General features: G+C 71.9%; 53 protein-coding genes (2 of these 53 cut by a window edge). 35 read left to right on the forward strand and 18 right to left on the reverse strand.

Annotation, left to right across the window (positions count from 1 at the left end; all coding sequences use genetic code 11):
• Positions 1 to 80, forward strand: the 3' end of a protein-coding gene (locus LV79_RS26610) for an NAD(P)H-dependent glycerol-3-phosphate dehydrogenase (RefSeq protein ID WP_253840959.1). It extends 925 nt beyond the left edge of the window; the window shows 80 of its 1,005 coding nt (coding positions 926–1,005); its start codon lies beyond the left edge, outside the window; it ends in the stop codon at positions 78 to 80.
• Between the two features lie 23 nt (positions 81 to 103).
• Positions 104 to 1,210 carry a cystathionine gamma-lyase gene (locus LV79_RS26615; RefSeq protein ID WP_253840960.1) on the forward strand — a complete coding sequence of 369 codons (1,107 nt, stop codon included), beginning with the start codon at positions 104 to 106 and terminating at the stop codon, positions 1,208 to 1,210.
• A gap of 15 nt (positions 1,211 to 1,225) precedes the next feature.
• Here the strand turns inward: LV79_RS26615 and LV79_RS26620 are convergent, their stop codons facing one another.
• Both LV79_RS26620 and LV79_RS26625 read right to left on the reverse strand, forming a co-directional pair.
• The gene (locus LV79_RS26620; protein WP_253840961.1) at positions 1,226 to 1,960 is read right to left on the reverse strand and encodes an anti-sigma factor; all 735 of its coding nucleotides are present in this window, start codon (positions 1,958 to 1,960) and stop codon (positions 1,226 to 1,228) included.
• Positions 1,957 to 2,556: a sigma-70 family RNA polymerase sigma factor gene (locus LV79_RS26625; RefSeq protein ID WP_253840962.1), complete on the reverse strand. Its 600-nt coding sequence runs from the start codon at positions 2,554 to 2,556 to the stop codon at positions 1,957 to 1,959. The genes LV79_RS26620 and LV79_RS26625 overlap by 4 nt, the downstream gene beginning before the upstream one ends.
• 332 nt (positions 2,557 to 2,888) lie before the next feature.
• On the opposite strand from LV79_RS26625, the gene LV79_RS26630 reads away from it, so the two are divergent.
• Positions 2,889 to 3,389: a cysteine dioxygenase gene (locus tag LV79_RS26630; RefSeq protein ID WP_253840963.1), complete on the forward strand. Its 501-nt coding sequence runs from the start codon at positions 2,889 to 2,891 to the stop codon at positions 3,387 to 3,389.
• 51 nt (positions 3,390 to 3,440) lie between these two features.
• On the opposite strand, the gene LV79_RS26635 is transcribed toward LV79_RS26630, so the two are convergent.
• The gene (locus LV79_RS26635) at positions 3,441 to 4,163 is read right to left on the reverse strand and encodes a pyridoxamine 5'-phosphate oxidase family protein (RefSeq protein WP_372495464.1); all 723 of its coding nucleotides are present in this window, start codon (positions 4,161 to 4,163) and stop codon (positions 3,441 to 3,443) included.
• A 70-nt stretch (positions 4,164 to 4,233) separates the two neighbouring features.
• Here LV79_RS26635 and pdxR point away from each other — a divergent pair, with 70 nt between their 5' ends.
• Entirely contained in the window at positions 4,234 to 5,646 is a 1,413-nt protein-coding gene (gene pdxR / locus LV79_RS26640; protein WP_308208967.1) for a MocR-like pyridoxine biosynthesis transcription factor PdxR, read from the forward strand.
• A gap of 11 nt (positions 5,647 to 5,657) precedes the next feature.
• Positions 5,658 to 6,779, forward strand: a complete 1,122-nt coding sequence (locus tag LV79_RS26645) for a D-alanine--D-alanine ligase family protein (protein WP_253840964.1) — start codon at positions 5,658 to 5,660, stop codon at positions 6,777 to 6,779.
• 36 nt (positions 6,780 to 6,815) lie between these two features.
• Here LV79_RS26645 and LV79_RS26650 read toward each other — a convergent pair whose 3' ends face one another.
• Together LV79_RS26650 and LV79_RS26655 are read right to left on the reverse strand one after the other, a co-directional pair.
• Entirely contained in the window at positions 6,816 to 7,397 is a 582-nt protein-coding gene (locus LV79_RS26650; RefSeq protein WP_253840965.1) for a DUF3515 domain-containing protein, read from the reverse strand.
• A 19-nt stretch (positions 7,398 to 7,416) separates the two neighbouring features.
• The gene (locus LV79_RS26655; RefSeq protein WP_092776641.1) at positions 7,417 to 7,650 is read right to left on the reverse strand and encodes an Lrp/AsnC ligand binding domain-containing protein; all 234 of its coding nucleotides are present in this window, start codon (positions 7,648 to 7,650) and stop codon (positions 7,417 to 7,419) included.
• A gap of 108 nt (positions 7,651 to 7,758) precedes the next feature.
• Here LV79_RS26655 and LV79_RS26660 point away from each other — a divergent pair, with 108 nt between their 5' ends.
• From LV79_RS26660 to LV79_RS26670, 3 genes are read left to right on the forward strand one after another with little or no spacing between them, the layout of a single operon-like run.
• On the forward strand, positions 7,759 to 8,724 hold the full coding sequence (locus tag LV79_RS26660; RefSeq protein ID WP_253840966.1) for a thiamine-phosphate kinase: 966 nt from the start codon (positions 7,759 to 7,761) through the stop codon (positions 8,722 to 8,724).
• 15 nt (positions 8,725 to 8,739) lie between these two features.
• Positions 8,740 to 9,195, forward strand: coding sequence for a GNAT family N-acetyltransferase (locus LV79_RS26665; RefSeq protein WP_372495465.1), 456 nt, complete (start codon positions 8,740 to 8,742; stop codon positions 9,193 to 9,195).
• A gap of 37 nt (positions 9,196 to 9,232) precedes the next feature.
• Positions 9,233 to 9,907: a uracil-DNA glycosylase gene (locus LV79_RS26670; RefSeq protein ID WP_253840967.1), complete on the forward strand. Its 675-nt coding sequence runs from the start codon at positions 9,233 to 9,235 to the stop codon at positions 9,905 to 9,907.
• A gap of 67 nt (positions 9,908 to 9,974) precedes the next feature.
• Here the strand turns inward: LV79_RS26670 and recG are convergent, their stop codons facing one another.
• Positions 9,975 to 12,137, reverse strand: coding sequence for an ATP-dependent DNA helicase RecG (gene recG / locus LV79_RS26675; protein WP_253840968.1), 2,163 nt, complete (start codon positions 12,135 to 12,137; stop codon positions 9,975 to 9,977).
• Positions 12,138 to 12,252: 115 nt separating this feature from the next.
• On the reverse strand, positions 12,253 to 13,884 hold the full coding sequence (locus tag LV79_RS26680) for a DAK2 domain-containing protein (protein ID WP_253840969.1): 1,632 nt from the start codon (positions 13,882 to 13,884) through the stop codon (positions 12,253 to 12,255).
• Positions 13,885 to 14,076: 192 nt separating this feature from the next.
• Here LV79_RS26680 and rpmB point away from each other — a divergent pair, with 192 nt between their 5' ends.
• Entirely contained in the window at positions 14,077 to 14,268 is a 192-nt protein-coding gene (gene rpmB / locus LV79_RS26685; RefSeq protein WP_018682090.1) for a 50S ribosomal protein L28, read from the forward strand.
• Between the two features lie 203 nt (positions 14,269 to 14,471).
• Here rpmB and LV79_RS26690 read toward each other — a convergent pair whose 3' ends face one another.
• The 5 genes from LV79_RS26690 to LV79_RS26710 form a co-directional block, all read right to left on the reverse strand.
• Positions 14,472 to 16,031: a coiled-coil domain-containing protein gene (locus LV79_RS26690; protein WP_253840970.1), complete on the reverse strand. Its 1,560-nt coding sequence runs from the start codon at positions 16,029 to 16,031 to the stop codon at positions 14,472 to 14,474.
• 75 nt (positions 16,032 to 16,106) lie between these two features.
• The gene (locus tag LV79_RS26695; RefSeq protein ID WP_253840971.1) at positions 16,107 to 16,784 is read right to left on the reverse strand and encodes a DUF6230 family protein; all 678 of its coding nucleotides are present in this window, start codon (positions 16,782 to 16,784) and stop codon (positions 16,107 to 16,109) included.
• Complete coding sequence (locus tag LV79_RS26700; RefSeq protein ID WP_253840972.1) at positions 16,781 to 17,404, reverse strand: hypothetical protein; 624 nt, start codon at positions 17,402 to 17,404, stop codon at positions 16,781 to 16,783. Before LV79_RS26700 ends, LV79_RS26695 begins: the two co-directional genes overlap by 4 nt.
• Entirely contained in the window at positions 17,401 to 17,835 is a 435-nt protein-coding gene (locus LV79_RS26705; protein ID WP_253840973.1) for a DUF6114 domain-containing protein, read from the reverse strand. The genes LV79_RS26700 and LV79_RS26705 overlap by 4 nt, the downstream gene beginning before the upstream one ends.
• Before the next feature lie 10 nt (positions 17,836 to 17,845).
• The gene (locus LV79_RS26710; protein ID WP_253840974.1) at positions 17,846 to 18,565 is read right to left on the reverse strand and encodes a DUF6230 family protein; all 720 of its coding nucleotides are present in this window, start codon (positions 18,563 to 18,565) and stop codon (positions 17,846 to 17,848) included.
• Positions 18,566 to 18,923: 358 nt separating this feature from the next.
• Between LV79_RS26710 and lepB the strand changes: the two genes are divergently transcribed.
• From lepB to LV79_RS26735, 5 genes are all read left to right on the forward strand, one after another.
• Positions 18,924 to 19,469 (forward strand): signal peptidase I, encoded by a 546-nt coding sequence (gene lepB / locus LV79_RS26715; protein ID WP_253840975.1) that lies wholly within the window; start codon positions 18,924 to 18,926, stop codon positions 19,467 to 19,469.
• A gap of 174 nt (positions 19,470 to 19,643) precedes the next feature.
• The gene (locus LV79_RS26720) at positions 19,644 to 20,765 is read left to right on the forward strand and encodes a S8 family peptidase (RefSeq protein WP_253840976.1); all 1,122 of its coding nucleotides are present in this window, start codon (positions 19,644 to 19,646) and stop codon (positions 20,763 to 20,765) included.
• A 162-nt stretch (positions 20,766 to 20,927) separates the two neighbouring features.
• On the forward strand, positions 20,928 to 22,055 hold the full coding sequence (locus LV79_RS26725) for a discoidin domain-containing protein (RefSeq protein ID WP_253840977.1): 1,128 nt from the start codon (positions 20,928 to 20,930) through the stop codon (positions 22,053 to 22,055).
• A 199-nt stretch (positions 22,056 to 22,254) separates the two neighbouring features.
• The gene (locus tag LV79_RS26730; protein ID WP_253840978.1) at positions 22,255 to 25,629 is read left to right on the forward strand and encodes a pyruvate carboxylase; all 3,375 of its coding nucleotides are present in this window, start codon (positions 22,255 to 22,257) and stop codon (positions 25,627 to 25,629) included.
• Between the two features lie 302 nt (positions 25,630 to 25,931).
• Positions 25,932 to 28,235, forward strand: a complete 2,304-nt coding sequence (locus tag LV79_RS26735; RefSeq protein WP_253840979.1) for an ATP-binding protein — start codon at positions 25,932 to 25,934, stop codon at positions 28,233 to 28,235.
• A gap of 580 nt (positions 28,236 to 28,815) precedes the next feature.
• Here LV79_RS26735 and LV79_RS26740 read toward each other — a convergent pair.
• Positions 28,816 to 30,903 (reverse strand): HelD family protein, encoded by a 2,088-nt coding sequence (locus tag LV79_RS26740; RefSeq protein WP_253840980.1) that lies wholly within the window; start codon positions 30,901 to 30,903, stop codon positions 28,816 to 28,818.
• A gap of 201 nt (positions 30,904 to 31,104) precedes the next feature.
• On the opposite strand from LV79_RS26740, the gene rsmD reads away from it, so the two are divergent.
• Both rsmD and coaD read left to right on the forward strand, forming a co-directional pair.
• Complete coding sequence (rsmD, locus tag LV79_RS26745; protein WP_253840981.1) at positions 31,105 to 31,662, forward strand: 16S rRNA (guanine(966)-N(2))-methyltransferase RsmD; 558 nt, start codon at positions 31,105 to 31,107, stop codon at positions 31,660 to 31,662.
• A 52-nt stretch (positions 31,663 to 31,714) separates the two neighbouring features.
• Positions 31,715 to 32,209, forward strand: coding sequence for a pantetheine-phosphate adenylyltransferase (gene coaD, locus LV79_RS26750; RefSeq protein ID WP_253840982.1), 495 nt, complete (start codon positions 31,715 to 31,717; stop codon positions 32,207 to 32,209).
• A gap of 78 nt (positions 32,210 to 32,287) precedes the next feature.
• Here coaD and LV79_RS26755 read toward each other — a convergent pair whose 3' ends face one another.
• On the reverse strand, positions 32,288 to 32,728 hold the full coding sequence (locus LV79_RS26755; protein ID WP_253840983.1) for a GNAT family N-acetyltransferase: 441 nt from the start codon (positions 32,726 to 32,728) through the stop codon (positions 32,288 to 32,290).
• 72 nt (positions 32,729 to 32,800) lie between these two features.
• Here LV79_RS26755 and LV79_RS26760 point away from each other — a divergent pair, with 72 nt between their 5' ends.
• The 9 genes from LV79_RS26760 (at position 32,801) to LV79_RS26800 (ending at position 39,433) form a co-directional block, all read left to right on the forward strand.
• A complete protein-coding gene (locus LV79_RS26760; RefSeq protein WP_253840984.1) occupies positions 32,801 to 33,229 on the forward strand; it encodes a guanyl-specific ribonuclease in 429 nt (142 codons plus the stop codon).
• 139 nt (positions 33,230 to 33,368) lie between these two features.
• Complete coding sequence (locus LV79_RS26765; protein ID WP_253840985.1) at positions 33,369 to 34,088, forward strand: DivIVA domain-containing protein; 720 nt, start codon at positions 33,369 to 33,371, stop codon at positions 34,086 to 34,088.
• Between the two features lie 108 nt (positions 34,089 to 34,196).
• Positions 34,197 to 34,775 carry a YceD family protein gene (locus LV79_RS26770; protein ID WP_253841215.1) on the forward strand — a complete coding sequence of 193 codons (579 nt, stop codon included), beginning with the start codon at positions 34,197 to 34,199 and terminating at the stop codon, positions 34,773 to 34,775.
• Positions 34,776 to 34,820: 45 nt separating this feature from the next.
• Entirely contained in the window at positions 34,821 to 35,003 is a 183-nt protein-coding gene (gene rpmF, locus LV79_RS26775; RefSeq protein WP_253840986.1) for a 50S ribosomal protein L32, read from the forward strand.
• Between the two features lie 24 nt (positions 35,004 to 35,027).
• Positions 35,028 to 35,774: a ribonuclease III gene (rnc, locus tag LV79_RS26780; RefSeq protein WP_253840987.1), complete on the forward strand. Its 747-nt coding sequence runs from the start codon at positions 35,028 to 35,030 to the stop codon at positions 35,772 to 35,774.
• Positions 35,767 to 36,627, forward strand: coding sequence for a bifunctional DNA-formamidopyrimidine glycosylase/DNA-(apurinic or apyrimidinic site) lyase (mutM, locus tag LV79_RS26785; RefSeq protein ID WP_253840988.1), 861 nt, complete (start codon positions 35,767 to 35,769; stop codon positions 36,625 to 36,627). Before rnc ends, mutM begins: the two co-directional genes overlap by 8 nt.
• A 445-nt stretch (positions 36,628 to 37,072) precedes the next feature.
• Positions 37,073 to 37,402 carry a PadR family transcriptional regulator gene (locus LV79_RS26790; protein WP_253840989.1) on the forward strand — a complete coding sequence of 110 codons (330 nt, stop codon included), beginning with the start codon at positions 37,073 to 37,075 and terminating at the stop codon, positions 37,400 to 37,402.
• The gene (locus LV79_RS26795; protein WP_253840990.1) at positions 37,399 to 38,601 is read left to right on the forward strand and encodes a DUF1700 domain-containing protein; all 1,203 of its coding nucleotides are present in this window, start codon (positions 37,399 to 37,401) and stop codon (positions 38,599 to 38,601) included. The genes LV79_RS26790 and LV79_RS26795 overlap by 4 nt, the downstream gene beginning before the upstream one ends.
• A 151-nt stretch (positions 38,602 to 38,752) precedes the next feature.
• Positions 38,753 to 39,433, forward strand: coding sequence for a response regulator (locus LV79_RS26800; protein ID WP_253840991.1), 681 nt, complete (start codon positions 38,753 to 38,755; stop codon positions 39,431 to 39,433).
• 25 nt (positions 39,434 to 39,458) lie between these two features.
• On the opposite strand, the gene LV79_RS26805 is transcribed toward LV79_RS26800, so the two are convergent.
• On the reverse strand, positions 39,459 to 40,202 hold the full coding sequence (locus tag LV79_RS26805) for a CAP domain-containing protein (RefSeq protein WP_253840992.1): 744 nt from the start codon (positions 40,200 to 40,202) through the stop codon (positions 39,459 to 39,461).
• Positions 40,203 to 40,245: 43 nt separating this feature from the next.
• Positions 40,246 to 40,758 carry a hypothetical protein gene (locus LV79_RS26810; protein ID WP_253840993.1) on the reverse strand — a complete coding sequence of 171 codons (513 nt, stop codon included), beginning with the start codon at positions 40,756 to 40,758 and terminating at the stop codon, positions 40,246 to 40,248.
• A 217-nt stretch (positions 40,759 to 40,975) separates the two neighbouring features.
• Here LV79_RS26810 and LV79_RS26815 point away from each other — a divergent pair, with 217 nt between their 5' ends.
• The 5 genes from LV79_RS26815 to smc all read left to right on the forward strand — a co-directional run bounded on the left by LV79_RS26815 (position 40,976) and on the right by smc (position 48,696).
• Positions 40,976 to 42,481, forward strand: a complete 1,506-nt coding sequence (locus LV79_RS26815) for an alkaline phosphatase family protein (protein WP_253840994.1) — start codon at positions 40,976 to 40,978, stop codon at positions 42,479 to 42,481.
• 626 nt (positions 42,482 to 43,107) lie between these two features.
• Positions 43,108 to 43,392: an acylphosphatase gene (locus LV79_RS26820; RefSeq protein WP_253840995.1), complete on the forward strand. Its 285-nt coding sequence runs from the start codon at positions 43,108 to 43,110 to the stop codon at positions 43,390 to 43,392.
• 52 nt (positions 43,393 to 43,444) lie between these two features.
• Positions 43,445 to 43,960, forward strand: a complete 516-nt coding sequence (locus LV79_RS26825; protein WP_253840996.1) for a sigma-70 family RNA polymerase sigma factor — start codon at positions 43,445 to 43,447, stop codon at positions 43,958 to 43,960.
• Positions 43,957 to 44,679, forward strand: coding sequence for an anti-sigma factor family protein (locus LV79_RS26830; protein ID WP_253840997.1), 723 nt, complete (start codon positions 43,957 to 43,959; stop codon positions 44,677 to 44,679). The genes LV79_RS26825 and LV79_RS26830 overlap by 4 nt, the downstream gene beginning before the upstream one ends.
• Before the next feature lie 129 nt (positions 44,680 to 44,808).
• Complete coding sequence (smc, locus tag LV79_RS26835; protein WP_253840998.1) at positions 44,809 to 48,696, forward strand: chromosome segregation protein SMC; 3,888 nt, start codon at positions 44,809 to 44,811, stop codon at positions 48,694 to 48,696.
• 62 nt (positions 48,697 to 48,758) lie between these two features.
• Here smc and LV79_RS26840 read toward each other — a convergent pair whose 3' ends face one another.
• Positions 48,759 to 49,259 (reverse strand): DUF5336 domain-containing protein, encoded by a 501-nt coding sequence (locus LV79_RS26840; protein ID WP_253840999.1) that lies wholly within the window; start codon positions 49,257 to 49,259, stop codon positions 48,759 to 48,761.
• A 348-nt stretch (positions 49,260 to 49,607) separates the two neighbouring features.
• On the opposite strand from LV79_RS26840, the gene LV79_RS26845 reads away from it, so the two are divergent.
• Together LV79_RS26845 and LV79_RS26850 are read left to right on the forward strand one after the other, a co-directional pair.
• Positions 49,608 to 50,525: a GNAT family N-acetyltransferase gene (locus tag LV79_RS26845; RefSeq protein ID WP_253841000.1), complete on the forward strand. Its 918-nt coding sequence runs from the start codon at positions 49,608 to 49,610 to the stop codon at positions 50,523 to 50,525.
• 51 nt (positions 50,526 to 50,576) lie between these two features.
• The gene (locus LV79_RS26850; protein WP_253841001.1) at positions 50,577 to 52,001 is read left to right on the forward strand and encodes an FAD-binding protein; all 1,425 of its coding nucleotides are present in this window, start codon (positions 50,577 to 50,579) and stop codon (positions 51,999 to 52,001) included.
• On the opposite strand, the gene LV79_RS26855 is transcribed toward LV79_RS26850, so the two are convergent.
• Entirely contained in the window at positions 51,998 to 53,509 is a 1,512-nt protein-coding gene (locus tag LV79_RS26855) for a sodium:solute symporter (protein ID WP_253841002.1), read from the reverse strand. The two genes, LV79_RS26850 and LV79_RS26855, sit on opposite strands and share 4 nt — an antisense overlap.
• Positions 53,510 to 53,681: 172 nt before the next feature.
• Between LV79_RS26855 and ftsY the strand changes: the two genes are divergently transcribed.
• From ftsY to LV79_RS26870, 3 genes are all read left to right on the forward strand, one after another.
• On the forward strand, positions 53,682 to 55,106 hold the full coding sequence (gene ftsY, locus LV79_RS26860; RefSeq protein ID WP_253841003.1) for a signal recognition particle-docking protein FtsY: 1,425 nt from the start codon (positions 53,682 to 53,684) through the stop codon (positions 55,104 to 55,106).
• 77 nt (positions 55,107 to 55,183) lie between these two features.
• On the forward strand, positions 55,184 to 55,861 hold the full coding sequence (locus tag LV79_RS26865) for a helix-turn-helix transcriptional regulator (RefSeq protein ID WP_253841004.1): 678 nt from the start codon (positions 55,184 to 55,186) through the stop codon (positions 55,859 to 55,861).
• 105 nt (positions 55,862 to 55,966) lie between these two features.
• Positions 55,967 to 57,671: the 5' portion of a glycosyltransferase family 2 protein gene (locus tag LV79_RS26870; protein ID WP_253841005.1), read on the forward strand. It continues 548 nt past the right edge of the window; 1,705 of the gene's 2,253 nt are visible here — the first part of the coding sequence; the start codon lies at positions 55,967 to 55,969; the stop codon falls past the right edge of the window.

Below are 57,671 nucleotides of genomic sequence, written 5' to 3' on the forward strand. Positions count from 1 at the left end.
ACCGGGTCTGCCACGACGGGTTCGACCTCAGCGAGATGGCCGGTGCGCTGATCGGCCGCAAGACCCGGCCGGAGCGGTGATGTCCGCTGGTGAGGAGTTCGTGGTGAGCGAGCCGTTCGGCGACGGGACCAGGTGCGTGCACGGTGGTCTCGTCCCCGCCGAGCCCGGTGGACCCGTTCCGCCGCAGCCGGTCATGGCCAGCCAGTTCCACCTGTCCGACGACCCGTCCGCCGACTTCTACGGCCGCGCGGGCAATCCGACGTGGCGGGCGCTGGAGTCGGCCATCGGCGCGCTCGACGGCGGGTCGTGTGTGCTCTACCCGTCCGGCATGGCCGCTGTGTCCGCCTTGATGCGCGTGCTGCTCAAGCCGGGTGACACGGTCGTCCTGCCGTCCGACGGCTACTACCTCGGCCGCTCCTACGTGCGCGAGCACATGATGAACGGCTTGGTGGTCAGGGAAGTCGCGACGACGGCCGCGTGGACAGCGGAGACGGTCGCGGGCGCGGCCTTGGTGCTGCTGGAAACCCCGTCCAACCCGGGCCTGGACGTGTGCGACATCACCGCCATCGCCCGGTTGGCGCACGCGGCGGGCGCCCTCGTCGCGGTGGACAACACGACGGCGAGCCCGTTGGGGCAACGCCCGTTGGCGCTGGGCGCCGACATCACCCTGGCCAGTGACACCAAGGCGGTGGCGGGACACAGCGACGTGCTGCTCGGCCACATCACCGCCACCGACCCCGACCTGGTCGCCCGGCTGCGGACCGAGCGCACGGTCAGCGGCGCCGTGCCGGGACCGTTCGAGGTGTGGTTGGCGCACCGGGGACTCGGCACGCTGGACCTGCGCCTGGCCCGCCAGGCCGAGAACGCGGCCGCCCTCTACGACGTCCTGCGCGAGCACCCGGCGGTGCGTTCCGTGCGGTGGCCCGGGTCCCCGCTCGACCCGGCCCACGAGGTCGCCGCGCGGCAGATGCGCCGCTTCGGCGGGGTCATCAGCTTCGAACTGGCCTCCGCCGAGGCCGCTGCCCGGTTCCTGGCGGCGTCCCGACTGGTGTCCTCGGCCACCAGCTTCGGCGGCCTGCACTCCAACGCCGACCGCAGGGCGCGCTGGGGCGACGCCGTTCCCGAGGGCCTGTTGCGCCTCTCATGCGGCTGTGAGGACACCCGCGACCTGGTCGCCGATGTCCTCACAGCCCTCGAAGCGGTTATCTGAGCGGGTGTTACCTGACTAGTCCGGCAGCGCCATCGCCATCACGACCGGGCCGTGCGGGACGTCCGAGCCACCAGCGGCCTCGATGCTGACCCCGACCTGGTTGGCGGTGCCGATGCCCGCGCTGTCCACGATGGACGCCCGACCGGAGTCGTCCGGCGCGAGCAGTCCGACCGAGCGCGGGCTGCCCTCGTCGCGCATCAGCCACGCCTGGTAGGTCTTGCCGTCCGGCGCGGGCGGCATGTTGGCCGCCAGCAGCATCACCTGGCCCCGCGACCGCGACACCACCACGGTCCCGTTCAGGCCCGCCGCCGTCGAACCGCTGACGAACCGGACGTCGTCGGCAGAGAGCAGGTCCACCATGGCGACCGACTGCGACTTCTGGGTGTCGAGCTCCTGCTGGTTGCGCAGCAGCAGCGCGCCAAGCGACACCGAGACCACCAGCAGCACCGCCGCGGCGATCCCGGTCAGCCGCAGCGCCACCGGCCGCGACCGGGTCGGCGCCGATCCGCCGTGCTGCAGCGGCGGCAGCTGGCGGACCTCGGCGATCCTGGCCAGCACCCGCGCCTTCAGCTCGGCGGGTGGGACCTCCGACACCGCGTCCCCGAGCCGGGCCGCCGTCGCCTGCAACTCGCGCACCTCTTGGGCGCACGCGTCGCACTCGGCGAGGTGCCGCTCGAACGCGGCGCGCTCGATCTCGGGAATGGCGTCGAGGGCATAGGCGCCGGTCAACGCGTGGATGTCGGCGGTCATCGAGCCACCCCCAGGCAGTCGCGCATGCGGATGAGTCCGTCACGCAGTCGGGTCTTGATCGTCCCCAGCGGGGTGTCGAGCAGTTCGGCCACCTCGCGGTAAGTCAACCCCCGGTAGTAGGCCAGCTCCACCGACTCCCGCTGCAGGTCGGTGAGCGAGGACAGGCAGCGGCGCACCTGCTCGTGCTCGAGCCGGGTGCCCACCTGCTCGGCGACCTCGTCGAACGGCCTGCTGGTCTCCCTGCGGTAGGCGCGGTCCTCGCGGTCGGTCGCCGACTGCGACGAGCGCACCCGGTCCACCGCGCGCCGGTGCGCCAGGGTCATCACCCAGGTCATTACGCTGCCCCGCTCCGGGCTGAACCGCGCCGCGGTCCGCCACAGCTCGAGCAGCACCTCCTGGGTCACCTCCTCCGACTGCGCCGGGTCCCGCACGATCCGCCGCACCAACCCGAACACCGGGGCGCAGACGTGCTCGTAAAGCCGCTCGAAGGCGCCCTCGTCCCCCTTGGCGACCCGGAGCAGCAACGCCTCCGGATCCGGTGCCCGCGCCTCGTCGGCCGCGCTCACGCTCGCGATCCGCCGAACCCGCTCGGCCATGTCCACCCGCTCTCCTCGACCAGCCGCGGGACCAGCGTCCCCACGTCGGTGGTCATTCGGCGCACCGGGCACCGCGGATTGGCGCGGGCGTACCCCGGCGCGCTCCCGCCAGTGTCCCACGGTGTGGGCGCGGGGCGGACGGGCTTGCGCGGGCCGGGGTCCGCTGCCAGTCTGTGCCGCGTGTTGCCGCGCACCATCGCCGACCACCGGGGTCACGCCGACCTCGGTCTTGTCGCGAGCGCGCTCTGTCCGTGTCGTTGATCCAGCCCATCCGCCGACCCGCCACCCCGGGCCGCCAGCTGTGTTCACCGCCACCGAAGGACACCACGCGCATGTTCGCCGTCCCGCCCAACACCGTCGCGCTCACCGCCACCCCGGCCTCGGCGCACCCGGCCCTCATCGCCCGCCAGGTCGCCGACGACCGCGCCCGCTGGGCACCACTGCTGCGCTACGACCCGGCCGAGCGCTTCGCCGCCCTGGTCGAACGGGTCGACGGCCAGGAGGTCTGGCTGATGAGCTGGCTCCCCGGCCAGCACACCGACCTGCACGACCACGGCACCGTCGCGGGCGCCTTCACCGTGGTCTCAGGCTCGCTGACCGAGCGCGTCGCCGCACCGCACCGGCCCGCGGAGGTGCTGCACACGGTCCTGGCAGGCCAGTCCCGCGTCTTCGGCCCCGGGTACGTCCACCAAGTCGGCAACGACACCCCCGACCCAGCGGTCAGCATCCACGTCTACCGCACCGCCCGCCCCGCCATGCGCCCCTACCGCATCGACCCCATCACCGGCCCCCAGCGCCTCCCCACCCCTGACGCGCGCGGGTTGTCGAGCTGACTATTGGCCCCAGCGACTCCGCACCACGATGTGAGCGGGTCGTTGACCTGACTACAGGGGGCCGGAGGCCGCTCGTGCGGTGATGTGGGCGGGTTGGGGGAGGTCCGAGTCGGGTTCGGGCTCGCCCCAGATCTGGCGGAGGGGGAGTACGCCTGCCCAGGCGATGTTGGTGGTGACGTCTTCCTCGTCGTCGCCCGGTGCGCCTGTGCGGGTTTTCACCGCGGCCTCGGTGAGGTCCAGGGTCAGTACCGCTGTCGCTGCCAGTTCCTTTTGGGTTGGGGGGCGGGCGTGGTCCCAGGAGCCGGGGGCCATGTGTTCGGTCAGCACGCGGAGACCGTGCAGTTTGGTCTCCGGATCGGTGACCTGGACCGCGGTGCCGTGGATGACGGCGGAGCGGTAGTTCATCGAGTGGTGGAACACCGACCGCGCGTAGACGACTCCGTCGAGCAGGGTCACCGCCACGCAGACCTCCACTCCGGACATCGCGGCCCGGAGGCTGCGGGCGCCGGTGGAGCCGTGCAGGTAGAGGGTGTCGCCGTCGCGGCCGTAGCCGGTGGGCAGGACGATGGGGCTGCCGTCCACGACCGTGGACAGGTGGCAGATCAGACCCGCGTCGAGCACGGCGTACAGGGTGGCGCGGTCAGTGCTGGAGCGGTGCGCGCCCCGCTTGACAGTGCTGCGCGGGGTCGGCGACAGCGGGCTCGGTGACGGCGGGCTGGTCGACGGGTCGGGGCCACCGGTGTCGCCGGGCGGGGTGAGGCAGGTCTCGGTCACGGCGTTTACGCTGCCGCACCCGAGTGGCATCCTGACAGGGCCACAGCTCGGCGATTTCAGGAGGCCACTGGTGTCGGAGAGCCCAGCCTTGCCGGTGACCCTCGACCGGGGGTCACCCACACCGCTGGCGGTGCAGCTCGCGGAGGAGCTGCGGGCCGCGGCGGGGGACGGCAGGCTGCGCAGCGGCGACCGGTTGCCCTCCACCCGCGCCCTGGCCACCCAGCTCAACGTCAGCCGGACCGTCACCGCCGCCGCCTACGAGCAGCTGCACGCCGAGGGCTGGATCACCGGCAAGCACGGCTCCGGCACCTACGTCACCACCGCGCCCCCCGGCTCGCCGTCCACCAGGCCCAAGCCGAGGCCGACCGAGGCCGGCGAGGTCACCGCCGTCGACCTGCGGCCGGGATCGCCGTGGGCCAGCGGCATCGACCGGTCGGCGTGGCGGCGGGCCTGGCGCGGCGCCGCCGACGTCGCCCCGCTGCCCCGGCCGACCCGTGCGGGTGTGCCCGCCTACCGCGCCGCCGTCGCCGAGCACCTGTTGCGGCACCGGGGGTTGCGGGTCAGCGGCGAGTACGAGGGCGAGTCGGTCCTGGCGACGGCGGGCACCACGGCAGCGGTCGCCGAGTTGGCCGCCGCGGTCCTGAGCCCAGGTGACGTCGTCGCCGTCGAGGAACCGGGTTACCAGCGCGCGGTCCAGACCATGCGGGCCGCCGGTCTGGTCGTCGTTCCCGCGCCGGTCGACGCGGACGGACTGCTGCTCGACGCCGTTCCCGCCGGGGCGCGCGCGGTGTACTGCTCGCCCGCGCACCAGTACCCGCTGGGCAGGCGGATGTCCGCGGCGCGACGGGTGGAACTGGTCGACCGGGCGCGCCGCGACGGCTGGCTGGTCATCGAGGACGACTACGACGGTGAGCTGCGCTACGACGTGGCGCCCCTGCCGCTGCTGGCCTCGCTCGCCCCGGACGTGGTGGTGCACCTCGGCACCACCAGCAAGATCCTCACCCCCGCGCTCGGCGTCGGCTGGATGGTCGCGCCGCCCCCGGTCATCGCCGCCGTGCTGCACCACCGCGACATCACCGGCACCAGCCCGTCGGCGGCCGGGCAGTTCGTGGTGGTGGAACTGGCCCGCAACGGCGACCTGGGCAGGCACCTGCGCAAGCTGCGCCGCGAGCTGTCCGAGCGGCGCGGCATGCTCGTCGACGCGCTCACCGGCGCCGGGGTCCGCTTCCTCGGCGACGACGCGGGCGCGCACCTGGTGGTCCCGCTCGGCTCGGCGGCGCGCGAGCACGAGCTGATCGAGGCGGCGGGCGGGCGCGGCATCCTGCTCGACGGCCTGGCCCGCCACCACTGCGGTCCGGCGACCTGGTTCGGCATCGCGGTCGGTTACGCGGCGTGTTCGCGCGCGCAGCTGCGGGCCGCGATCCCTGACCTGCTGTCGCTGCTGTCCCAGTCGAGCGACCAGCGGAGTACTCCGTCCGGGTAGTCTCGTCCACCATGTCGAGCCTCACGCCGTCACCGGGTAGCCAGTCCACGCCGAAGCTGCGCGTAGCGGTCGTGTTCGGCGGGCGCAGCACCGAGCACACCATCTCGTGCGTCTCCGCCGGGAGCGTGCTGGCGAACCTGGACAGCGACCGGTTCGAGGTCGTGCCGGTCGGCATCACCCCCGACGGAGCGTGGGTGCTCGGCCCCGGCGACCCGGCGGCGCTGCGCATCGAGGACCGCGCGCTGCCCACGGTCACCAGCGGCACCGCCCTCACCCTGCCCGCCGACCCCACCTCGGCCGGGCTGGTCGTGCTGGAGCCGGGCAGGCAGGGCGAGGTCATCAGCGGCGTGGACCTGGTGTTCCCGGTGCTGCACGGCGCCTACGGCGAGGACGGCACCATCCAGGGCCTGCTGGAGATGGTCGGCGTCCCCTACGTCGGTCCCGGCGTGCTGGCCAGCGCGGTGGCGATGGACAAGGGCTTCACCAAGAAGCTGCTGGCCGCCGAGGGCCTCCCGGTCGGCCGCTACGTGGAACTGCGCCGCGACCAGGCCACCCTCACCGAGGACGAGCGCGAACACCTGGGGCTGCCGGTGTTCGTCAAGCCCTCGCGCGCCGGATCGTCAACGGGGATCAGCAAGGTCTCCTCGTGGGACGAACTCGACGCCGCCATCGTGCGGGCGCGGGCGATCGACCCGAAGGTGCTCGTGGAGGCCGCTGTCGTGGGCCGTGAGGTCGAGTGCGGCGTGCTGGAGTTCCCCGACGGCGCCGTCCGCGCGTCGCTGCCCGCCGAGGTCCGCCTGGCCGAGGGCATCGACTGGTACGACTTCGACGCCAAGTACCTCGACGCGGTGTGCGAGCTCGACATCCCGGCCAAGCTGCCCGACGAGGTGGCCGAGCGGTTGCGCGCCACCGCCGTCGCCGCGTTCCGCGCGCTGGACTGCCAGGGCCTGGCCCGGGTCGACTTCTTCGTCGGCGAGGACGGCGAGCTGACCGTCAACGAGGTCAACACCATGCCCGGGTTCACCGCGACCTCGGCGTTCCCGAAGATGTGGGACGTCAGCGGGATCGACTACCCGACCCTGCTCAGCGTGCTCATCGACACGGCGCTGGCCAGGGGGACCGGCCTGCGGTAGGGCGACCGGGGGAGACTGGTCATCGGGGGAGTCTGGTCAGGGCCTGACCTCTTGGGCGACCAGCCGCTGACCGACCACTTCGGACACGGTCTGCAGCGGCCCGGTGCCGAGCCCGGCGGGCAGCGTCAACGCCACGTACACCGGCCGGTCGACCGCGAACCAGGTCGCGGCGCCGTCGCCCTCGATGACCAGCCAGCGCACCTTCGACACCTCGCGCAGCGCGGCGGTGTTGGTCAGCTCCGGGGGCTTGCCGAGGCCGCAGCGCAACACGACCGGGTCACCCACCTGGTCACCCCAGGCGGCCGCGCCGACGGGGGCCGGGTCGGCGATCGGCAGCCGCGGCAGCGTCTTGCCGTTGTTGGGAAGCACGTCCGGCAGCGCTGAGGTCAGGCCTGCGCATTCTGTGGAAGCGGAGTCGGGAGCGTCGACCGGGACCAACCCGACCGGGCCGGTCCGCGGCGCCTGCGTCGTCTGGCCAGCCTGGTTCACTGCCACCCGTTCGGGGTCGTCGGGCAGCAGCAATCGGACCACCACGACGCCGACCACCAGCAACCCGGCCAACACCGCGGCGGTGGTGACGGCGGTGCGGGAGAGGCCTGCGGCGGTCTGCGTGCTCACCGGCCCACTAGACCACGGCTCAGAGGTGGACCACCGGGCAGGTCAGGGTGCGCGTGATGCCCTCGACGTTCTGGATCCTGGCCACGACCAGCTGCCCGAGCAGGTCGACGTTGTCGGCCTCGGCGCGCACGATGACGTCGTACGGGCCGGTCACGTCCTCGGCCGTGGTGACGCCCGCGATGCCCGCGATCTCCGCCGCCACCGCAGCGGCCTTGCCGACCTCGGTCTGGATCAGGATGTATGCGTGGACCACGGCGCGCCCCTTCGCGGTTGGGAGTCCCCTAGAGGTAGGAACGTGTCCAGCAACGTACCCCAGTTGCCTTTCGTTGGGGATTCCGAATATCGGTGATCGGAGGAAGCAGTGAGTCCGAACACGCCTGACGGCGCGGAAACCGTTGCCGAGGTGGGTGAGTTCGGACTCATCGATCGGGTCACCAGGGGCAGACCCCAACCGAGGACCACCCTGGTGGGTCCCGGTGACGACGCCGCCGTGGTGGCAGCGCCGGACGGGCGGGTGGTCGCGGGCACCGACGTCCTCGTCGAGGGCGTGCACTTCCGTTTCGACTGGTCGTCGCCGGAACAGGTGGGGCGCAAGGCGGTCGCGGTGAACCTGGCCGACATCGCCGCCATGGGCGCGGTGCCGACCGCGGTGCTGGTGGGCATCGCGTGCCCGCAGACGACACCCGCCTCGGTGATCGAGGAACTCACCGCGGGCATGTGGCAGGAGGCGGCGCGGGCCCGGGTCGGGGTGGTGGGCGGCGACATGACCGAGTCCGCGACCCTTGTGATCTCCCTCACCGCGTTGGGCGACCTGCGCGGCCGGGCACCGGTGACCCGATCGGGCGCGCGCCCCGGTGACGTCGTCGCGGTCGCGGGCAAGCTCGGCTGGAGCGCCGCAGGGCTGGCCGTGCTCGGCCGCGGCTTCCGGTCCCCGGTCAGCGTCGTCGGCGCCCACCGCGCGCCGGAACCGCCGTACGAGGCCGGTCCCGACGCCGCCGACGCCGGGGCCACCGCCATGATCGACGTGTCCGACGGGCTGCTCGCCGACCTCGGGCACATCGCCGCCGCCTCCACTGTGGCCATCGACGTGCGCTCCGACCTCGTCGAGGTGCACCAGCGGCTGCTCGACGTCGCCAGCGCGCTCGGCGGCGACCCCCGGCACTGGGTGCTCACCGGCGGCGAGGACCACGCGCTGGCCGCCACCTTCCCCGACCCGCACGGCGTCCCCGACGGCTGGCGGGTCATCGGGACCGTCGCCAGGGGCCAGGGCGTCACCGTCGACGGCGCGGTGTACTCCGGCGCCGCGGGCTGGCAGCACTGGCGGTAGGCGACAATCGCGGGCGTGCGCATCGAAGTCCGCGACTACGCCCACCCCGACGTGGTGAAGCTCGTCGCCGAGGTCCAGCAGGAGTACGTCGTCCGCTACGGGGGGTTCGACGAGACCCCCGTCGACCCGACGGAGTTCACCCACCCGTCGGGGTTGTTCCTCATCGGGTACCTCGACGACGTCCCGGTCGCCTCCGGCGGGTGGCGCGTGCACGACCCGGAGACCGTGGAGATGAAACGGCTCTACGTGACACCCGCCGCGCGGGGCAGGGGATTGGCGCGCGCCATGCTCGCCGAACTGGAGCGCGTCGCGATCGCGGGCGGCTACCGCAAGCTGATCCTGGAGACCGGCCTGAAGCAGCCGGAGGCGGTGGAGCTGTACCTGTCGAGCGGCTACGACACCATCGAGCCGTTCGGCTTCTACGCCGACGCGCCGCTGGCCCGCCACCTCGGGAAGATCCTCACCCCGTGACCGGGCCCACTCACCCAGGTGGGTATGGTCTGCCGCCGTGGCACGACCGCTGAGCGAGATCGTCGAACAGGGCTGGGCCCTGGCACTGGAACCCGTGGCCGACAAGATCGCCGCGATGGGCGACTTCCTGCGCGCGGAGGTCGCCGCCGGGCGCACCTACCTGCCCGCGGGGGAGAACGTGCTGCGCGCGTTCCAACAGCCCTTCGCCGACGTCCGCGTCCTCATCGTCGGACAGGACCCCTACCCGACCCCGGGACACGCCGTCGGCCTGTCCTTCTCGGTCGCCCCGGACGTCCGACCGATCCCCAAGAGCCTCATCAACATCTACAAGGAGTACGTCGAGGACCTCGGTCACCCGACCCCGTCCAACGGGGACCTCACCCCGTGGACCGAACACGGCGTGCTCCTGCTCAACCGAGCGCTGACCGTGGAACCGGGCAAGTCCAACGCCCACCAGGGCAAGGGCTGGGAAGAGGTCACCGAACAGGCCATCAAGGCCCTCGCCGCCCGCGGCGGCCCCCTGGTGGCGATCCTGTGGGGCCGCAACGCCCGCAACCTCCGCCCGATGCTCGGCTCCGTCCCCGCCATCGAATCCGCCCACCCGAGCCCGCTCTCGGCCCACGCGGGCTTCTTCGGCTCCAAGCCTTTCAGCCGCGCGAACGAACTCCTCGCCGAACAGGGCGCGGCGCCGGTGGACTGGAAGCTCCCGTAGCTCCCGCCTCGCTGAAGTTCTTGCCCCGTCCTGGATTCCCGCGCGTGCTGGGGATTCGGGGCGGGGCTCAGGCCTTTTCCAGGTATTCGGCGCGTTCGGTGTCGATGACCTGGTGGACCATGCCCGCCAGGCCGGGGTAGGCGGTGAGGGCCGGGTCGTCGGCGACGAGGGCTTGGGCGACGACGCGGGCGTCGGCGATGACCTGTTCGTCGCGGATGAGGGAGAGCATCTTGAGGCCGGACTTGGCGCCGGACTGGCTGGCGCCGAGGATGTCGCCCTCGCGGCGCAGTTCGAGGTCCATCCTGGCCAGTTCGAAGCCGTCGAGGGTGGAGGCGACGGCGTCGAGGCGGTCGCGGGTGGCGGTGCCGCCGGGCATGTCGGTGACCAGCAGGCAGACGCCGGGGGCCGAGCCGCGGCCGACGCGGCCGCGCAGCTGGTGCAGCTGGCTGACGCCGAACCGGTCCGCGTCCATGATCACCATGGCGGTCGCGTTCGGCACGTTCACGCCGACCTCGACGACCGTGGTGGCCACCAGCACGTCGATCTCCGCGGCCGCGAACGCCCGCATCACCGCGTCCTTCTCGTCGGTGGGCAGCCGCCCGTGCAGGATTCCCAGCCGCAGCCCCGACAACGGGCCCGCCGCCAGCGTCTCGGTCACCTCGACGACCGCGAGCGGTGGCCGCCGACCGTCGTCGGACCCGCCGGGACCGTCCTCCTCGTCGCCGATGCGCGGGCACACCACATAGGCCTGGTGCCCCTTGCCGACCTCCTCGCGCACCCGCTGCCAGACCCGGTCCAGCCAGGACGGTTTCTCCGCCACCGGCACGACCGTCGTGGAGATGGGGGAGCGGCCTGCCGGGAGTTCGCGCAGCGCCGAGATCTCCAGGTCGCCGTAGACGGTCATAGCGACCGTGCGCGGGATCGGCGTCGCGGTCATCACCAGCACGTGCGGGCTCAGGTTCTCGCCCGCCCTGCCGCGCAACGCGTCGCGCTGCTCGACACCGAAGCGGTGCTGCTCGTCCACCACCACCAGCCCGAGCGCGGCGAACCTCACCTTGTCCTGGATCAGCGCGTGCGTGCCGACCACGATCCCGGCCGCGCCGCTCACCGCGTCCAACATGGCCTGCTTGCGCTGCGGCGCGGTGAGCGACCCGGTCAGCAGGGTGACCTTGGTGGCGTTGTCCGCCGCGCCGAGTTCGCCGCCCTGCCCGAGTTCGCCGAGCAATTCCCGCAGCGACCGCGCATGTTGCGCCGCGAGCACCTCGGTTGGTGCAAGCATCGCCGCCTGCTTGCCTGAGTCCACTGCTTGCAGCATCGCCCGCAGCGCCACGATCGTCTTGCCGGAACCGACCTCGCCTTGCAGCAACCGGTTCATCGGGTGCTCACCGGACAGGTCGGCCGCGATCGCCTCGCCCACCTCGACCTGACCGGCGGTCAGCGTGAACGGCAACCGCTTGTCGAACGCGCTGAGGATCGCGCCCTCGGTCGGCGGGCACGCGGGCGCCGGCCGCGCGTTGGCCGCCTGGCGGCGCTGCGCCAGCGCCAACTGCACCGACAGCGCCTCGTCCCACTTGAGCCTGGTGCGCGCCAACTCCAGGTCCGCCCACTCGGCTGGCCGGTGGATGGAGCGCACCGCCTGCTCGTACGGCGGCAGGCCGAGCTTGTCGCGCAACGCGTCCGGGAACGGGTCGGTGATCTCGTCGAGCACCGCGAGCGCCTGCTGCACGCACTGCGCGATCTGCCACGACTGGATCTTCGCCGACGACGGGTACACCGGGATCAACCCACCGGCGAACTCCTCCACCGCCTCGGTCTCGGCGTCCCCGTCGAGCAGTTGGTAGTCCGGGTTGGCCAGCTGCAACTTCTGCCGGAACGCGGTGACCTTGCCCGCGAACAACGCGCTCATCCCCGGCTTGAGCTTCTCCATGTGCCACGGCTGGTTGAAGAACGCGCAGTCCAACGACCGCTTCCCGTCGGTCAGCGCCACCTCGACCAACGTCCCGCGCTTGGTCTTCATCTGCCGCTTGGTCACCGACACGACCTTGGCCATCACGGTGACGTGCTCGCCGACCTCCAACCCCGCGATATCGGTGAGCTGCCCCCGCTCGGCGTACCGACGCGGGTAGTGCCGCAGCAGATCCCCCGCGGTGGCCAACTTGAACGCCCCCTCCAGGGCATCCGCCGACTTCTTGCCCACCACCCGCTCGAGCCGCTCACCCAGCCCAGTCATCCGCTCCAGCCCCGCATCCGCTCGCCCACCTGCCCCGCACATTCTGTCGCCACCCACCGACACCCGGTCACACAGTGCCCCATCCCCGGTGCTCCCGCGGCAAGAGCGGGTGGGGTCATTCGACGCCGAAGAGGATCAGGGAGTCGGGTTGGCCGCCGCGGTGGACGGAGAGGTCGGCGTCCGGGCGGTGTTGGTGGAGGTAGTGCGACAGCGTGTCGGTCAGGCCGGGGGGTGCGGCTTGGCCCACGAGGGCGGTCACCAGCTCACCGCCCGCGGCCAGCATTCGGTCGACCACGCCGATCGCCGCGCGGCCCACCGCGTCCGGGCCCGCTGGTCCGGGTTCGATCAGCACGACCTCGCCGTCCGCGAAGCCCAGGACGTCCCCGGCTCGGCACGGGCCCACCCAGGTGATGCCGTCCGCCTCGGCGATCACGAGTTCGCCGCGTCTGGTCGCTGCCGCTGCCTCGGCCATGGCCACGACGTCGTCGCCTGCGCGCCTGCGGGGGTCGTGGACCGCGATCGCTGCGAGGGCCTGGACCGGGGACGCGCACGGCACCACCACGACGTCCTGGCCCGCCGCCACTGCTCGGATCGCGGCCTCGTCGGCGACCGCCATCAGCCCCGTGTCCCCGGGCAGCACCGTCACGTGCGCGGCGGCCGTCCCGGTGATCACCTCCAGCAGCGCATACGGGTCCGGCTCGCTCGCGCCGATCCGCAGCACCGCGACACCCTCGGCGACGAAAAGCTCCGCCAGGTCCTCCCCGCGCACGGCGGCAACCACCGCCCGGTCACGGCTGTAGCGCTGCGGTTCGGCGGACGGGGTGTCGGCGAACCGGGCCACCCTGATCCGCCGGGGGCGCCCCGCGTCGATGCCCGCCTCGATGGCCGCGCCGATGTCGTTGCAGTGCACGTGCACGGTCCACAGGCCGTCGCCGTCGCCGACCACCGACACGCAGTCGCCGAGCCGGTCGAGGTCGTCGCGCAGCCGGTCGGCCGCGGCGTCGTCGGTGTCGTGCAGCAGGTACATGACCTCGTAGCCGTACAGGTCCGACCCGCCTTCCCGCGCCATGACCAACCGGGTCTCCAGGCCGTCCGGCTCGTCCGCCCGTGCCCGCGCCGCCGCGACCACCGCCGCGGGTTGCTCGGCGACCACCGCGACCAGGGCGTCGAGCAGCACGACCACGCCGCGTCCGCCCGCGTCGACGACCCCGGCCTCGGCCAGCACGGGCAGCTGCTCGGGGGTCCGCCGCAATGCCTCAGCGGCCGCGCTCGCCGCCGCCGAGGCGACCTCGTGCAGGTCGTCGCCATCGTCGGCCGCCGCTGCCGCGTCCAAGACGCTGAGCATGGTGCCCGGCATCGGCTCGGACACCGCCGCCGTGGCCATCCTGGCGCCCGCCCGCAACGCGGCTCGCAGATCCGGCCCGCCGATCGTGTCCAGGCCGCGCAGCGCCTCCGCCATCCCCCGCAGCAGCTGCGACGCGATCACCCCGGAGTTCCCGCGCGCCCCGGCCAACGCCCCGCGCGCGGCCACCCCGAACGCCGCCCCCGCGTCGACCCGATCCGCCGACGGCGCGCGCAGCAGGGCCTCCAGGGCCGCCCGCAGCGTGTCCAGCAGGTTCGACCCGGTGTCCCCGTCGGCCACGGGGTAGACGTTGATCCGGTCGATCCCGGCCCGGTGCGCGTCCAGCGACTGCACGCAGGCCGCCACCCACCGGCGCACCTCCCCAGCGTCCAACGCGTCGAGCACCGCCACCTCCTACCGGTTCCCGCGAGGGTAGCCCGCTCGACGCCCCCGGTTTGGAGGCGCACGCGAGCACCGGTTACCCTGTCCCGAAGCACCTGGGCCTGCCCGGGTTCTCGTACGTGCGCCCGTCACGCCCCCCGCGCTCTCCGCGCAGTGGGCCGGTGCGGGTAATACCAACGCGAAGGAGTGTCTGACGTGGCTGCCGTGTGCGACGTCTGTGGCAAGGGGCCAGGCTTCGGCAAGTCGGTCTCGCACTCGAACCGGCGGACCAACCGCCGCTGGAACCCGAACATCCAGACCGTGCACGCTCGCCTGGGCATCTCCCAGCGCAAGCGCCTCAACGTGTGCACCTCCTGCCTCAAGGCGGGCAAGGTCGTCCGCGGCTGATCGTTCGGCGAGTCACCCACAGCTTTCACCAGCAGGGCCGGTACCCACACGGGGACCGGCCCTGCTGCCGTTCCCGGGCCAGTGCACGTGAGCCGGTACGAGAATCAACCCCGCCGCCTGTCCGCGTCTCTGAGCGTTAGGTGTCGACATGCAGGACGGGCGGTACCGGGACTGAGTCCGGTACCGCCCGTCCTGTGGTGTTCCTAGCGGGAGCCCGCCTTGGCGGGGGTGCCGTTCTTGGTGTTGCCGCCGGTCTTGAGGGCGGAGCCGAGGCTTTCGGCGAAGTGCTGGCGGGCTTCTTCCAGCACCGCGAAGGTGCCCGCGACCTGCTCGGAGACCCGGCGTTCGAAGGCGTCGGCCTGTTCGTGGCGGGCGGTGGCGTCGGCGAGCTTGGCCTCGGCGTTGGTGACGAGGTCGCTGGCGTGCTTCTCGGCGGCGTCGCGCTTGGCCTTGATGTCGGCGTCGGCGGTGGTCCTGGCCTGGGTGAGGGCCTTCTCGGTGTCGGCCTTCTGCTTCTCGGCGTCGGCGACGAGCTTGGCGGCTGCCTTCTCCGCGGTCTCGCGCTGGGCCTTGAGTTCGGCGTCGGCCTTGGACCTGGCCTCGGCGAGGGCGCGCTCGGTGTCGGCCTTCTGCTTCTCCGCGTCGGCGACCAGGCGCGCGGCGGCCTTCTCGGCGGCGTCGCGCTGGGTGCGGATGTCGGCGTCGGCGCTGGCCCGCTGGTCGGCGAGGGCCTGCTCGGTCTCCTCGGTCTGCGCGAGCAGCGCGGCCTCGATGGCGGCGGTCTGCTCGGCGAGGCTGGTCTCGACCTCGGTGGTGCGCGCGGCCAGCGTCTGCTCGACCTGCTCGGTGCGCGCCGCGATGGCGGCCTCGGCGGTGGCCCGCTGCTGGCCGACCTCGCGCTGGGCCTGCTCCTCGGCGGCGGTGCGGCGGGCGGTGGACTCGGCGTCGAGGGCCTCGCGGGCGGCGAGCGCCTCGGTGTCGAGCTGGTCGCGGTGCGCGGCGGCCTCGTCGTAGAGCTGCGCGATGCGCGCCTCGTTGGCCTTCGCCTGCTGCTCGATCTCGGCGCGGGCGTCGGCCATCAGCTTCTTGTGCTCACCGGCGAGCGTGGCCCGCATCGCCTCGTACTCGGCGTCGAGCTCGGCGTGGTTGCGGGTGTAGTCGGCCTCGAGCTGCTTGCGCCGCTCCTCGAGGTCGGCGATGAGCCGGTCGTGCTTGGCCCGCAGGTCCTTGGCGTAGGCGTCGGCCTCGCCCCTGGTCTTGGCCGAGGCGTCGTCGGCCTGCTTGGCCGTCTTGCCCGCGTACGCCTCCGCGTTGAGCCGGGTCTGCGCGGCGTAGTCGTCGGCGGCGGTGCGCGTGGCCGCCGAGTACCCGTCCGCTTCCTTGCGGGTGTTGGCGCCGTAGCCCTCGGCCTCGGCGCGGGTCGCGGCGCCGTAGTCGTCGGCCTGCCGCTTGAACTCGGCGATCTCCTCCTCGGCCAGCTGCATCATCAACCGCACCCGCTCGGTCATGCCCTCGGTGCTGTTGGGGTTGGCGCTGATCCGGTTGAGCCGGGTCGTGGTCTCCAGCAGTTGCTGCTGCAGCGAGCCGAGCGACTTGGTCAGCTCGGCGACCTTCGACGCGGCGTCGTCGCGGCCCTTGGACGCGTGGCGCAGGTCGTAGGTGAGGCGGGTGACCCGTTCGTTGACCTGGCGCGGGTTGTACCCGCGCAGAACGGTGTCGAAGTGCGGAAGTCGGTCGGTGGACTCGGCGTCACCAGAGGGCATTGCCCCACTTTAGTATGACCGTCGCGGGAGTGAACCCGCCGGAGTAGTTAATTCTCAGTGTGAGAGACCGCGCCGCTACGGATTGCCCTGCGGCGCCACGGGTGCGGCGCATTGCCCCCGGCCCGGCTCCATCCGCAACGCCAGGTTGGGCAAGCGGAACGGCTGCGGGATCGACATCACCGCGATCTGTCCGCGCACCTGGCGGAATTCCGCGAATGTCGCATCGATGCCCACCCGGTGCTCCGCGACGGGAACGCGAAGCGGATTCGGTGCGGGATTCCCCGCCGCGTCCTTGATCGTTGTGACGTTCTCGCCGGGCAGGCCGATCGCGACCACGCCGTCCATGTCCAGCGCGCCGGTCGCCGACACCACGTCCAGTTCCACGTTCTCGGTCTGGATCTCCCAAGTGGACCGGTTCCCGTCGCCGCCGGTCACGTAGACGGTGAACCACGCGCCGAGCACCTGTTGCTGGAACGACAGGCACAGCTCGTTGAGCCGCCCCTCGGCGAACCCCAGTCGTCCCACCCGCACCACGGTCGTGCTGCCGTCGGCGTTCTGCCGGGTGACGTCGCCGACCGACAGCCCGAAGTCAGTCCCATACAGACCACTGGTGGACAACGACAACGTGCCGCCTTGGACGACGACCTCGCTGGCGAGCGCACCGCGGGCGACCTGTGCCCCGAGCACACCGGCGAGCGCCAACGCGGGGACCGCCAATACCGCGGCCTTGCGCCATTGCGTGCGGCCCCTCACGAGGTGCCCTTGCTGGTGACCGACAACGACGCGCTCGGCAGGCGCACGGGGTTGTCCCGGCCGGAGGTGGGGGAGGGGTTGAACGCCTTCAACGCGTAGAGGTCCATCCGGACGTCGCACAGGTGCACGCTCAGCGAGAGGCCGAGGCTCAACAACCACGCGGCGGGAAGCGCGCACAGCAACAGCGGGCTCGACGCGTAGAGGTTGTTGGCCCACAGGTCGGTCTGCATCTGCTGACCGGTCGAATTCGTCCCGCCCAGTTGGGTGGTCCCGGGCGAACCGAGGGTGAGCGCGTAGGTGGAGCGGCTACCGTCGGAGATTGTCAGGTCGTCGAGGGTGAGCGCGCGGAACGTGTAGTGCGCGGCCTGGAACGACACCCCGTTGGCGTCGACGACGGTCTCGGTGCCCTTGTACTGGATCGACGCGGCGTAACCGGAGCTCGCGGTCACCTTGAGCGGTTTGTCCTTCGGCGTGGTCAGGAAACCGATTTGCGGCGCCGGGGTGGGTGCCGCCGCGAGCGCGGCCTCCGCCCGGAAGTAGGGCAGGTCCGGCACGATCGCGCTGCCCAGCACGAGGGCGAGCACCGCGGCGAACACCGCCGGTTTCCGGACCCGCCTCATGCCGCTTCCCCGACCGGTTCCGGCTTGACCCGCCGCGGTCCCCAGCCGAAGGTCATCGACCCGCCCAGGATGCCGAGCAGCATGCCGACCAGGAACCCGCCCAGGTTGGACCCGACCAGCGACGCCACCGCGAACAGCACCCCGAGGAACCCGGCCAGGTGCCGCGACTTGGGCGCGAACCACGCGCACAGTCCGAACAGGACAAGGCCGCCGCCGAGCAGGTACCCGGCGATGCCGCCGAACCCGGCGCTGAGCACCACCGCGATCGGCGCGAAGGTGAGCGACATGATCGCCCAGCCGCCGAGCACCATCCACAGCCCGCCCCAGAACGGCCGGGTGCGCCGGAAGTCGGTGAACCAGCGCCAGCCGGACCCGACGGCCTGACCGGCCCTGACCAGCGCGGTGCTCGACCGCGCGCTGCCGTGTGCCATGGCGCGCCCCTCAGCAGTTGACGGTGCCGGGCACGATGCCCAGGTTCAGCTTGGGCAGCGTGATGTTGCCGCTGATCTCCGCGGTGTAGGCGTCGGCGGTCAGCCCGGTCACCCGCACGACCCCGGCTTCCAGGCCGAACGCGCCGACCGTGCCGCCCTCCAGCGGCTGCCCGCCCATCTGCACCTGGTGCGCGGTCTTGCCCAGCACCATCTCCGAGAACTGGCTCTGCGTGCCCTGCACCGCCTTCGCCTCCAGGATCAGGTTGTAGGCGTCGATGACGTCGGCGCCGCCGTTGGGCGTGCCGTCGACGGGGGAGCCCGCGTTGAGCTTGAGCGTGTAGGGCAGCCCGAGGATGGTCTGGTGGATCACCGCGCACAGGCCGTCGAGCTTGGCCGACTGGAACCCGGCGCGGGCCATCGCCTCGCCCTTGCCCGCCTGGCTGCCGTCGGCGAGTTGCCTGCTGTGCAGGAAGGCGGCGAACCCGCTGCCGTTGACCTGGTCCGAGCGCAGCGTGAACGGCTGGCCGGAGACGAAGAAGTTGGCCGCGAGCGCGCCCTGGGCCATCGCCACGCCCAGTGCCGTCGCCACGGCGGCTGCGGGCAGCGCGACCAGGGTGCTGCGCCCCCACCTGGTGCCGGTCCGGGGTCCCGTGGCGTCGGCCCGCATCCGCTCGTTCCAAGCGCGCAGCGCGGCCCGGGGGCGGAGTCGGCTGTGCTCGGGTCGGGGCATCGGCGCTCCCAGTGTGTAGATCGGTGGCGTGTGATCGGTGGCGTGTGGTCGATGACAGCCCGGTGTGCGGACCCGCGCTGACCTGCGCGGGAGCCCGTCCGCCCCGGTGGTGGGCAACACCATGGCAAACGGCGTGGGCGACCGACAAGGGGCCAATCGCAGTAGGCCGTGACCTCAAGTCACAGTTACCTAGGCGTAACAGCTACTGGCCGTGACGGCGGCCAACAAAGATTGCGAGTGATCTCAATGGTCATGGCCTCGCGAGCAGATCAAGGCTGGTGCGCCGGTTCGGACGATGGTGACTCTGCGTCGATGTGTAACGGTTTGATAAGTACTACCGTGAGGTAACCTCTGGCGCGTGCGGATCCGGGTCTGGCGGGTGGTCGGCGTGGCGGCGGGCGTGGTCGCCGCGCTCGTCATCACGGCCGTCGTCGCCGTCGCCGTGCTCGCGATCCCGATCTCCGGCGGCAGCATGAGCCCGACCTACCGCGACGGCGACAGGGCGCTGCCGTACCCGTTCCGCGGCCCCGACGACGTCGAACGCGGGGACGTCGTGGCGACTCGGTTCGCCGCCGACGGCCCGGTGGTCGTCAAGCGCGTCATCGCCACCGGGGGAGACCGCGTCCGGATCGACCCCGGGCCCGTTGTTCGCGTTCTCCCAGCGGGGGAAACCGAGTGGCGCACGGTCCCGACCGCAGCCGACTGGGGTGTCAAACCGGTCGAGTGCTGCGGCCCGGACGGCAAGGCGGCGGACAGTCCGGCGGACGCCTTGGTGCCCAACGGGATGCTGTTCCTGCTCGGCGACAACCCGGGTGGTTCCGACGATTCCCGCGCCTTCGGCTGGGCGCCCCGAGAACTGGTCGGTGCAATTGTCTGGACCACTGCGTGGCCGCCGGAGTGGTGATCGGCAGGCCGTGGCAACTGGTGAACCTTGCCGCCCACCCGGGACCCCAGTACCGAATTCCCAATGGACATCTCCCCGCACAGCGGATTCCGCCGACCTTCCGGGCGAGCGGCGCGAACCGGGCTCGTCGTCGTTCTGTCCGCCGCCTTGGCCATCGCGCCCGCCATCATTCCCGTGCCGGCCACCATTCCCGCGGCCGCCGCCATTCCCGCGGCCAGCGCTGCACCCGCGACCGCTGAGACCTATGTCGTTGTTCTGCGACCCACGACCGCCGCCGAGTTCGGCACCCGGGTCACCGCTCTCGCCAACCACTACGGCGCGCGCGTCGAACGCCAGTACACGTCCGCGCTATCCGGCTTCTCCGCGCGGCTCACCACATCCGGCGCGAAGGCACTGGCCGCTGACCCGTCGGTCGCCTACGTCGTCCCCGACACCCCGGTGCGGGCTTACGGCGGACAGCCCAACCCGCCGTCGTGGGGGCTGGACCGCGTCGACCAACGCAAGCTCCCGCTCGACAAGCGCTACCGCTACGACACCCTCGCCGCCAACGTCACCGCGTTCATCCTCGACACCGGTGTCCGCGCGACCCACGCCGACTTCGGCGGCCGTGTCCGGGGCGGGCGCGACTTCGTCGACAACGACAACGATCCCGACGACCAGCACGGCCACGGCACGTTCCTCGCCGGTGTCGTCGGCGGAAAGGAGTACGGACTGGCAAAAGGTGTCAAGCTCGTCCCGGTGCGGGTGCTCGACAAGAACGGCTCCGGCAGCGTGTCCACCGTCATCGCGGGCATCGACTGGATCACCGCCAACGCCGGTGGACCATCCGTGGTGAACATGAGCCTCGGCGGCCGGGCGAACCAGGCGCTCGACGACGCCGTGCGCGGGTCCATCACCGCGGGCGTCACCTACTCCGTGCCCGCGGGGTCCTCCGGCGGGAGCGCGGGGACCATCTCGCCTGCCCGGGTCACCGAGGCCATCACCTCCGCGAGCCTCACCCAGACCGATTGCGCCGCCGTGAACTCCAACTCCGGCCCCGTGGTCGACCTGTACGCGCCCGGCGTCGGCATCGTCGGTCCGTGGATCACCGCCAACGACGCCAAGGTGACGCTCAGCGGGACCTCCCTGGCCGCCGCGCACACCACCGGCGCCGCCGCGCTGCGCCTGGGCACCCAGCCGACGCTCACCCCGGCGGGCGTGCAGGCGGCCCTCGTGCGCTCCGCGAGCACCGGCGTGTGCGAACTCCCCGTGAACACAGCGGATCGGATCCTCTACACCGGACCGTTCGGATACTGAACGGTTCGCGGCACCGGCGCGGCCGTCCGGGTGAGACCCCTGGCGCGACCGCCCCGGTGCCGGCACCATCCGCGGCGGTGCGGTCGGTCTGGGGGCCAGTCGACGGGCGCACCGCACCCACGTTCGACGGGGCGCCAGTCGCCCTGACCGAGAGGACCCACCGTGCCCCCAGGTGGCACCAGACCGCGCGTCGTGCCGTTCGCCGTGCTGGTCACCGTGGTCAGCGCCGCGCTCAGCGCCAGCCCGGTCCCCGCGGCCGCCGACCCCGAACCGGACCGCCTCGTCCCCAAGCGCACCGTTCGGGAAGCACCGGTAGATCTACCTAGCGCGATGGCGCGCTTCTGGGTCGCGTATTCCAGCGGCGCGGACCCGCGCAAGGCCGCAGCGATCCTGGACGCGCTGCTGCGGGCGGAGGGCACACCCAGCGAGCCTGTGCGCCGCGCGGTGCGGATGCTCGTCGCGCACGCCGGTGGCGACCAGCGGCGCGCCTGGTGCGAGCGGCTCGACCTGCTCGGCGTCCCCGCCCCGCCCCGGCACGCCGCGTTCCTCGCCGCCGCCTTCGCCGCGTCCGACCAGGCGTTCGGACTGACCAGGCAGACGCCGGTGCCGACCGCGCAGACCGCCTACGCCGGTCACGTGCCCGCCAGGATGACCGACGGTGACGCCGCGACCTTCTACTGGAGCGACGGCGCCCCCCAGCCGGGCACCCAGTTCGTGCTCGACCTCGGCCGGGTCCGCCCCGTGCAGGGCGTCGCGGTGGCCATGGGCACCGCCGACCGGCCGCGCGACTTCCTGCGCTCCGGGGTGCTGGAGGGCTCGGTGGACGGCGTCGACTGGGCGACCGTGCGCCAGCTGCCCGGCCTGCCGACGGTGACCGCCACCCTGGGCCCCGGCTCGCGTGATGTTCGTTACCTGCGGCTACGCGCCACCGCCGGTCAGCGGCACTGGCTGGCCGTCCGCGAGGTCTCGGTCCGCCCCGGGCCCACCGACGCCGCAGGCGACGGCGACCCGGCCACCGCCTACCGGGTGACCGGCGGGCCGGTCGAGGTGAACCTGGGGGTCGACCAGCCGCTGGAGCGGATCGTCGTGCTGGCCGACCGGGGCACCCGCCAGGGCGTTCCCGTGCAGGTCCGCGACGAGGCGGGCACCTGGCGCACCGTGGGCAGGCTCGGTGGCGAGTACACCGACGTCGCCGCGCGCGGGATCGTGGCCGGGCGGGTGCGGGTGCTGTTCGGTCCTGACTCGACGGGGACCGCCGTCCGTGAGATCGTGGTCCGGCCCGCGCGGTGAACGCCCGTTAATCGGCGCGCCCGGGGCAAGCCGCCGATCGGGGAGTAAATCCTCCCAGAACCGGCCCGAAAAGCCGGAAAACCTAGAATCCCGATCGATCGGCATGGCGCCTGTCACGTGGGACTATGTTCCCGACGCGTGGGACATCCGGGATAATCTCCGCCGACCGACTTCTCCAGGTAGCAGGAGGTAACCGGGCATGTTCCGCAAGGTGCTCGTCGCCAACCGAGGCGAGATCGCCATCCGGGCGTTCCGAGCCGGGTACGAACTCGGCGCTGGGACTGTCGCGGTCTTCCCCTACGAGGACCGCAACTCCCCGCACCGGATGAAGGCCGATGAGGCCTACGAGATCGGTGCGCCCGGCCACCCGGTGCGCGCCTACCTCTCCGTCGAGGAGATCGTGAAGGCCGCCACCAAGGCGGGCGCCGACGCGGTCTACCCCGGGTACGGCTTCCTCTCGGAGAACCCGGAACTGGCCAAGGCCTGCGCCGAGGCCGGGATCACCTTTGTCGGCCCCGACGCCGACATCCTCGAGCTGACCGGCAACAAGGCGCGCGCCATCGCCGCGGCCAGGGAAGCCGGGCTGCCGGTGCTGCGCTCCACCGCGCCGTCGACCGACGTCGACGCGCTGCTCGTGGCGGCCGAGGAGATCGGGTTCCCGATCTTCGTCAAGGCCGTCGCCGGTGGTGGCGGCCGGGGCATGCGCCGGGTCGAGGAGGCGGGCGCGCTGCGCGAGTCGCTCGAGGCGGCGATGCGCGAGGCCGAGTCGGCCTTCGGCGACTCCACGGTGTTCCTCGAGCAGGCCGTGCTCGACCCGCGCCACATCGAGGTGCAGATCCTCGCAGACGGCGCGGGCAACGTGATCCACCTCTACGAGCGCGACTGCTCGCTGCAGCGGCGCCACCAGAAGGTCATCGAGATCGCGCCCGCGCCCAACCTCGACCCCGCGCTGCGCGACCGCATCTGCGCCGACGCCGTGGCCTTCGCCCGCCACATCGGCTACAAGAACGCGGGCACCGTCGAGTTCCTGCTCGACACCCGCGGCAACCACGTCTTCATCGAGATGAACCCGCGCATCCAGGTCGAGCACACGGTCACCGAGGAGGTCACCGACGTCGACCTGGTGCAGTCGCAGCTGCGCATCGCCTCCGGCGAGACCCTCGCCGACCTGGGCCTCACCCAGGACGACATCTACCTGCGCGGCGCGGCGCTGCAGTGCCGGATCACCACCGAGGACCCGTCCAAGGGCTTCCGCCCGGACACCGGCATGATCAGCGCCTACCGCTCCCCTGGCGGCAGCGGCATCCGCCTCGACGGCGGCACCGCGGCGGGCGCCGAGGTCAGCGCCCACTTCGACTCGATGCTGGTCAAGCTCACCTGCCGCGGCCGCGACTTCGCCGCCGCGGTGCGCAGGGCCAAGCGGGCGGTCGCCGAGTTCCGCATCCGCGGCGTGGCGTCCAACATCCCGTTCCTGCAGGCCGTGCTCGACGACGAGGACTTCGTCGCGGGCCGGGTCACCACCGCGTTCATCGAGCAGCGCCCGCACCTGCTGACCGCGCGCAGCTCCGCCGACCGCGCGACCCGGCTGCTGACCTACCTGGCCGACGTCACGGTCAACAAGCCGCACGGCCCCCGGCCGCACATGATCGACCCGCGGGAGAAGCTGCCCGCCGTCGACCTGTCCACCGAGCCGCCCGCGGGCACCAAGCAGAAGCTGGTCGAGCTCGGCCCGGAGGGCTTCGCCCGCTGGATGCGCGAGAACAAGCGGGTCGGCGTCACCGACACCACCTTCCGCGACGCGCACCAGTCGCTGCTGGCCACCCGGGTCCGCACCAAGGACCTGCTGGCCATCGCCCCGCACGTCGCCCGCAGCACCCCCGAGCTGTTCTCCCTGGAGTGCTGGGGCGGGGCCACCTACGACGTGGCGCTGCGCTTCCTCGCCGAGGACCCGTGGGAGCGGCTGGCCGCGCTGCGCGAGGCGGTGCCCAACCTGTGCCTGCAGATGCTGCTGCGCGGGCGCAACACCGTCGGCTACACCCCGTACCCGACGGAGGTGACCGACGCGTTCGTCCGCGAGGCCACCGACACCGGCATCGACATCTTCCGCATCTTCGACGCGCTCAACGACGTCGAGCAGATGCGGCCCGCGATCGAGGCGGTCCGCGAGACCGGCACCGCGATCGCCGAGGTCGCCCTCTGCTACACCGCCGACCTGTCGAACCCGGCCGAGCAGCTCTACACGCTCGACTACTACCTCAAGCTGGCCGAGCAGATCGTCGGCGCGGGCGCGCACGTGCTGGCCGTCAAGGACATGGCGGGCCTGCTGCGCCCGCCCGCCGCCGCCCGGTTGATCACCGCGCTGCGCAAGGAGTTCGACCTCCCGGTCCACCTGCACACCCACGACACCGCCGGCGGCCAGCTGGCCACCTACCTGGCCGCCATCCAGTCCGGTGTGGACGCCGTGGACGGCGCGGTGGCGTCGCTGTCGGGCACCACCTCGCAGCCCTCGCTCTCGGCGATCGTGGCCGCCACCGACTACAGCGACCGGGAGACCGGGCTGTCGCTGCAGGCGGTGTCGGACCTGGAGCCGTACTGGGAGACCGTGCGCCGGGTGTACGCGCCGTTCGAGGCGGGCCTGCCCGCGCCGACCGGCCGCGTGTACCACCACGAGATCCCCGGTGGTCAGCTGTCGAACCTGCGCACCCAGGCCGTCGCGCTCGGCCTCGGCGACCGGTTCGAGGACATCGAGACCATCTACGCCGCCGCGGACCGGATGCTCGGCCGCCTGGTGAAGGTCACCCCGTCCTCCAAGGTCGTCGGCGACCTCGCGCTGCACCTGGTTGGCGCGGGTGTGGACCCCAAGGAGTTCGAGGCCGACCCCGGTCGCTTCGACATCCCGGACTCCGTCATCGGCTTCCTGCACGGCGAGCTCGGCGACCCGGCGGGCGGCTGGCCGGAGCCGTTCCGCAGCAAGGCGCTCAAGGGCCGCCCGGCGCCCAAGGGCGTCGCGGAGCTGACCGAGGCCGACCGCACCGGCCTGGCCGAGGACCGCCGCGCGACCCTCAACCGGCTGCTGTTCCCCGGCCCCACCAAGGAGTACCTGGCCCACCGCGACCAGTACGGCGACACCAGCGTGCTGGCCAGCAAGGACTTCTTCTACGGCCTGCAGCAGGGCAAGGAGTACGCCGTCGAGCTCGACCGCGGCGTGACGCTGCTGCTGGAGCTGGAGGCGGTGGCCGAGGCCGACGAGCGCGGCATGCGCACCGTGCTGGCCACCCTCAACGGCCAGCTGCGCCCGATCCAGGTCCGCGACCGCTCGGTGGCCGCCGACCTGCCCGCCGCGGAGAAGGCCGACCGGTCCAACGCCAACCACGTCGCCGCCCCGTTCGCGGGCGTGGTCACCCTCGCGGTGGCCGAGGGCGACGCGGTGGAGGCGGGCGCCACCGTCGCCACCATCGAGGCGATGAAGATGGAGGCCGCGATCACCGCCCCCAAGGCGGGCACCGTGGGCAGGCTCGCGATCGGCGCCGTGCAGCAGGTCGAGGGCGGGGACCTGCTGGTGGTCCTGCGCTAGTCGAAACTGCCGGTCCGCACCCCACCGCACCCGTTGACGACAGCGGGGCGGTGGGGTGCGGCCTGTCCGGGAAACTACGTACCCGGCGCGTGAGCCTGCTCCCAGCGGGCCGGGAAAGCCCAGGCAGGCGGGCCCGCGACGGCTCGTCGACCGCCGTGGCGATGGAGGGCGAGCGTGCTGCCGAGTAGACATCAGGGGGTCGGGGTGCTGGTGCGGGTCGCCCGCTCCCAGCCCGTCGTGGACACATGGGGGTGGGCTGCGGCGTCGGGCGGCCCGCCAGCGGGTCCACCTAGGGTGGCTGGGTGGCCACTGGGGACGAGCTGACCGCGGCGCGGCGCGTTCCGGTCTCGACGTTCGTCGGCCGGGACCGCGATCTGCGCGTGCTCGCCGAACGGGTGCGCGCCACCAGGATGCTGACCGTGCACGGCGCGGGCGGGGTCGGCAAGACCGAGCTGGTCCGCCGGATGGTCGTGGACTACCCGGCGCCGGTGCACTTCGCCGACCTGACCCAGGTGACCGACCCCGGTCTGCTCGTCACGGTAGTGGCCGAGTCCGTCGGGGTCCGCGACCACTCCGCGCGGCCCCCGCTCGCCGCGCTGCTGGACCACTTCGGCGACCACGCGGCGTTGGTGGTGCTGGACAACTGCGAGCACGTGGCCGAGGCGGCCGCCGACCTGGCCACCGCGCTGCTGGCCGGTGCCCCCGCGCTGCGCGTGGTCGCCACCAGCCGGATCGGACCGCTGCACGTCCCGGGGGAGCGGCTATACCGGGTCGAGCCGCTCGCGGTGCCCGCCGAGGGCGCCACGCTGGAAGCGGTGCAGGCGACGGACTCGGTGCGGCTGCTGGTCGACCGGGCGTGCGAGGCCACTCCGGACTTCGCGGTCACCGCGGCGAACCTGGCCGACGTGGTGCGGCTGGTGCGCAGGCTCGACGGCCTGCCGCTGGCCACCACCCTGGCCGCCGCCCGGCTGCGCACGCTGACCGTCGGCCAACTGGTCGGCCGGTTGGACACCGCGTTCTCCGTGCTGGCCTCGCACCGGCGCGACCTCGCCCCGCAGCACCGCGCGCTGGTCGTGGTCCTGGACTGCACCTACCGGCTCTGCGACGAGGCCGAACAGCTGGCCTGGGAGCGGTTGTCGGTGTTCGAGGCGGGCTTCGACCTCGACGCCGCCGAGGACGTCTGCGCCGACGGTGCCGCGATCACCCGGGACCAGGTGCTGGACCTGGTGGACGGTCTCATCCAGAAGTCGGTGCTCGACGTCTGCGGCGGCGACGGCGGTGTCGCCCGGTACCGGATGCTGGAGACGACGCGCCAGTACGCCACCGAGCGCTTGGCGGAGCGCGGCGAGACCAAGGCGGTGCGGGACCGGCACCTGCACCACTACCACGACTTCGCCACCACGGCGGCGGGCAAGTGGTTCGCGCCGGGGGAACGGGAACTGCACTGGGTCAACCGCGCGGTCGCCGAGTTCGCGAACCTGCGCTCGGCCATGCAGTACGGCAGCGACACCGGCGGCGAGACAGCGGTAACCGGCCTGGGGATAGCGGCGGCGTTGGCGAACGTCCGCGTGTGGTTCTTCCGCGGCACGATCCGCGAGGGATACCACTGGCTCAACCAGTTACTCGCGGTGCAGCCGCCGTCGTCGCCGCTAGGACCGCGCGTGGAGGCCGCGGTCAACGCGTGCTGGATCGCGGTTTGCATGGGGGACAAGGCGCGCGCGGACGCGGCTCTTGCCCGCTGTCAGGCTCTAGCGCCGCGCGACCCCGCCACCGCGTTCGCCGAGGGCACCCACCGCCTCGTCATCAACGGCGACGCTGCTGCCATCCACCAACTCGCCCGCGCCAGGCAAGAACTGTCCGCCGCGGGCCGCCGCGGCGCCGCGCACATGGCAGGCCTGTTCTGGGGCATGGCCACCGCGTTCCTCGGCGACCGCACCCAGGCCCGCGCGGTCAGCGCCGAGATCCACACCGAGGCCGCCGCCCACGGCGCCGCCTGGGCCACCAGCTGGACCCGCTGGGTCCAGGCCCTCACCGAACTCCGCCACGGCTCCCCGACCCGCGCCGTCGCCCTGTTCCGCCAGTCCCTCACCGAACAGCGCTCCTGGGACGAGCGCTGGGGCGCGGTCTGGAGCGTCCACGGCATCGCCTGGTCCCTCACCGCCGCGGGCGACCACCCCCGAGCCACCCAGGTCCTCGGCGTCAGCCACACCCTCCGCGCCACCACCGGCGTCCAGATCATCGCCATGATCCCCTTCGGGGAAGTCCACGCGGAGGTGGAACGGCAGTGCTTGCGCGCGCTCGGGATTGACCGGTACCGGAGCGTTTTCGCTTCTGGGGCGGAGCTGGCGTTGGCTGAGGGACAGGCGGTGGCACTGGGGGAGGCGTCTACTGTGGACGATCCTTGGCTGGAGATCACTGCCCGGGAACGGGAGGTGGCTGAGTTGGCTGCTCAGGGGTTGAGCAATCGGGAGATCGCTGAGCTGCTGCGGATTGGGGTCCGGACTGTGGAGACGCATGTTCGGCGGTTGCTGCCGAAGTTGGGGTTGCGTAGACGTGCGCAGCTGCCGCGCTGGTTCGCCGACCACACACGGCCCCGGACGGCGTGAGGTTGGGGCGCCGGTCGTGTTTGTCCACATGGGGTGGAGTTGTCCACAGGCTCGAACTTCAGCCTCTCTCGCCCGGGCTTTCCCTGGGTAGGCTGTGTATTCGGGGGTCTTTGGGGCGGGTTGATCTTGCGGCAGTGCGTTGAGCTGGGGGAAGTCCGGGTGTCGTGCCTCCGCTTCGCTGCGGTGGACGCCTCGGCTGCGCCATCGGATTGACGCGAGTTTCGAGCGAAGCTCGATGGGGCGAACTTGTTTTGTGCGGGGCCCCTGAACCACCCGTGGCAGGACCGCAAAGCATGGCCCTGTCCGCTACCGACGCTACGGGTGGTCCTCCCCCACACAAAACAAGTCCACCCCATCGAGCTGGCCTGGCACCAGCGCCCTCGTGGAGCGGAGGGCGGCCAACGTCGTCGGCGGGCGTCTTGGGCCAACGTCGTCGGGTCTAAGCCAGTCGTCGGTGGTGGGCTGGACTTGGGCGTGGGGACTTGGTGGGGCGGGGGTGGTCAAACCCGGCGGGGTTGGTGGGGCGGGGGTGTGGCCAGGCCCGTCTGGGTTGGTGGAGCGGGGTGGCCAGGCGTGGGGGTTAGTCGGGCCAGCTGGGGTTGGAGGTGATGACGGTGAGGCGTTGGGTGGCGCGGGTTAGGGCGACGTAGAGGGTTCTGGGGCCGGTTGAGGATTCGCGGATGAGGTCCTCTGGTTCCACCAGGACTACCGCGTCGTATTCGAGGCCCTTGGATTCGAGGCCGTCGACCACGCGGACGCGGGGGTTGGCGAGGGTCTCGGCGGCGGTGCGGAGGGTTTCGACTCGGCTGGTGGAGGTGATGATGCCGACGGTGCCGTCTACCTCGGACAGGAGGTCCTGGGCGGCCTTCACCGCTGACTCGGTCAGGGCGGTGGTGACCAGGATCGTCGGGTCGACGCCGGTGGAGCGGACGGCGTGGGGGAGTTGGTCGGGGGTGGCGACGTCGCGGACGACCTTGCCCGCGAGGTCGAAGATCTCCGCTGAGTTGCGGTAGTTGGTGCGCAGACCGAAGCGGCGGCGTTGGGTGCGGGGGCCGCCGAAGGCGGTGTCCATGGCCTGGCGGGCCTCGGCGGGGTCGGGCCAGGAGCTCTGCACCGGGTCGCCGACGACGGTCCAGCTGGCGTACTTGCCGCGGCGGCCGACCATGCGCCACTGCATGGGGGACAGGTCCTGGGCCTCGTCGACGACGATGTGGGAGTACTCGTCGTAGTCCTGGCGGCGGCCACTGGCGACCGAGACCGGGGCGAACGGGTCGTGGTCCACCCGCCTGCGGCGCTTCGGGGGCCTGCCGAGGAGCACGCGCAGTTCGTCGAGCAGCGCGATGTCGGCCACCGACCAGCCCGGCTCGGCGAACGAGTCGGCCAGCATGTCCACTTCGGACCGGGTGAGGGCGCGGCCAGCGGCGCGGGCCAGGACCTTGCGGTCGGCGAGCGCGCGCAACGCCTCGGCCGGGGACTGCAGCAGCCACCACACCACGACGAACCGGTGGAAATCGATGCGCTCGCCGATGTCGCGCACCAGCTCGGCGCGCTTGACCGGGTAATCCTCGTAGGAGTCCGCCTTGCGCCACAGGGCTTCCAGCAGCGCCTCGGCGGCGTCCACCCGCGACGCGTTCGGCGGCCTGCGGCCGTTGTGCACCGCGGCGCGCACCGCGGCCAGGTCGCGGGCCTCCAGCTTGAGGACCTCGCCCCGGTACATGATGCGCAGCTCCGTCGGGGCACCCACCGGGGCCTCGCGGATGGCGCGCTTGAGGATCCGGCGCATCCGCAGCGACCCCTTGATCGCCGCCACCGGCGCCGGGTCCACCCTGGTCGCCGCCGCCCCGTCGAGCAGGTCCGACAACGACCGCAGCTCCACGTTGTCCTCGCCCATCGACGGCAGGACCCGGGAGATGTACGAGGTGAACGCGGGGGAGGGGCCGACCACCAGCACGCCGGTGCCGCCCATCCGCCGCCGGTCGCGGTAGAGCAGGTACGCCACCCGGTGCAGCGCCACCGCCGTCTTGCCGGTGCCCGGACCGCCGGTGATCTCGGTGACCCCGCGCCACGGCGCCCGGATCGCCTCGTCCTGCTCCTTCTGGATGGTGGCCACGATGTCGCGCATGTTCTCGCCGCGGGCCCGGGTCAGGCTCGCGATCAACGCGCCCTCGCCGACCACCGGCATCGTGTCGAGCCTGCTCTCCGGCATCAGCAGGTCGTCGTCGATGTCGACCACCGACTGCCCCGTCGAGCGGATCACCCTGCGCCGGATCACCTGCATCGGCATCTCGGCGGTGGCCTGGTAGAACGGCGCCGCGGCAGGCGCGCGCCAGTCGGTCACCAGGTTCTCGAAGTCCCCGTCGCGCACCCCGAGCCGCCCCACGTACTGCGTCTCGCCGTCGGTGCTGTCCAACCGGCCGAACACCAGGCCCTCGTGCTCGGCGTCGAGCGTGCGCAGGATCTGGGTGGCGTGGCGGACCATCACGTCCCGCTCGAAGAGCATCGCGGCCTGCTCGAACACGGCCTCGTTGCGCGCGCCGTGGGCGAGCTCGTCGCCCCGGACGCGCATGGCCTCCGCCTCGTGGCGCATCTCGGCGACGCGGGCGTAGACGATGTCGACGTGCTTCTGCTCGACCGCGATCTCGGCCTCTCTCACAGAGGTTTCCGACACGCAGCGCTCCCGGGGTGTTCTTCGGACGGAAGAGTGAGATTACGCGTTCGCGTGCGCGGGTGAATCGGTCGCCGGGTGGATGTGCTGTGCCTCACCCGCCCACCCGCCCTCTGCCTCACCCGCCCACCCGCCCCACCCGCCGGGTACCCAACCCCCACCCTGGTCCGGTGTGCCCGCGCGGCGGTCGGGCACCATGGCCCGGTGACCAGGATCGTGGCGGGCGTCGCTGGGGGCCGCAGGCTGGCCGTGCCGCCCAAGGGGACCCGCCCCACCGCCGACCGCGTGCGCGAGGCCCTGTTCAGCGCGCTCGCCGCCGCCGTCGACCTGGACGGGGCCAGGGTGCTCGACCTGTACGCGGGCTCCGGCGCGCTCGGCCTCGAGGCCCTGTCCCGGGGCGCCGCGCTGGTCACGCTGGTCGAGCACGACCGCAACGCCGTCGCCGTGCTGCGCCGCAACGCCGCGACCGTCGCGCTGCCCGGCGTCGACATCCGGGCCTCCCGGGTGGACCGCGTGCTCGCCGACCCGCCCGCCCTGCCCTACGACCTGGTCTTCGCCGACCCGCCGTACGCGCTCGACGACGACGAACTGGCGGGCGTGCTCGCCGCGCTCACGGTGGGCTGGCTCAGCCCGGATGCCACTGTCGTGGTGGAGCGGTCCACACGGTCAGGTGACCCGAAGTGGCCGTCCGCACTGGCCGCCACCCGCTCGCGCCGCTACGGCGAGACCACTCTGCACTGGGCGTCGCACGAGCCCGCGTGAGCGCCGCGACAGCGCCCGGTCGCACGCCCGTCCGGCTGCTACGGTCCGGATCATGACGCGCGCGGTCTGCCCCGGCTCCTACGACCCGCCCACCAACGGCCACCTCGACATCATCGAGCGCTGCGCCGCCCTGTTCGACGAGGTGGTGGTCGCCGTCATGATCAACAAGAGCAAGCGCGGCCTGTTCACCGTGGACGAGCGGCTGGCGCTGCTGGCCGAGACCGCCGCGCACCTGCCCAACGTGCGGGTCGACTCCTGGCACGGGCTGCTGGTCGACTACTGCCGCGCGCACGACGTCCAGGCCATCGTCAAGGGCCTGCGGGCGGTCAGCGACTTCGACTACGAGCTGCAGATGGCCCAGATGAACCAGGGCCTCACCGGCGTGGAGACCATGTTCATGCCGACCAAGCCGCTCAACAGCTTCCTGTCCAGCTCCCTGGTCAAGGAGGTGGCCACCTACGGCGGCGACGTCGCCCACCTGCTGCCGCCCACCGTGCACAAGCGACTCCTGGCCCGCCTCGCCGAGAACCGCGAAGCTGCCGGTTGATCCAGGGCCCTCCACGTCCCGTGCCAACTGGGGAACGATGCCGGGTGGGGACGAGGGGGCGGGTGGCGGGGGAGAGTGTTACAACGGCAGCTTCATGCCTACGTGGCTCGCGACGAAACCGAGGCGTTCGTAGAAGCGGTGTGCGTCCTTACGAGAGACGTCTGTGGTCAGTTGCACCAGGATCGCGCCGCGCTCGCGGGCCTCCTCGACCGCCCACTCGATCAACGCCTGGCCCAGCCCGCTGCCTCGGTGCGCTGAGTGAACACGCACTCCCTCGATCGTGGCGCGCGTCGCGCCCACTCGGGAGAGCCCGGGGGTGAAGGTCAACTGCAGCGTGCCGACCACCCCGCCGTCCGCCTCGGCCACCACCAGCACCTGCCGCTCGTCCGCCGCGATCTCGGCGAACGCCTCGTCGTAGCGGGGATCACCGGGGCTCTCGCGGGCCGCGCCGAGCGGGTCGTCGGCGAGCATGGCCACGATCGCGGGGACGTCCTCGGCGCGGGCGGGGCGGATGAGCACGTTCACAGCCTGCCACAACCGGGTTCACGCCACCGACAGCCGATGCTCACCTGATCGAGTTACGTTCCGTGAATGAGCAACCTCGCTGTGCAGTCTGCCAAGTCCAAGGGCGCCACCGCCTTGCTCGCCGTCATCCTGGCCGCGCTGGGCGTCTTCGGGGTCTCGACGGCCCCGAGCGCGGCGGCCGCCACCCAGGCGCAGCCCGCGTGCGGCAACACGTCCACCTACACCCGCGTCGCCCTGTCGAGCCTGCCGTCGCAGGCCACCGACACCTACCGCCTCATCCGGTCCGGCGGCCCGTTCCCCTACCCGCAGGACGGCACCGTCTTCCAGAACCGCGAGCGGATCCTGCCCGCCTGCGCGACCGGCTACTACCACGAGTACACGGTCAAGACCCCCGGCTCGTCGACCAGGGGCGCCCGCCGCATCGTCACCGGCAACGGCGGCGAGTACTTCTACACCGCCGACCACTACGCCTCCTTCCGCCTGATCACCTTCTGATCAACGGGCGCGGACCCGGGGGACGGGGCTGTCGGGGGACACGCCGGCGGTCACGTCCCCCGAGGTCCCGCGCCGAGCGGGCAGAATCTCCGCGTGGGGGCCTGTCGTGCCCGTACGGCGACCGGGCGGAGGAGGAGTCGTGTACAAGGTCTTCGAGGCCATCGATGAACTGGTCACGATCGTGGAGGAGGCCAGGGGGCTGCCGATGACCTCCGGCTGCGTCGTGCCCCGCGGCGACGTGCTCGAGCTGCTCGACGAGATCCGCGACGCGCTGCCCGCCGAGGTCGACGATGCCCAGGACGTGCTCGACCGCAAGGACGAGATCATCGGCTCCGCCGAGCACCAGGCCGAGCAGGCGCTGAGCAAGGCCACCATGGAGGCCGAGAACGCGATCGCCCAGGCCCGCGCCCAGGCCGAGTCGCTGATCGCCGAGGCCACCGCGCACGCCGACCGGCTGGTCGCCGACGCCCGCGACGAGGCCGACCGCGCCGCCGCCGCCGGGCGCGCCGAGTACGAGAGCCTGGTCGGCCGCTCCCAGTCCGAGGCGGACCGGATGCTGCAGGCGGGCCGCGAGTCCTACGAGCGCGCCGTCGCCGAGGGCCGCTTCGAGCAGGGCAGGCTCGTCTCCCAGACCGAGGTCGTGCAGGCCGCGCACGCCGAGTCCGCCCGCGTGCTCGACGCGACCGCCGAGGAGGCGGCCCGCCAGCGCGACGAGTGCGACGCCTACGTCGACGGCAAGCTGGCCGAGTTCGAGGACCTGCTCACCCACACGCTGCGCACCGTCGGCAAGGGCCGCTCCCACCTGCGCGGGCCGGTGAGCGTGTCCGCCGCGGTGCCCTTCGACTACGACGGCGGCTGATTTCCGCCTGGCCCACGCCGTCGCGTACCCTGTTGTGGCTGTGCCCCGGCGCAGCCCTGTGCTCTTGCCGCTTGATCCCCCGTGCCGAAGGTGCTGACCAGAACCGCCATGCCCGCGAACCGCAAGGCCACCGCCCGCCAGTCGCTCTCCAGCCCGTGGGTGATCGACACCCGCGAGCTGGGCAGGCGACCCGGGTCGAGCCGACCGGTGCGCCGCACCGCCACCGCGACCTACGTCCTCGGGCTCGAGGGCGTCATCGGCGTGCCGGTGGGGGCCGAGGTGGAGCTGGACGTGCTGCTCGAGTCGGTCGTCGAGGGCGTGCTCGTCACCGGCGACGCGACCGGTCCGCTGGCCGGGGAGTGCTCGCGCTGCCTCGACCCGATCACCGACGAGGTGACGGTGCGGGTCACCGAGCTGTTCGCCTACCCGGACAGCACGACCGACGAGACCACCGACGACGACGAGGTCAGCAGGCTGGTCGACGAGCGGCTCGACCTGGAACCGGTGGTGCGCGACGCGGTCGTGCTCGCCGTCCCGCACGTCCCGCTGTGCGCCGAGGACTGCCCTGGGCTGTGCCCCGGGTGCGGCGGCAAGTGGGCCGATCTCGGCCCGGATCACCGGCATGAGACCATTGACCCTCGGTGGGCCGCGTTGCAAGAGCGGTTCCAACAGGATCAGGGGCGCTAGCCCCACCCGCATCCTGCTCAACACCTTGTCAGAGGAGATTCAGTCGTGGCTGTCCCCAAGCGGAAGATGTCGCGTTCGAACACCCGCTCGCGCCGCTCGCAGTGGAAGGCCTCCGCGGTCCAGCTGGTGAGCTGCTCGAACAAGGCCTGCCGCGCGCCCAAGCCGCAGCACATCGCCTGCCCGACCTGTGGCCAGTACGACGGTCGCCAGGTCACGCAGCCCGCGTAGTCCCCGGCGAAAGCAGACCACGGCATGGGGGGTAAGGCCCGCGGCCCGCGTGCGGACCCGGAAACGCTGCTCGACGCGCTCGGCGTCCGCTTGGGCGCCGAGCTGCTCGTGCTCGCGTTGACGCACCGCTCGTACGCGTACGAGAACGGCGGCCTGCCGCCCAACGAGCGGCTGGAGTTCCTGGGCGACGCCGTCCTCGGGCTCGTGGTGACCGACCACCTCTACACGACGCACCCCGAGCTGCCCGAGGGCCACTTGGCGAAGCTGCGGGCCAGCGTGGTCAACATGCACGCGCTGGCGAAGGTGGCCAGGAACCTCGGCGACGGGGGGCTCGGCGCGCACCTGCTGCTCGGCAAGGGCGAGGAGCTCACCGGCGGCCGCGACAAGGACAGCATCCTCGCCGACGGCATGGAGGCGGTCATCGGCGCGGTGTACCTGCAGCACGGCATCGAGGTCGCCCGCGCGGTCGTGCACCGGCACTTCGACACCGCGCTGGCCGACGCCCCCGGTATGGGCCCCGGCCTGGACTGGAAGACCAGCCTGCAGGAGCTCACCGCGTCCGAGGGCCTCGGCGTGCCCGAGTACCGGGTCACCGAGGACGGTCCCGACCACCGCAAGGAGTTCAACGCGGTGGTCGTGGTCAACGGCCTGAGCTACGGCAACGGCGACGGCCGGACCAAGAAGGAAGCCGAGCAGAAGGCGGCCAAGGCCGCCTACAACGAGCTCACCGAGAAGATCAAGTCAGTCCTGGCCGACGACGACGGTGCCTGAGCTCCCCGAGGTCGAGGTGGTCCGGCGCGGCCTGGCCGACCACGTGGCCGGTCGGGTGGTGTCCCGGGTCGAGGTCATGCACCCCAGGGCCATCCGCAGGCACCTGCCCGGCACCGTCGACTTCGCCGGTCGGATCGTGGGCCGCGAACTTGTCGCCGCCCGCCGCCGGGGCAAGTACCTGTGGGTGGACCTGAGCTCCGGCGAGGCCGTCCTGGCGCACCTGGGGATGAGCGGCCAGATGCTCGTCCAACCGCCGGGCACCCCGGACGAGAAGCACCTGCGGGTCCGGCTGGTCTTCGCCGACGACGGCCCCGAACTCCGCTTCGTCGACCAGCGCACCTTCGGCGGCCTCTCCGTCGAACCGGTCGTCGAGGTCGACGGCGTCGCGCTGCCCGCCCCGATCGCGCACATCGCCCGCGACCCGATGGACCCGGCCTTCGACCGCACCGCCGCGATCGCCGCCCTCCGCCGCAAGCGCACCGAGGTCAAGCGCGCCCTGCTCGACCAGACCCTCGTCTCCGGCATCGGCAACATCTACGCCGACGAGGCCCTCTGGCACGCCCGCCTGCACTGGGCGCGCCCCACCGACGCCCTCACCGCCCGCAAGACCGGCGAGCTCCTCGACGCCGCCACCGCCGTCATGACCGCCGCCCTCGCCGTCGGCGGCACGTCCTTCGACGCGCTGTACGTGAACATCAACGGCCAATCCGGCTATTTCGACCGGTCCCTGAACGCTTATGGCCAAGAGGGACTTCCGTGCCCCCGCTGCGGCCGCGCGATTCACCGGGAACCATTCATGAACCGGTCCTCTTTCTCATGCCCCCGGTGTCAACCCCGGCCTGCCTCAGCCTGATCTCCTCTCCCGCCTGCCGTTGTGATCATGGCTCCGAACTGGGCGTTCGCGGTTGTCCACAACGCGCCGAGTTGTCCACAAACCCCTGGTAGCGCCTTGTTTGCCCCCACCCCTCCGGTAAGCTGGGAGCGGGGCCGCCCCCCGGGTGGGTGGGGGTCTGTCCTTTTTTGGGGGCGGGGCGGCGGGAAGTCAAGGGCGCTGGTGGGTGAATTCCGCGGGGGGTGGAATCGCGCTCTGGGGTGAGGGTGGGAATTCGCGGTCGCCTGATGTGGGGAATAGGGGAAATCGGGTTACTGGGGATGTGGGCCGTTGGTCGGGGGAGTGCTCGGGTTCTCGTGGCCGGTTGAGGGGTGGAGCAAGCAGGCGTGGCGCGAGGGGGGTGTGGCTTGCGCGGTAGTGCGCTATGCGCAATAGTGTTCACAGTGCGATAGCGGGGAGGGCGCGCATGGACACCAGTCAGCTGCTCAAGGGAGTGCTGGACCTGGCGGTGCTCGCGGTGCTGCGGGACGAGGACGGGTACGGGTACGACGTGCTGCGGCGGTTGCGCGGCGGGGGGATGGAGGAGGTGGGGGACGCGTCGGTGTACGGGACGCTGCGGCGGTTGTACCGGGCGGGGCTGCTCACCTCGTACGTCGTCCCCAGTGACGAGGGGCCGCACCGCAAGTACTACGGGGTCAACGACGCCGGGCGGGAGCGGTTGGTGGAGTCGGAGCGCGCCTGGCGGGCCTTCGCCGAGGCGATGGACGGGATTCTGACGAAGGGGGCCGTGGCGTGAACGCCGAGACGGAGACCCGGCCTGGGTTGGCTGACTACCTCGACCGGGTGCGCAGGGCGCTGGCCGACCTGCCCGCCGACGAGGTGACCGAGGTGATGGAGGACGTCGAGCCGCACGTCACCGAGGTCTTCGCGGAGGCGGGTGACGCCGACGAGGTGACCCGCCGGTTGGGCACGCCGGAGGCGTATGCGGCGGAACTGCGGGCCGCGGGCGGGTACCCGCCGCCGGAGCCTGCCCCCGGGCGGGCGCGGTGGGCGGCCAGGTACACGTTGTGGATCACGCTGGTGGTGGCGGTCGTCGCTTTCGGCACCGGGACGATCGCGCTGAGCGGCGTCAACGGCCAGTTCGCAGCCCTGGGGGTGTTCGCGATCTTCGCGCTCCCAGCGCTGCTGTGGCTGTTCTCCGGCAAGGTCCGACCGGCCGACGTCGAGGGGCTCGCCGAGTACCGGTACGCCCAGCGCAAGGGCAGCGCCCTGGTCGACCGGGTGCCCAGCAAGGCGGTCGACTACCTGCGGTCGCTGCGACCAGCCTGGTGGCTGGTTCGGGTGCTGCTGGTCGTCCTGGCCATCGCCATCGGCCACACGGAGACCGCGATCGTCCTGCTCGTGGTGGTTGCGCTGGTGTCGTGGGCGGAACCGCGTTCGCGCAGCGACCGCCGACTGGTGCCGGTCGTAGTGGCGGCAAACGCTTGCCTGGCCGGTGTGGTGGTGGTCGGGCTGCTCACCGTCCTCTTCAGCAGCGGTGGGCCATCACCCCGGCAGGCCTCCTACAACGACGTCAGCGGCCTGTACTACGACGGCAACTACGTCCAGAACGTCTACGCGGTCGACGCCCAGGGCAAGGCGATCCCCGAGTTCTACCTCTACGACGAGGACGGCAGCCCGATCAAGCTGTACTCCCGCGCCTGCTACGACAGCCGCGACAACGAGCCCGACTACGACAACAAGTTCCCGCTGCCGCACGTCGAGTACCGCGGGGGTACGTGCCTGGTCGAGCCCGGCCTGCCGTTCGTGCCGCTGCCGCCCGGGGCGACGAAGTCCGTCGCGCCGTCCGCGAGCGGCTCCGCCCCGACGACGGCACCACCGTCGACGACCGGCTCCGCGCCGGTGTCGACGGCTGAATCGGCCCCGGTGTCGACGACTGGGTCCGCCCCGGCTTCGACGACCGCGCCCGCTCCGACGTCGACCCCGGGGAGCTAGCGCCAGGACGGCGTGAAGACGGCGGTTCCCGGCGTCAAGGTCTCATCAAAGCGGGCCAGGTCCGGCCGCGGGAGTGCCACTCTCGCGGCCGGACCGTCCGCGTGGTGCGAGGATGCACCGAGGCTGGGTGCCGCACTGATCTGGAGCCGCCGTGACCACCGTGCTCGTCGTCGACGACGAACCCCAGATCGTCCGCGCCCTGCGCATCAACCTGACCGCACGCGGATACGACGTCCGCACCGCCCACGATGGCGCCGCCGCTCTTAAGGCCGCAGCGGAAAGCAAGCCGGATGTGGTGGTGCTCGATCTAGGCCTGCCGGACATAGATGGCGCCGAAGTGATCGAAGGCCTCCGAGGCTGGACCACGGTGCCCATCATCGTGCTGTCCGCGCGCGGTGACTCCACCGACAAGGTCAAGGCTCTAGACGCGGGAGCGGACGATTACGTCACCAAGCCCTTCGGCATGGACGAACTCCTAGCGAGGCTTCGCGCCGCCGTGCGTAGAGGAACCGCGACGCCCGCGACCGAAGAGGCCGTGGTGGCAACGGCTTCCTTCACGGTGGATCTAGCCGCGAAGAAGGTCCACCGCGACAACGCGGAAGTACACCTGACCCCGACCGAGTGGGGGATCCTGGAACTGTTGGCGCGCAACCGAGGCCGGTTGGTCGCGCAGAAGCAGTTGCTGCAAGAGGTCTGGGGTCCCGCCTACTCCAACGAAACGCACTACCTGCGCGTGTACCTGGCCCAGTTGCGCCGCAAGCTGGAGCCGGAACCCTCACGCCCCCGCCACCTCATCACCGAGGCGGGCATGGGCTACCGCTTCGAACTCTGACTCAGCTCTACCGGTCGAGCTAGTCCTACCAACCGAACATCTGAGTCCAGTAATATCCGCTCTGCACGTACCCGAGCCCCATGGTCTTGAGCCCGCAGTTGAGGATGTTCGCGCGGTGCCCGGACGAGTTCATCCACGCGCTCATCACCGCCGCCGCTGTCCGCTGCCCCTTGGCGATGTTCTCCGCGCCCGGGCTCGAGTACCCGGCGGCCTTCGCCCGGTCCACGAACGTGCGGCCGTCGAGGCTGGTGTGCGAGAAGTAGTTCCGCGCCGACATGTCCGCGCTGTGCGCCTGCGCCGCCTGGGTGAGCCGCGAGTCCAGCACCACCGGCGCGCACCCGGCCTTCGAGCGCTCGTCGTTGGTGATCGCCAGGACCTGGCCCGCCACCGACGCGTCCACCGGCGGCGGCGCCTGGGTCGTGGTCGGCTTGGGCGGCGTGGTCGTGGGCTTCACCGTGGTGGTGGTCGTCGTCGTGACCGGCGGCGTCGAGGACGTCGTGGTGGTCGTCGTCGGGGTCGGGCTCACCGACGAGACCGTGGTCGGGGTCGTGGTGGTGGCACCGGCGGGCGGGTCCGCGGTCGCGCCCTCCACCAGGGCGACGTCACGATCGAGGGACGCCTGATCTGGGGAGGCGAGGGTGCCATCGCCGACGCTGGGTGCGGTCACCAGGGTCGTGACGCCCGCCGTGCCCGCCCCTAACGCGAGGGCCACGAGCACGGCGGGGACTAAGCGGGTACGGCGACCGCCGGAACGGTGTCCACGTGTCACGGTTTGGCAACGTACCACTAATGGGTGACACTGCCACCCTCGGTCACGACGTCGTTGTCGGCGTCGTCGGATCCGGCGTCGTGGTGGTCGTGGGGGCGACCGTGGTCGTGCTCGACGGTGGCGTGGGCGTACCCGGGTTTGTCGGCCGCGTCGTGGTCGTCGTCGTGGTGGTCGGCTTACCGGGACGCTTGGTGGTCGTTGTTGTGGTGGTCGTCGTCTCCGACTCGGTCGTCGTGGTGGTCGACTCCGTGGTCGTCGGGTCCGTCGTCGTGGTGACGTCCGTGGTGGTGGCCTCGGTCGTCGTGGTCGTGGTGGGGGACGTGGTCTGGCTGACCGTCACCTCGGCACCGGGCGGCTGGGCGTCCTCGGTGTCGCCCGCGGCGAAGGCGGCGACGGCGGCGAACACGGTCGCGCTCACCACGCCCGCGACGCCGAGGATGGCGTAGGGGGCCCGGCGCGGCGCCGGACCGTCGTCCAGGTGGTCGTCCACCAGGTCGTTCACGCGGTCGGGATCGGTCGCGGACTCGTCAGCGCGGTCATCGGCTGGCTCGGACATGCGGTCCTACCTCCCTGACCCGTCGGCAAGGCGGGCCACGGCGCGGCAAGCTATCACCCGCTCGGGTCGCCCCGTGCGGCCGCCCACGGATCGGCGCCGCCCGGGGCAGGTGTTCACCCACCGTTCGACCGGCGAACCGCCGCCGTCCGTTGCCGATGACTTGTCTGTACAGGAACCTACCGCCGTACTCGCCGGACCGAGTCCTTGGAGGAACCCCTTGCGGCGAACACGTCTGTCGGCCCTCACCACCGCCCTGGCCGTCGCCTCGGCCGCCCTGCTCGTCCCCGCGCTCGGCCCCGCCGTGGCCGGCGCGGCGGCCAAGACGCCGAAGGTGCTGGTCATCGGCATCGACGGCCTGCTCTTCGACAAGATCGCCCCCGCCGACGCCCCCGCGCTCGACGCCCTGATCGCGTCCGGCTCGGCGAGCAAGACCGCCCTCTACGCGCCGCCGTTCGCGCCCACCCTGTCCGGCCCCGGCTGGGCGACGCTGGCCACCGGAACTTGGCCAGACAAGCACCGCGTGCTCAGCAACAGCTGGGGCAGCACGACGAACCTGGCGACCTACCCGGACTTCCTGACCCGCGCCGAGCAGGCCAGGCCCGCGCTGTCCACCTTCGCCGCCGCCACCTGGGACCCGCTGGTCAACGACTCGGCGGGCAAGGCCATCTTCTCCAGCGCGGTCGACGCGCGGGCCAATGGCGCCAACGACACCGACACCACCAACCAGACCGTGGCCCGGCTGCGCGACGTCGGCCCGGACGCCAGCTTCGTGGTCCTCGACGACGTCGACGCCGCCGGTCACAACTGCGGTGCCGCGACCACCTGCTACCTCAACGCCATCGCCGCGACCGACCAGCGGGTCAAGCAGTTCGTCGACGCGGTCCGCGCCCGGCCCACCTACCCGAACGAGGACTGGACGTTCCTCGTCTCCGCCGACCACGGTCACACCGACGCGGGCGGCCACGGCGGCAACAGCGTGCCGGAGCGGTCGTCGTTCATCATCCGCAGCGGCCCCGGCACCACCCCCGGCACGCCCGCGATCGCCCCGCGCAACGTCGACGTGGCCCCCACCGTGCTGTCGCTGCTCGGCGTCGCGATCCCCGCCGCGCTCGACGGCCGCGTGCTCGGCACCGCCACCGGTGACCCGTTCGACGGCCTGGTCGGGTCGCTGCAGACCCGGGTCGACGAGACCGGCATCCCCACCTCGGTGCGCGGCTGGACCAAGACCGCCCCGTCCGGCTGGACGATCGACAACACCGCCATGGGCACCGGCGGCATCACCGAGTGGCGCGGCTGGTCCTTCGCCACCGACGAGTTCTGGACCAGGACCGAGGCGGACCAGGGCCGCGAGAACAACGTCCGCGCCCGAGGCGTGTTCGCCGTCGCCGACTCCGACGAGTGGTCGGACAAGTCGACCACGGGCACCTTCACCAGCGCCCTGACCTCGTCAGCGGTCCCGGTCGCGGGCAAGACCACCCTCAAGGTCGGCTTCAGCTCGCACTACCGCAAGGAAGGCGCCGAAACCGCCACAGTCACAGTCTCCTTCGACGGCGGCACCCCCCGCACCCTCTCCACCTACACCGGCGACACCACCGCCAAGATCGAGTCCCTCGCCACCCCGATCCCCGCGGGCGCCCAATCCGCCAAGATCACCTGGCGCCTCTCCAACGGCTCCAACAACTGGTACTGGGCCGTAGACGCCCCCACCTTCGCCACCTCGTAACCCCCACCCACCACCAGGTTTACGTCGCGCGCGGCACCCAGCCGCGCGCGCACTCAACCTTCGCCGCGCCTCTAGTGACCTGCGGCTACGCGCCTAACCGCTCTACCTCGCCACATCGCACTCGGCCCACCAGCCAGCAATTCCTCCGCAGCCCCAAACTCACCGCATCGCGCTTGGCCCTTCGGCGCCCCCGCCGCATCAACAAACCCTCTGCGGCCCGCGCCAATTACCCCGTACGGCTTCCCCGTGCCTCCAGCATCCGCAAGCGCCCACCCGCAGCCCGCATCACGCCTCTTACCCCGCAGCCGCCGAGGCCCGCGCCCGCCTCTTACCCCAAAACCACTCCGCGCCCCAGGCCCGCAGCCCGCATCACGCCTCTTACCCCAAAACCGACCCGTGCCCCCAAGCCCGCAGCCGCCCCGACCCCCGCCACGCCTCTTCGCGCCCGCGCGGTCCCACCCCTGCCCAGCCCCCACCCTCTCCGGGGGGCGTCCCTGGGCCAGTCTACCGGCACCCCCCGACAGTTGATCTTGAACAAGCCCCCGCAGAGATCCACATGTGGATAACTTCCGTCACCCATCCGGAGGAAGTTCCGGCTCTAAGATCCCCCGTGCGACCATGGGGCGGTGTCGGGAATCTCCGCGGTTCGGCTGACCGCGTTCGTGCGTGGCCAAGTCCAGGGTGTGGGTTTCCGCTGGTGGACGCGGTCGCAGGCGTTGCGGTTGGGCCTGGTCGGGTGGGCGCGCAATACCGATGATGGGCGGGTCGAGGTGGTGGCCGAGGGCGATAGGGAGCGGTGCGACCAGCTGCTGGCCGCCCTGCGGTCCGGCGAGACCCCGGGGAGCGTCTCCGCGGTCGTCGAGAGGTGGGATGACCCCAAGGGGAACCTGAAGGGGTTTGTCGAACGTTGAGTGACCGGGTCCACAGTGAACCAAACAGCTCCGGGAGGCGTAAGCCCTGAACGTGGGGAGCCCGGGGCAGGACGACGAGTTCGTCCGACAGCTCTACAGCCGATACCGGCGGCCGCTGCTCGGCTACGTGCTGCGCGCGGTCGGCGGAGACCACCAGCGCGCCGAGGACGTCGTGCAGGAGACTTTGTTGCGGGCATGGCGACACGCGGAATCGCTGGAGGCGGACAAGGCCGGGCCGTGGCTCTACACCGTGGCCAAGAACCTGGTGATCTCCGGTTACCGCAGGCAGAGCGCCCGGGTCGCCGAGGTGCCGATCGAGGACGCGGACTGGCCGCGTTCCGGTGACGAGTTCGAGCAGGTGCTGCAGGGCTGGCAGGTCGCCGAGGCGATGCGGGTGCTCTCCCGCGATCACCGCGCGGTGATCGCCGAGTTGTTCTACCGCCGCCGGACCGTCGCCGAGGCCGCGAAGGTGCTCGGGGTGCCGCCGGGCACAGTGAAGTCCCGGTCGTTCTACGCGCTGCGGGCCCTGCGCGACGCGCTGGAGGAGCGGGGGGTGACGGAGCTGTGACGTGTTCGCACACCTTCTCGCTCGGTGCCTACCTGCTCGGGGCACTCGACCCGATCGAGCGTTCCGCGTTCGAGTCGCACGCCGCGCGCTGCGACGACTGCCGCGCCGAGCTGGTCCGGCTCGCCCCGTTGCCCGGCCTGCTGCACCGCATCTCCGCCGCCGACTTCGAGGACACCCCCGAGGTGCCCGCCGACCTGCGCGGCGCCGAGGAGATCGCCTGGTACGAGGAGGACCCGGTCGCGGAGTTGCCGCCGGTCGCGGTGCTCCCCGACGTCGCCAGGGTCCCTGACATCGACGCGCCCCGGCGGGGCCGCAGGCTCGCGCTCATGGGTGCCGCCGCGGCCATGGTGGTCGCGCTCTCGGTGGGCGGGGTGCTGGTCTACGAGTCGCTGCGCGCCGAGGACAGACCCGGGCCGGTGATGGTCAGCTGGTCGGCGACCGACCCGGCCAGCGGGGTCCGCGCCGATGTCGACCTGACCGACCGCGCCTGGGGCACCGAGGTGAAGATCCGGCTGCACGACGTGCCCCCCGGCAAGCCGTGCAAGCTGCTGGTGCGCGGCCGGGACGGCTACCGCGAGGTCGCGGGCTGGTGGGCGACCAGCTACGGCCAGGGCGAGTCGATCCCGGGCAGCACCTCCATCGATCTGACCCGGATCTCGCGCATCCAGGTGCTCACCGACGACGACGTGGTGCTCGTCGACGTGCCCCCGCCGTCCTGACCAGGCGCGACCACCGGACCGGGCGAGGTGTGGGCCCCGCCTCCCCGGAACGGCGGCGGCGCACAGGTAGTCTCGGCCGGATAACGGCGGCTCGTTGTCCCCGGAGCCTCACCTGAAGGGTCTCGCCTCGTGCACCTCAAGAGCCTGACGCTGAAGGGGTTCAAGTCCTTCGCCTCGGCGACCACGCTCAAGTTCGAGCCGGGCATCACCTGCGTCGTAGGCCCCAACGGCTCCGGTAAGTCCAACGTGCTCGACGCGTTGCGCTGGGTGATGGGCGAGGGCAGTGCCAAGGGCCTGCGCGGCGGCAAGATGGAAGACGTCATCTTCGCGGGTACCGCCGGTCGCGCCCCCCTCGGTCGCGCCGAGGTGACGCTGACCATCGACAACTCCGACGGCGCGCTGCCGATCGACTACACCGAGGTGTCGATCACCCGCCGGATGTTCCGCGACGGCGCCAGCGAGTACGAGATCAACGGCCAGGGCTGCCGCCTGATGGACGTGCAGGAGCTGCTCTCCGACTCCGGCATCGGCCGCGAGATGCACGTCATCGTCGGGCAGGGCCAGCTCGCCGCGATCCTGGAGTCCAAGCCCGAGGAGCGCCGCGCGTTCATCGAGGAGGCCGCTGGCGTCCTCAAGCACCGCAAGCGCAAAGAGAAGGCCATCCGCAAGCTCGACGCGATGCAGGCCAACCTCACCCGGCTCAACGACCTGACCGCCGAGCTGCGCCGCCAGCTCAAGCCGCTGGGCAAGCAGGCCGAGATCGCCCGCAAGGCGCAGACCACCCAGTCCGAGCTGCGCGACGCCCGGCTGCGGCTGCACGCCGACGACCTGGTCACCCAGCGCGGCGACATCGCCCGCGACGAGGCCGACGAGGCCACCGCCCGGCGCAAGCGCGCCGAGGTCGAGCAGGCGCTGGAGATCGGGCAGGCCAGGCAGAGCGAGCTGGAGGACGCCCTCGCCGTCGACCAGCCCAAGCTCGCCGCCGCCCAGGAGACCTGGTACCGGCTCTCGGCGCTGGAGGAGCGGCTGCGCGGCACCGTCCGGTTGGCCGTCGAGCGCGCCAGGCACCTCTCGGCCGCCGTCGAGGCACCGCGCGGGGGGCGCGACCCCGACGAGCTGGAGGAGGAGGCCGAGCACACCGCGATGCGCGAGGCCGAGCTGTTCGAGGCCGTCGCCGAGGCCCGCTACACCCTGGCCGAGGCCACCGAGCGGCGCGCCGAACTGGAGCGGATGGTGCAGGCCGCGGAGAAGGCGCACCTGGCCGCGGTCCGCGCGATCGCCGACCGCCGCGAGGGCCTGGCCCGGCTCGGTGGGCAGGTCGAGGCGCTGCGCAGCAAGGCGAACGCGACCGACGAGGAGATCGAGCGGCTCTCCTTCACCCTCGGCGAGGCCCGCGAGCGCGCCGAGATCGCCGCCGAGGAACTGGCCATCGGCCAGGAGGAGTCCGGTGTCGAGGACACCGACGACGTCGCGCTCGGCGAGCGCCACACCCAGGCGACCGCGTCGCTGGAGGCCGCGCGGGCCAGGGTCGAGGAGCTGGTCCGGGCCGAACGCCAGGCCGAGAAGGACATCGCGTCCTGGCGGGCCCGGGTCGACGCGCTCTCGCTCGGCCTCTCCCGCAAGGACGGCGCGGGCGCGCTGCTGGCCGCCTCCGGTCGGCTGCCCGGGTTGCTCGGGTCGGTCGCCGCGCTGCTCACCGTCGAGTCCGGCGCCGAGGCCGCGTTGGCCGCCGCGCTCGGACCGGTCGCCGACGCGGTGGCCGTGGCGAACCCGGACGGCGCCCTGGAAGCGTTGCGCCTGCTGAGGAATGGCGACGAGGGCCGGGCCGGGATGCTGGTCGGTGGCCTGGCCGCGCCGCTCGATCGCGCCGGGTGGCCCGCGTTGCCGCCGGGCGCGCGGTGGGCGGTCGACCTGGTCCGCGCCCCGGACGCGCTGCTGCCCGCCGTGCACCGCGCGCTGGACCGGATGGCCGTGGTCGACGGGCTCGCCGAGGCGCAGTCCCTGGTGGCCGACCACCCCGACGTGCGCGCCGTGACCCGCGACGGTGACGTGCTCGGCGCGTTCTGGGCCGTCGGCGGCTCGGAGAAGGCCCGCAGCGTCATCGAGGTCCAGGCCGCCGTCGACGAGGCCAACGCCAAGCTCTCGGCCGCCGAACGCGCCGTCGAGCAGGCCTCGGCCGCGCTGGAGGGCGCCCGCGCCGAGCAGCAGGCCCGCCGCGCCGACGTCGACGCGGTCAAGGAGGCGCTCAACGACGGCAAGGTCCGCGCCGCCCGCTCCGCCGAGCGCCTCAACCGGCTGCGCGCCGCCGTGCGCTCCGCCGAGGCCGAGGTCGAGCGCGCCGAGCACCAGCGCGGCAAGGTCGAGCAGGCCCGCGCCGACGCGCTCACCAGGCTGGCCGAGCTGGAGGAGCGGCTCGCGGTCGTCGAGCAGGAGCACTCGGTCGACGACGAGCCCGACTCCAGCGAACGCGACGAGTACACCGCGTCCCTGGCCACCGCCCGGCAAGAGGAGATGGAGGGGCGGCTCACCCTGCGCACCTCCGAGGAGCGGCACCGCGCGCTGCAGGGCAAGGCCGACCAGTTGCGCCGCGCTGCCCGCGCCGAACGCGAGGCCCGCGAACGCGCCTCGCGCGCGATGGCCTCCCGCAAGCGCGGCGCCACCATCGCCACGGCCGTCGTCGAGGGCGGCGAGTTGGCGCTGGAGCGCATCGCGCGGTCGCTGGCCCGCGCCGCCGAGGACCGCGACGGCATCCAGGCCCAGCGCGCCGAACGCGAGCGGGTGCTCGCCGACGTCCGCGGCAAGGTCCGCGAGCTGGGCACCGAGCTGGAGAAGCTGACCGACGCCGTGCACCGCGACGAGGTGCTGCGCGCCGAGCAGCGGCTGCGGTTGGAGCAGCTGGAGGTCAAGATCGCCGAGACCTTCGGCATCGGCCTCGACGACCTCGTCACCGAGTACGGCCCGACCGTCCCCGTGCCGCCGAGCCCGGGGGAGGTGGCCGAGTACGAGGCGGCCAAGGAGCGCGGCGAGGACGTCAGCATGCCGCCGTCGACCCCGTACGACCGCGAGACCCAGGCCCGGCGGGCCAAGCGCGCCGAACGGGACCTCTCGCTGCTCGGCAAGGTCAACCCGCTGGCGCTGGAGGAGTTCGCGGCGCTGGAGGAGCGCTACAAGTTCCTCTCCACCCAGCTCGAGGACCTCAAGGACACCCGGCGCGACCTGCTCACGGTGATCAAGGAGGTCGACGACAAGATCCTGGAGGTCTTCGCCTCCGCCTACGAGGACGTCGCCCGCGAGTTCGTCACCGTGTTCAACGTGCTGTTCCCCGGCGGCGAGGGCCGGATGATCCTCACCGAGCCCGAGGACATGCTGGTCACCGGCGTCGACGTGGAGGCCCGCCCGCCCGGCAAGAAGGTCAAGCGCCTCTCGCTGCTCTCCGGCGGGGAGAAGTCGCTGGTCGCCGTCGCCATGCTGGTCGCCATCTTCCGCGCCCGGCCCTCGCCGTTCTACGTGATGGACGAGGTCGAGGCCGCGCTCGACGACACCAACATGCGGCGGCTGATCGGCCTGCTCGAGCAGCTGCGGGCCAGCTCCCAGCTGATCATCATCACCCACCAGAAGCCGACCATGGAGATCGCCGACGCGCTCTACGGGGTGAGCATGCGCGGCGACGGCATCACCCAGGTCATCTCCCAGCGGCTGCAGCACCCCGGCCGGGCCACCGCCGGTGCCGCCGTGGTCGCCGCGAAGGCCCTCGCCGCTGCCGCTGAGGCCGCCGCCGCCGAAGCTGCTGCGGCGCCGCAAGCCACCACTGCGACCGAGGACGCTGCCGTGCCCGAGGACACTGCCGTGGCGGGGGACGCTGCCGTACTAGAGGGCACCGTCGTGCCGGAGAACGCTGCCGTCCCGCCGGGTGACGATCTGCCCGGGGCGCCGGTCGCGGTCGCCATCCCGAACCAGGGCGCGACCGCCACCCAGGCCGAGCCGGGCGACACCGAGGACGCCACCGCCTCGTCTTAGCCGCTGCACGACAAAGCCCCGGCCGCTCAGTGCGGCCGGGGCTTGGTTGTCGTACGGGTTGCTCAGGCCGGGTAGCCCGGGGCCGGGGGCGCCTGCGGCGGGACGGCCTTGCGGGAGTTGGTGAACGCCAGCACGGCGGCCACGGCCGAGACGATGGCCGCGATCAGGCCGAGGTAGAGGCCGAAGCCCGCGCCGACGGAGACGCCGCTCGCGCCGAGGCCGTAGCTCGACGCGCTGGGCAGGGTCAGCCAGCGGATCAGCAGGATGACCACGGCGGCCGCGGCGAGGCCGAGCCAGATGGTGACCAGGTTCGGGACGGCGGTGCCGACGTGCGGGAGCACGAGGATGACCGCGGCGGCCACCAGCAGCAGGATGGGCAGCCAGCCACCGATGCCCAGGCTCCACGCGCTCGCGGACTGGTCGAAGCCGGAGAAGCCGAGGCCGCTCGAGCCCTCGAAGGACACCGAGTACCACGAGAAGAAGCTGAAGATGAACGCCAGCGCGCCAGCGCCGATACCCGCCCACTCGATCGGGGTGACGCGCTTGGGGTCGAAGTTAGCCATCGGCTGGGGCCTTCCTGGGGGAGATCTCTGGGGGTCGCACGCACGCACCCGCGCGCACGTGCGGGTCGCGGTGAGGATCGCACAAAGTATGGTCTGATCCGATCGTTTCGCCAATAACGGGACCGTCTCGGGTGGACGAACGTGGCTTTATGGCCCGCGAACGGTGCCCCAGCGGTCCTGGACTATGGGAACCGGTCACTGCCAGCGGTTATCTGGTCGCTGTGCGCAGCCGCACCGTCCACTTGGTTCGCTCGATCGCGAACCACCGACCGCGCGCACCGCTCCCGGCCACCGAGCGCCCGGTAATCCGGTCGCGCCGGGGTGTGTCCGCCGTTCACGATTTCCGGCATGTATGCGCTCCGTTCCGCGACCGAGGCGGACCTGGCCGCCGCGGTCGACCTGGTGACCCGGCTGCAGGCCGACCCCGGCCACCACATCGGCTACCACGGGACCACCGCCGAGGAGGTGGCCGACGAGCTGACCCGGATGACCCCGGACTGGGCGGGCGGCGCCGTGGTGGGCGTGGACGCGGCCGGTGTCGTGCGCGCGCTGCTCACCGTCGAGGTGGACCCCGAGTTGGGCCGGGCCTGGCTGTGGGGGCCTTACGTCGACGTGCCCGCCGACCACCCGGCCGTCCGCCAGGTCTGGCACAACACCGCCGACGACCTGCTCGACCTCGCGACCGGCTTGCCGCGCGCGGCGGGGACCAGCGATCTCGAGCTCTATGGCCACCGCGGCAACCGCAGGCTGGGCGACTTCGCCGCGCGCCACGGGTTCGCCGCCGGGTCCGCGAGCCGGGTGTTCACGCTGACCGGCGCCGCGCTGCGGTCGGTGCTCGTCGGTGCCGCCGAGCAGTCGGTCGGACCGGGCAAATTGGACGGTGACCCCACCATCCGCGCGCAGGTCATAGACCTCCACGAGCGGTGTTTCCCCAACCGCACCGCTAGTGGCGCGCAACTGGTCGACGGGACTCGCGGCCACACGGTGGTAGTGCTGACGGGTGCCGACGGCGTAATCGGCTACGCGGCAGGGTATCTGGAGCAGGAGGAGTTCTACATCGACTACGTCGCGGTCGATCCCAACATGCGCGACGCGGGCGCCGGCCGGGCACTGGTGCGGGCGTTGGTGCGCACGCTGGCCACGGAGCAGGGTGTGCGGAGTCGGGCGGCCGCGGTCATCGCGCTGGGCAACGACGCCTCGGAGCGGATGTTCACCGCGCTCGGGTTCACCCTCCACCTGGAACTGGTCGCCTACCGGCGGCGGTGATCGGCGGTTATCGTGGCGCCGCCCGTGATCAACTCTGGCGAGGAGTGCCGCATGCCCAACCGCCGTCAGGTCCTGACCCTAGGTGCCGCGATCGTCGCCTTCGACGCGCTCGGCGTGGGGTGGGTGACCCAGGCCCAGGCCGACACCGGTGCGAAGGGCTTACCCGTGCCGCGCCTGGACGGTGAGCTCGTCACCGATGTCGCCGCGCTCGCCGAGGCCGCCGACGACTACGGCCAGATCGCGCACCGCCGCCCGCGCGCGGTGCTGCGGCCGGGGTCGGTGTCCGACGTGGTGAAGGTCGTGCGGTTCGCCGCCGAGCACGGGATCCCGGTGGCGGCGCGCGGCCAGGGGCACTCGACGTTCGGGCAGGCGCAGGCGCCCGGCGGGGTCGTCATCGACTCCCGGACCCTGGCGACGGTGCACCGGGTGTCGGCGCGGGGCGTCGTGGTCGACGCTGGTGCCACCTGGGGCGAGGTGACCAAGGCAGCGCTAGCGGGCGGGTTGACCCCGCCGGTGGCGACCGACTACCTGGGACTGTCGGTGGGCGGCACGCTGTCGGTCGGCGGGATCGGTGGCGCTACCTCGCGGCACGGGCTGGTGGTCGACACCGTGCGGGAACTGGAGGTCGTGACCGGCGACGGCAGGCTGGTTCGGTGTTCGCCGACGGTCGAACGCGAGCTGTTCGACGCCGTGCTCGGTGGGCTGGGGCAGTACGGGGTGATCGTCCGCGCGACCCTGGACCTGGTGCCCGCTTCCACCACCGCCCGGATCTACCACCTCACCTACCCGGATCTCCGCTCTATGACTGCCGCACAGCGGATCGCGCTCGCGGACGGCCGGTTCGACTACCTGGAGGGACAGGTGGTGTGGTCCGGGACCGGGTGGAGCTACCTGTTGGAGGGCGGCGTCTACCACTCCGCGAGCGCACCTGATGACAGGGCTGTCGTGCGCGGTCTGCCTGCTGCCGCCAAGACGGAGATCACGGCCATGCCGTACTTCGACTGGCTCAACCGGGTCTACGCGGTTGTCGAGCAGTTGCGGCCGTTGAAGTTCCCCAACCCGTGGCTCAACCTCTTCCTGCCTGACCGCGCGACCGACTCTTACATCGAGAAGCTGCTCGCGACTCTTACCCCTGCCGACACCGGTGGTGGTCCGATCCTGCTGTACCCGTTCACCCGCAGGCGTCTCACGCGTCCCATGGTGTCGGTGCCGGACAGCCCTGTCGTGTTCATCTTGTCCATCCTGCGGATGGTGGCCCCACCCGACGAGGCCGTGGTCCGGAAGCTGTTGGTGGACAACCGGTCGGCCTACGACAAGGCGGTGGCCGTGGGTGGCACCCAGTACCCGATCGGTTCCATCCCGAGCAGGCCGGGGGACTGGCAGCGCCACTACGGCTCCGCTTACGGCCGTGTCCACCGGTTGAAGAACCGGTTCGACCCGCGCGGCATCCTCGCGCCGGAGCAGGGGATCTTCTAGGTAGTGCTGGGCGTGCGGTGGCGCAGGGAGAGCAATCCGCCCACTACGAGCGTCACCGCCACCCCCAGCGGCGTGTACCAGGGGAACGCGAGTGCCACGGAGTCCCCGCGCGCCTTGGCGAAGTCGATGCCGAGGAAGTGGCCGGTGGCCTTGCTGAACTTCATCCCGAGGATCACGAACGCCATCACGGCGACCGTCACCAAGAACGCGACGATCGCGTCCACCTGCCGGGCCTGCTTCGCCACTAGCCCCAAGACGAACGCACCGAGCAACGCGCCGTAGGTGTAACCGGTGATCGCTAGCGCTGTCTCGACGATCGGGTTCTTGGTCGTGGTGAACATCGACGCGAACACGATAAGCGAGCCCGCCCAGACGATCGTCCACAGTCGACCCGCTCGCAGGGCCTCGGCGTCGGTCAGCTCCCTGCGGATCACCCGCTGGTAGATGTCGGTGACCGTCGACGAGGCCAGCGCGCCCAACGACGAACTCAGCGCGGCCGCGAGGATGCCCGCGATGACGAACCCGGACAGGCCGCTGGGCAGTTCGGTCACGATGAACGACGCGAACAGCTCGTCGGCCGCCGTCAGCCCCAGCTCCGCCACCGGGTCCAGGCCGCGGTAGAACGACCACAACATGGTGCCGATCAGCAGGAACATCGCGAACTGCAGGAACACCACCACACCGCTGGCGATCAGCGCCTTCTGGCTGGCCCGCACGTCGTTGCACGCCATCAGCCGCTGCACCACGAGCTGGTCGGCGCCGTGCGAGGCCATCGACAGCACCGCGCCACCGAGGATGGCCGTCACCGCCGAGTACTGGTTGCCCAGCGGCGCGGAGGTGAAGTCGAAAAGCTGCGTCTTGCCCGCGTCGACCGCCGCGCCCAGCCAGCCGTCCGGCAGCCGGGTGGATAGCACCCAGATGACCGCGAGCCCGCCGAGGACGTACCAGAGCATCTGGATCGCGTCGACCCACACGACCGCGCGGACCCCACCGAAGAACGTGTACGCCACCATCGCCACACCGAGCACCGCGACGATCTGCCAGTAGGCCGCATCGACGCCATAGGCCGATAGCACTACCTTCACCGGGATCGCGGTCGCGAACAGCCGCACCCCGTCGGCCAGCAACCGGGTCACCAGGAACGTCACCGACGCCGTTGCCTGCAACCCACCGCCGAACCGTTCACCGAGGTAGTTGTAAGCGGTCGTCATGTTCCCCGCGACGTACCGGGGCAAGAGGACGAAGGCGACGACGGTGCGGCCGATGACGTAACCGATCGCCAGTTGCAGGTAGGTGAAGGCTCCCAGGTAAGCCACTGTCGGCACGCTCAGCACGGTCAGCGTCGAGGTCTCGGCCGACACCACCGACAGGCAGGCCACCCACCACGAGATCTTCCCGTCCCCGACGAAGTAGTCCTTCGCGGAGCGCTGCTTACCGCCGATCAGCACGCCCAGCAACGGCATGCCGACCAGGAACACCACGATGATCGCGAGATCGAGCACGCGCACGGCAAAGGGCTCCCGCCGGTCGAGGGTGGGTGGGTGCGGTCGGATTGAACGGGGTGGGTGGGTGGGTGCGGGTCGGGCGTGGACACCAAGGTCAACCGGCCTATTGGACCACGCCGGGTCGGCCGTGGCCGGTGTCCGGCGGCCGGTCGCGGCGGGATGCGAGGATGGCCCGGTGTCGAACACCCTGATCGTCATCCTCGTCGTCGCGCTGGTGCTGCTCGTCGCCGCCCTGGTCACCGGGGTCGTGCTGGCCAAGCGCAGGCGGATCAGCCTGCAGCGGCCCAAGCCCGAGGTCACCGAGCGCCCCAAGGGCGGCGGCTACCAGGCGGGCGGTGGCATCAGCCTGGCGCCGGGCGGTCAGCGGGTGGACCAGCCGCACCCGGCGGGTGAGCGGACCGAGGTGGACGGCCAGCCCGGCGTCGGCGACGACGCCTCGGTGCCGCGCGACTCGCCCAAGCGGCCGATCGTCGACATCACCCTCCCCGACACGACCGCTCCCGACACGACCCAGCCGGGCACCGACGAAGCGGACACCGCTGAGCCCACCCCCGCTGACCCCGCCGTGCCGGTGCTGCCCGATGTGGTCGTCCCGCCGCCCGCACCGGTGGTCACCCCCGAACCGGTCTTGCCGGAGCCGGTGGCGCCCGCGCCGGTCGACGAGATCGAGCCGACCAGCGGCCGGTTGGAGCGCCTGCGCGGCAGGCTGGCCCGCAGCCGGTCCACCCTCGGGCAGGGTCTGCTCGGCCTGCTCGGCGCCGGTGACCTGGACGAGGACTCCTGGACCGATGTCGAGGACACCCTGCTGCTGGCCGACCTCGGCGCGAACACCACCGAGGAGATCGTCCAGCGCCTGCGCGCCGAACTGGTCTCGCGCGGCGTCCGCACCCCCGAGCAGGCCCGCGTCCTCCTGCGCGAGGTGCTCTACGACGTCCTGCGCCCCGAGATGGATCGCGCGGTGCGCGCCCTGCCGCACGGTGAGGGCGACACCAAGCAGCCCGCTGTGGTCTTGGTCGTAGGTGTCAACGGCACCGGTAAGACCACCACCACCGGCAAGCTCGCGCGCGTTCTAGTCGCTGACGGCCGCTCGGTCGTCCTCGGCGCCGCGGACACCTTCCGCGCCGCGGCCGCCGACCAGCTCCAGACCTGGGCCGACCGGGTGGGCGCCCAGGTCGTCCGGGGCAAGGAAGGCGCCGACCCGGCCGCCGTGGCGTTCGACGCGGTCAAGCTCGGCCGCGAGACCGCCGTCGACACCGTCCTCATCGACACCGCGGGCAGGCTGCACACCAAGACCGGCCTGATGGACGAGCTGGGCAAGGTCAAGCGCGTGGTCGAGAAGCAGGGCGAGGTCGACGAGGTCCTGCTGGTGCTCGACGCCACCACGGGGCAGAACGGCCTCACCCAGGCGCGGGTGTTCGGCGAGGTCGTCGACGTCACCGGCATCGTGCTCACCAAGCTCGACGGCACCGCGAAGGGCGGCATCGTCTTCCAGGTCCAGCGCGAGCTCGGCGTCCCGGTCAAGCTCGTCGGGCTCGGCGAGGGGGCCGACGACCTCGCGCCGTTCGACCCGAGGGCCTTCGTCGACGCGCTGCTCGACTGAGCCTCCTCACACGAACGGGTGAGTCTCCTCCATCTGGATGAGGACAGCGGCGGCCTGCTGCCGCATCGTCTCGGGCCGTGGAGCTCATCAAACTCTGGCTCGTCGACGACCACGCGCTGCTCACCGAGGCCCTGACCACCAGGCTCGCCGCGTTCTCCGACCTGTGGGTCGCCGGGCGCAGCGCCAGCGACGACCCCCGGTTGCCGACCAAGCTCGCCCAGGAGCGCCCGACGATCATCACCGTCGAGCCGGAGGCGATCCGGGTCCCGCAGGCCGAGCTGTTCGCGACGCTGCGGGCGGCGGCACCCGAGGCGCGGTTGGTGGCGTTGACCGGCAGCAAGGACCCCGCCCGCGCGCTGGCGGCGGCCCGCGCCGGTGCCGACGCCTGGATCTCCAAGGCGTCGGGCATGGCCCACCTGGTCGAAGTGCTGCGCGGGGTCGCCAGGGGCGACGCGTGGTTCCCGCCGCGCCTTCTCGGCGTCGTGCTCCGCGGCCTGCGCGACGACCTCCTGCGCGGCGCGGACGGCCCGTTGGACGCGTTGTCCGGTCGTGAGCGCGAGGTGCTGGAGTGCATGGTCGACGGGATGCGCGGTCCGCAGATCGCCGCCGAATTAGGACTGTCCACAAACACCGTCCGAACGCACACTCATAGTGTCTACGCCAAACTTGGTGTGCACAGCCGATTGCAGGCTGTTAGCGCTGCCCGGGCCGCTGGCCTCTTACCCCGTGCCAAGGATCCCGTCCAGACGTCGTAGGTCGCCTCATCCAGCGGGGTGAGCCGGTTTTGTCCGTCGGAACCTACGGTCGCCTCGTCAAGTGGCTGGGGGTGGCGTGGTGGTCGACGGCGGGCTGGTGCCGAGGTGATCCCGGCATGGGTGTTGGCGGTGGTCACCATCGGCCTGGGCTTCACCGTCGGCGCGGTCCTCGGGGTGGTGCGCAGGGACCGCGAACACGGGTCGTCGTCGGTCGACTCGATCTCGCGCGTGCACCGCTCGGTCGTCGTGCTCATCAACGGGCGCGAAGAGGACTCCGCTGTCGCGATCGAGGCGGCCGAGAAGTTGGTCGCGCGCGAAGACATCTACGTCGGCACGGTGCCTCCCGAGGGCTACGAGTACGTGCTGCTGCTTGAGCCCGATCACCGGCCAGACCCACGGTTCCTCGACCGCACGATGCCGCTGTTCGACGACCCCGATGTCGTCGGTGTGGCCGGGTACGCGCGCGTGGACTGGAGTGGCCCACGGGTGTTGACCGCGTACCGTGCCAGGGCGCTGGCGCTGGGCCAGTGGTTGCTGACAGTCGCCAGAACCCGTCCGCGCACCGAGGTCGCGCGGTTGTCGCCAAGCCCGGCGCGCCTGTTCCGCACGCGCGTCCTCGCTGATCTCGACCTCGGATCCAACCTCTCCCAACAGATCTACCGCCGTCGACTGGGCCGTGTCCTCGTCGTTCGCGGGGCCGTCGTGGACGTCGCGGCACCGGCGGGCCTGGGGGAGTACTGCACGCAAGTCAGCACCGGCGCGCGGGACTTCTGGCGAAGCTCTTGGCGTAACCAGTTCCCCCGAGGCACGCCAGCCTTCGCGGTCGAGACAGCTATCGCCTCAGCTCTGTGGTTGGCGCTACCTGTCCTGGTTGTCACCGGCGTGGTCACCATCCCGGCGTTGCTCTTGGGCGTGTTCCTTCCCGATCTTCTGCTGACACTCGCTGTGGCATTGCGGCAGCGAGAACCGCGCTACTTGCCCGTGGCGTTCTTACTGCCGTTCGTGCGCGTCCTCGACGCGAGTCTTGTGTTTCTCTCGCTGCTGCCGCGCCGCTCGGTGGCGGTAGCCGGTTGGCTGGTCGCGGCCGCCTCCGCCGTGGTGTTCGTGTTCCGCGTGCATGTCATGGCCGCTCGACTGCCGGTCACGTCACTCGAACCAAGCCTGGTGGATGCGGCCTACTCGCGCGTGGCCGGACTCCAGGGCATCCCGGTCGCCTTCGACATGTGGGCGACCACCCTCCAACTCGTGCTCTACGGCGGAGTCAGCGGATCCTTCAGCCGCTACGACTCGGTCCTGGCAGGTGCCCGCGAGGCTTCCGTGGCCGCTGCCGCCGTACTGGCCCTCTGCGCGTTGCTCACCGCGGTCGTTCTCCGTCTACACCCGTTGTTGGTGTCCGCAGTGCTGGTCGTCTGCTGTGCCACCGCCGACTTGTTCGCCACCGCGGGCCCACGTGCTTTCGCCGCTGCTTGGCTCGGTGTCGGCGCGCTCGCGCTTGCCGGGGCTATCACCCGGCGTACCGCGAAACTCATCCCGGCCGTCATCATCGCGGCGATCGCGGTAGTCCTCACTGTTCTCCCAAGCCCTCTTGCGGTCGTCGTACCGGGCTTGTTCGTGGCCGCGTTGTTCGGCGTGGCGATCCTGCTGGACAGGCTTCCGCGCGCTGCTCGTCCCGCGTTCGCGGTAGCGGCTCTGGCCGCCGTAGCCGCTGTCGCCTTGGGCGTCCCCACAGTTCGTCCGGTAGCGCCAACTGTCGACCACCGAGCCATCGCCGACTGGCTCGACTCGAACGCGACCAGCGATCTCGACCTCT

Origin of the sequence: Actinokineospora globicatena, from assembly GCF_024171945.1 — a bacterium.
GTDB lineage: Bacteria > Actinomycetota > Actinomycetes > Mycobacteriales > Pseudonocardiaceae > Actinokineospora > Actinokineospora globicatena.

What these genes read in the sequence shown, in the direction of transcription:
- LV79_RS26620 (WP_253840961.1), bottom strand. Translation starts at nt 1,960, where the DNA reads ATGACCGCCGACATCCACGCGTTGACCGGCGCCTATGCCCTCGACGCC.
- LV79_RS26625 (WP_253840962.1), bottom strand. Translation starts at nt 2,556, where the DNA reads ATGGCCGAGCGGGTTCGGCGGATCGCGAGCGTGAGCGCGGCCGACGAG.
- LV79_RS26630 (WP_253840963.1), top strand. Translation starts at nt 2,889, where the DNA reads ATGTTCGCCGTCCCGCCCAACACCGTCGCGCTCACCGCCACCCCGGCC.
- LV79_RS26645 (WP_253840964.1), top strand. Translation starts at nt 5,658, where the DNA reads ATGTCGAGCCTCACGCCGTCACCGGGTAGCCAGTCCACGCCGAAGCTG.
- recG (WP_253840968.1), bottom strand. Translation starts at nt 12,137, where the DNA reads ATGACTGGGCTGGGTGAGCGGCTCGAGCGGGTGGTGGGCAAGAAGTCG.
- LV79_RS26690 (WP_253840970.1), bottom strand. Translation starts at nt 16,031, where the DNA reads ATGCCCTCTGGTGACGCCGAGTCCACCGACCGACTTCCGCACTTCGAC.
- LV79_RS26700 (WP_253840972.1), bottom strand. Translation starts at nt 17,404, where the DNA reads ATGAGGCGGGTCCGGAAACCGGCGGTGTTCGCCGCGGTGCTCGCCCTC.
- LV79_RS26705 (WP_253840973.1), bottom strand. Translation starts at nt 17,835, where the DNA reads ATGGCACACGGCAGCGCGCGGTCGAGCACCGCGCTGGTCAGGGCCGGT.
- LV79_RS26710 (WP_253840974.1), bottom strand. Translation starts at nt 18,565, where the DNA reads ATGCCCCGACCCGAGCACAGCCGACTCCGCCCCCGGGCCGCGCTGCGC.
- LV79_RS26730 (WP_253840978.1), top strand. Translation starts at nt 22,255, where the DNA reads ATGTTCCGCAAGGTGCTCGTCGCCAACCGAGGCGAGATCGCCATCCGG.
- coaD (WP_253840982.1), top strand. Translation starts at nt 31,715, where the DNA reads ATGACGCGCGCGGTCTGCCCCGGCTCCTACGACCCGCCCACCAACGGC.
- LV79_RS26760 (WP_253840984.1), top strand. Translation starts at nt 32,801, where the DNA reads ATGAGCAACCTCGCTGTGCAGTCTGCCAAGTCCAAGGGCGCCACCGCC.
- LV79_RS26770 (WP_253841215.1), top strand. Translation starts at nt 34,197, where the DNA reads ATGCCCGCGAACCGCAAGGCCACCGCCCGCCAGTCGCTCTCCAGCCCG.
- rnc (WP_253840987.1), top strand. Translation starts at nt 35,028, where the DNA reads ATGGGGGGTAAGGCCCGCGGCCCGCGTGCGGACCCGGAAACGCTGCTC.
- LV79_RS26790 (WP_253840989.1), top strand. Translation starts at nt 37,073, where the DNA reads ATGGACACCAGTCAGCTGCTCAAGGGAGTGCTGGACCTGGCGGTGCTC.
- LV79_RS26810 (WP_253840993.1), bottom strand. Translation starts at nt 40,758, where the DNA reads ATGTCCGAGCCAGCCGATGACCGCGCTGACGAGTCCGCGACCGATCCC.
- LV79_RS26840 (WP_253840999.1), bottom strand. Translation starts at nt 49,259, where the DNA reads ATGGCTAACTTCGACCCCAAGCGCGTCACCCCGATCGAGTGGGCGGGT.
- LV79_RS26845 (WP_253841000.1), top strand. Translation starts at nt 49,608, where the DNA reads ATGTATGCGCTCCGTTCCGCGACCGAGGCGGACCTGGCCGCCGCGGTC.
- LV79_RS26850 (WP_253841001.1), top strand. Translation starts at nt 50,577, where the DNA reads ATGCCCAACCGCCGTCAGGTCCTGACCCTAGGTGCCGCGATCGTCGCC.